General features: G+C 56.8%; 49 protein-coding genes (1 of these 49 running past the window's edge). 13 read left to right on the forward strand and 36 right to left on the reverse strand.

Annotated elements, in window-relative coordinates:
- Window positions 1–61: 61 nt before the first annotated feature.
- Entirely contained in the window at window positions 62–1492 is a 1431-nt protein-coding gene (locus tag ACOTYN_RS14145) for a 6-phospho-beta-glucosidase (protein ID WP_045135494.1), read from the reverse strand.
- Window positions 1493–1758: 266 nt separating this feature from the next.
- Between ACOTYN_RS14145 and purM the strand changes: the two genes are divergently transcribed.
- From purM to ppx, 4 genes are all read left to right on the forward strand, one after another.
- Window positions 1759–2796 (forward strand): phosphoribosylformylglycinamidine cyclo-ligase, encoded by a 1038-nt coding sequence (purM, locus tag ACOTYN_RS14150; RefSeq protein ID WP_023331057.1) that lies wholly within the window; start codon window positions 1759–1761, stop codon window positions 2794–2796.
- Entirely contained in the window at window positions 2793–3434 is a 642-nt protein-coding gene (purN, locus tag ACOTYN_RS14155) for a phosphoribosylglycinamide formyltransferase (RefSeq protein ID WP_014884779.1), read from the forward strand. The genes purM and purN overlap by 4 nt, the downstream gene beginning before the upstream one ends.
- A 200-nt stretch (window positions 3435–3634) precedes the next feature.
- Window positions 3635–5695, forward strand: a complete 2061-nt coding sequence (gene ppk1 / locus ACOTYN_RS14160) for a polyphosphate kinase 1 (RefSeq protein ID WP_014884780.1) — start codon at window positions 3635–3637, stop codon at window positions 5693–5695.
- Between the two features lie 3 nt (window positions 5696–5698).
- Window positions 5699–7237 (forward strand): exopolyphosphatase, encoded by a 1539-nt coding sequence (ppx, locus tag ACOTYN_RS14165; RefSeq protein WP_332958157.1) that lies wholly within the window; start codon window positions 5699–5701, stop codon window positions 7235–7237.
- Between the two features lie 4 nt (window positions 7238–7241).
- On the opposite strand, the gene ACOTYN_RS14170 is transcribed toward ppx, so the two are convergent.
- Entirely contained in the window at window positions 7242–9482 is a 2241-nt protein-coding gene (locus tag ACOTYN_RS14170; protein WP_332958155.1) for an EAL domain-containing protein, read from the reverse strand.
- 353 nt (window positions 9483–9835) lie between these two features.
- On the opposite strand from ACOTYN_RS14170, the gene ACOTYN_RS14175 reads away from it, so the two are divergent.
- Window positions 9836–10024 (forward strand): YfgG family protein, encoded by a 189-nt coding sequence (locus ACOTYN_RS14175; protein WP_028014036.1) that lies wholly within the window; start codon window positions 9836–9838, stop codon window positions 10022–10024.
- Here ACOTYN_RS14175 and ACOTYN_RS14180 read toward each other — a convergent pair.
- A complete protein-coding gene (locus tag ACOTYN_RS14180) occupies window positions 10021–10911 on the reverse strand; it encodes a LysR family transcriptional regulator (RefSeq protein ID WP_014884784.1) in 891 nt (296 codons plus the stop codon). The genes ACOTYN_RS14175 and ACOTYN_RS14180 overlap by 4 nt on opposite strands.
- Before the next feature lie 95 nt (window positions 10912–11006).
- Here ACOTYN_RS14180 and ACOTYN_RS14185 point away from each other — a divergent pair, with 95 nt between their 5' ends.
- From ACOTYN_RS14185 to ACOTYN_RS14195, 3 genes are read left to right on the forward strand one after another with little or no spacing between them, the layout of a single operon-like run.
- Window positions 11007–12236, forward strand: coding sequence for an MFS transporter (locus ACOTYN_RS14185; RefSeq protein ID WP_332958152.1), 1230 nt, complete (start codon window positions 11007–11009; stop codon window positions 12234–12236).
- Window positions 12237–12285: 49 nt separating this feature from the next.
- Window positions 12286–12753 carry a DUF6130 family protein gene (locus tag ACOTYN_RS14190; protein WP_014884786.1) on the forward strand — a complete coding sequence of 156 codons (468 nt, stop codon included), beginning with the start codon at window positions 12286–12288 and terminating at the stop codon, window positions 12751–12753.
- A gap of 11 nt (window positions 12754–12764) precedes the next feature.
- Complete coding sequence (locus ACOTYN_RS14195) at window positions 12765–13508, forward strand: alpha/beta fold hydrolase (RefSeq protein ID WP_023337598.1); 744 nt, start codon at window positions 12765–12767, stop codon at window positions 13506–13508.
- A gap of 49 nt (window positions 13509–13557) precedes the next feature.
- On the opposite strand, the gene iolB is transcribed toward ACOTYN_RS14195, so the two are convergent.
- From iolB to ACOTYN_RS14245, 10 genes are all read right to left on the reverse strand, one after another.
- Complete coding sequence (gene iolB / locus ACOTYN_RS14200) at window positions 13558–14382, reverse strand: 5-deoxy-glucuronate isomerase (protein ID WP_047026859.1); 825 nt, start codon at window positions 14380–14382, stop codon at window positions 13558–13560.
- A 9-nt stretch (window positions 14383–14391) separates the two neighbouring features.
- A complete protein-coding gene (gene iolE / locus ACOTYN_RS14205) occupies window positions 14392–15282 on the reverse strand; it encodes a myo-inosose-2 dehydratase (RefSeq protein WP_023338642.1) in 891 nt (296 codons plus the stop codon).
- 11 nt (window positions 15283–15293) lie between these two features.
- Window positions 15294–17198 carry a bifunctional 5-dehydro-2-deoxygluconokinase/5-dehydro-2-deoxyphosphogluconate aldolase gene (locus ACOTYN_RS14210; protein WP_332958147.1) on the reverse strand — a complete coding sequence of 635 codons (1905 nt, stop codon included), beginning with the start codon at window positions 17196–17198 and terminating at the stop codon, window positions 15294–15296.
- A gap of 12 nt (window positions 17199–17210) precedes the next feature.
- Window positions 17211–18344, reverse strand: a complete 1134-nt coding sequence (locus ACOTYN_RS14215) for a Gfo/Idh/MocA family protein (protein ID WP_023338643.1) — start codon at window positions 18342–18344, stop codon at window positions 17211–17213.
- A gap of 8 nt (window positions 18345–18352) precedes the next feature.
- Window positions 18353–19381 (reverse strand): ABC transporter permease, encoded by a 1029-nt coding sequence (locus ACOTYN_RS14220; RefSeq protein ID WP_014884792.1) that lies wholly within the window; start codon window positions 19379–19381, stop codon window positions 18353–18355.
- A gap of 11 nt (window positions 19382–19392) precedes the next feature.
- Window positions 19393–20940 (reverse strand): sugar ABC transporter ATP-binding protein, encoded by a 1548-nt coding sequence (locus ACOTYN_RS14225; protein WP_332958143.1) that lies wholly within the window; start codon window positions 20938–20940, stop codon window positions 19393–19395.
- A 54-nt stretch (window positions 20941–20994) separates the two neighbouring features.
- A complete protein-coding gene (locus ACOTYN_RS14230; protein WP_008502118.1) occupies window positions 20995–21924 on the reverse strand; it encodes a sugar ABC transporter substrate-binding protein in 930 nt (309 codons plus the stop codon).
- Between the two features lie 31 nt (window positions 21925–21955).
- On the reverse strand, window positions 21956–22942 hold the full coding sequence (iolG, locus tag ACOTYN_RS14235) for an inositol 2-dehydrogenase (protein ID WP_023337605.1): 987 nt from the start codon (window positions 22940–22942) through the stop codon (window positions 21956–21958).
- A 299-nt stretch (window positions 22943–23241) separates the two neighbouring features.
- The gene (iolD, locus tag ACOTYN_RS14240) at window positions 23242–25167 is read right to left on the reverse strand and encodes a 3D-(3,5/4)-trihydroxycyclohexane-1,2-dione acylhydrolase (decyclizing) (protein ID WP_332958139.1); all 1926 of its coding nucleotides are present in this window, start codon (window positions 25165–25167) and stop codon (window positions 23242–23244) included.
- 11 nt (window positions 25168–25178) lie between these two features.
- A complete protein-coding gene (locus ACOTYN_RS14245) occupies window positions 25179–26684 on the reverse strand; it encodes a CoA-acylating methylmalonate-semialdehyde dehydrogenase (protein WP_047344890.1) in 1506 nt (501 codons plus the stop codon).
- A 292-nt stretch (window positions 26685–26976) separates the two neighbouring features.
- Between ACOTYN_RS14245 and ACOTYN_RS14250 the strand changes: the two genes are divergently transcribed.
- Window positions 26977–27810, forward strand: coding sequence for a MurR/RpiR family transcriptional regulator (locus tag ACOTYN_RS14250; protein ID WP_023333015.1), 834 nt, complete (start codon window positions 26977–26979; stop codon window positions 27808–27810).
- 41 nt (window positions 27811–27851) lie between these two features.
- On the opposite strand, the gene ACOTYN_RS14255 is transcribed toward ACOTYN_RS14250, so the two are convergent.
- The 4 genes from ACOTYN_RS14255 to ACOTYN_RS14270 all read right to left on the reverse strand — a co-directional run bounded on the left by ACOTYN_RS14255 (window position 27852) and on the right by ACOTYN_RS14270 (window position 29524).
- On the reverse strand, window positions 27852–28163 hold the full coding sequence (locus ACOTYN_RS14255) for a hypothetical protein (protein ID WP_045281143.1): 312 nt from the start codon (window positions 28161–28163) through the stop codon (window positions 27852–27854).
- 342 nt (window positions 28164–28505) lie between these two features.
- Window positions 28506–28727 carry a membrane protein insertion efficiency factor YidD gene (yidD, locus tag ACOTYN_RS14260; protein ID WP_071890889.1) on the reverse strand — a complete coding sequence of 74 codons (222 nt, stop codon included), beginning with the start codon at window positions 28725–28727 and terminating at the stop codon, window positions 28506–28508.
- Between the two features lie 2 nt (window positions 28728–28729).
- Window positions 28730–28963 (reverse strand): hypothetical protein, encoded by a 234-nt coding sequence (locus tag ACOTYN_RS14265; RefSeq protein WP_045260197.1) that lies wholly within the window; start codon window positions 28961–28963, stop codon window positions 28730–28732.
- 123 nt (window positions 28964–29086) lie between these two features.
- On the reverse strand, window positions 29087–29524 hold the full coding sequence (locus ACOTYN_RS14270; RefSeq protein WP_332958136.1) for a hypothetical protein: 438 nt from the start codon (window positions 29522–29524) through the stop codon (window positions 29087–29089).
- A 261-nt stretch (window positions 29525–29785) separates the two neighbouring features.
- Here ACOTYN_RS14270 and ACOTYN_RS14275 point away from each other — a divergent pair, with 261 nt between their 5' ends.
- A complete protein-coding gene (locus ACOTYN_RS14275; protein ID WP_332958135.1) occupies window positions 29786–30787 on the forward strand; it encodes a hypothetical protein in 1002 nt (333 codons plus the stop codon).
- A gap of 224 nt (window positions 30788–31011) precedes the next feature.
- On the opposite strand, the gene guaA is transcribed toward ACOTYN_RS14275, so the two are convergent.
- Together guaA and guaB are read right to left on the reverse strand one after the other, a co-directional pair.
- On the reverse strand, window positions 31012–32589 hold the full coding sequence (gene guaA / locus ACOTYN_RS14280; protein WP_006811514.1) for a glutamine-hydrolyzing GMP synthase: 1578 nt from the start codon (window positions 32587–32589) through the stop codon (window positions 31012–31014).
- Window positions 32590–32658: 69 nt separating this feature from the next.
- A complete protein-coding gene (gene guaB / locus ACOTYN_RS14285; protein WP_014884799.1) occupies window positions 32659–34125 on the reverse strand; it encodes an IMP dehydrogenase in 1467 nt (488 codons plus the stop codon).
- Window positions 34126–34284: 159 nt separating this feature from the next.
- On the opposite strand from guaB, the gene xseA reads away from it, so the two are divergent.
- From xseA to ACOTYN_RS14300, 3 genes are read left to right on the forward strand one after another with little or no spacing between them, the layout of a single operon-like run.
- Window positions 34285–35658 carry an exodeoxyribonuclease VII large subunit gene (gene xseA / locus ACOTYN_RS14290; RefSeq protein WP_332958134.1) on the forward strand — a complete coding sequence of 458 codons (1374 nt, stop codon included), beginning with the start codon at window positions 34285–34287 and terminating at the stop codon, window positions 35656–35658.
- 58 nt (window positions 35659–35716) lie between these two features.
- A complete protein-coding gene (locus ACOTYN_RS14295) occupies window positions 35717–36736 on the forward strand; it encodes a M4 family metallopeptidase (protein ID WP_014884801.1) in 1020 nt (339 codons plus the stop codon).
- Complete coding sequence (locus ACOTYN_RS14300) at window positions 36737–37087, forward strand: protealysin inhibitor emfourin (RefSeq protein ID WP_014884802.1); 351 nt, start codon at window positions 36737–36739, stop codon at window positions 37085–37087.
- On the opposite strand, the gene ACOTYN_RS14305 is transcribed toward ACOTYN_RS14300, so the two are convergent.
- The 17 genes from ACOTYN_RS14305 to ACOTYN_RS14385 all read right to left on the reverse strand — a co-directional run.
- The gene (locus ACOTYN_RS14305; RefSeq protein WP_014884803.1) at window positions 37084–37305 is read right to left on the reverse strand and encodes a zinc ribbon domain-containing protein; all 222 of its coding nucleotides are present in this window, start codon (window positions 37303–37305) and stop codon (window positions 37084–37086) included. The two genes, ACOTYN_RS14300 and ACOTYN_RS14305, sit on opposite strands and share 4 nt — an antisense overlap.
- 50 nt (window positions 37306–37355) lie before the next feature.
- Complete coding sequence (locus ACOTYN_RS14310) at window positions 37356–38390, reverse strand: oxidoreductase (RefSeq protein ID WP_071921924.1); 1035 nt, start codon at window positions 38388–38390, stop codon at window positions 37356–37358.
- A 61-nt stretch (window positions 38391–38451) separates the two neighbouring features.
- Window positions 38452–39993, reverse strand: a complete 1542-nt coding sequence (locus ACOTYN_RS14315) for a peptide MFS transporter (RefSeq protein ID WP_047625587.1) — start codon at window positions 39991–39993, stop codon at window positions 38452–38454.
- A gap of 299 nt (window positions 39994–40292) precedes the next feature.
- Window positions 40293–41765 (reverse strand): ribosome biogenesis GTPase Der, encoded by a 1473-nt coding sequence (gene der / locus ACOTYN_RS14320; protein WP_014884806.1) that lies wholly within the window; start codon window positions 41763–41765, stop codon window positions 40293–40295.
- A 112-nt stretch (window positions 41766–41877) separates the two neighbouring features.
- Window positions 41878–43056, reverse strand: coding sequence for an outer membrane protein assembly factor BamB (bamB, locus tag ACOTYN_RS14325; RefSeq protein ID WP_014884807.1), 1179 nt, complete (start codon window positions 43054–43056; stop codon window positions 41878–41880).
- Window positions 43057–43066: 10 nt separating this feature from the next.
- Window positions 43067–43687: a YfgM family protein gene (locus tag ACOTYN_RS14330; RefSeq protein WP_071921923.1), complete on the reverse strand. Its 621-nt coding sequence runs from the start codon at window positions 43685–43687 to the stop codon at window positions 43067–43069.
- A 13-nt stretch (window positions 43688–43700) separates the two neighbouring features.
- Entirely contained in the window at window positions 43701–44975 is a 1275-nt protein-coding gene (gene hisS, locus ACOTYN_RS14335; RefSeq protein ID WP_196347700.1) for a histidine--tRNA ligase, read from the reverse strand.
- 80 nt (window positions 44976–45055) lie between these two features.
- Window positions 45056–46174: a flavodoxin-dependent (E)-4-hydroxy-3-methylbut-2-enyl-diphosphate synthase gene (ispG, locus tag ACOTYN_RS14340; protein WP_023337626.1), complete on the reverse strand. Its 1119-nt coding sequence runs from the start codon at window positions 46172–46174 to the stop codon at window positions 45056–45058.
- Between the two features lie 26 nt (window positions 46175–46200).
- The gene (gene rodZ / locus ACOTYN_RS14345) at window positions 46201–47208 is read right to left on the reverse strand and encodes a cytoskeleton protein RodZ (protein WP_023338666.1); all 1008 of its coding nucleotides are present in this window, start codon (window positions 47206–47208) and stop codon (window positions 46201–46203) included.
- A gap of 292 nt (window positions 47209–47500) precedes the next feature.
- Window positions 47501–48667 (reverse strand): bifunctional tRNA (adenosine(37)-C2)-methyltransferase TrmG/ribosomal RNA large subunit methyltransferase RlmN, encoded by a 1167-nt coding sequence (locus tag ACOTYN_RS14350; RefSeq protein ID WP_014884812.1) that lies wholly within the window; start codon window positions 48665–48667, stop codon window positions 47501–47503.
- Between the two features lie 169 nt (window positions 48668–48836).
- On the reverse strand, window positions 48837–49268 hold the full coding sequence (gene ndk / locus ACOTYN_RS14355) for a nucleoside-diphosphate kinase (RefSeq protein WP_003860625.1): 432 nt from the start codon (window positions 49266–49268) through the stop codon (window positions 48837–48839).
- A 121-nt stretch (window positions 49269–49389) separates the two neighbouring features.
- Complete coding sequence (locus ACOTYN_RS14360; RefSeq protein WP_200557672.1) at window positions 49390–50265, reverse strand: 4Fe-4S binding protein; 876 nt, start codon at window positions 50263–50265, stop codon at window positions 49390–49392.
- Window positions 50265–51053: a dimethyl sulfoxide reductase anchor subunit family protein gene (locus ACOTYN_RS14365; protein WP_332958124.1), complete on the reverse strand. Its 789-nt coding sequence runs from the start codon at window positions 51051–51053 to the stop codon at window positions 50265–50267. The genes ACOTYN_RS14360 and ACOTYN_RS14365 overlap by 1 nt, the downstream gene beginning before the upstream one ends.
- On the reverse strand, window positions 51046–51675 hold the full coding sequence (locus ACOTYN_RS14370; protein WP_332958122.1) for a DMSO/selenate family reductase complex B subunit: 630 nt from the start codon (window positions 51673–51675) through the stop codon (window positions 51046–51048). Before ACOTYN_RS14370 ends, ACOTYN_RS14365 begins: the two co-directional genes overlap by 8 nt.
- Complete coding sequence (locus ACOTYN_RS14375) at window positions 51672–54050, reverse strand: DMSO/selenate family reductase complex A subunit (protein WP_332958119.1); 2379 nt, start codon at window positions 54048–54050, stop codon at window positions 51672–51674. The genes ACOTYN_RS14370 and ACOTYN_RS14375 overlap by 4 nt, the downstream gene beginning before the upstream one ends.
- Before the next feature lie 88 nt (window positions 54051–54138).
- The gene (pbpC, locus tag ACOTYN_RS14380; RefSeq protein ID WP_332958117.1) at window positions 54139–56466 is read right to left on the reverse strand and encodes a peptidoglycan glycosyltransferase PbpC; all 2328 of its coding nucleotides are present in this window, start codon (window positions 56464–56466) and stop codon (window positions 54139–54141) included.
- Between the two features lies 1 nt (window position 56467).
- On the reverse strand, window positions 56468–57671 hold the 3' portion of the coding sequence (locus ACOTYN_RS14385) for an alpha-2-macroglobulin (protein ID WP_332958115.1). Its footprint extends 3749 nt past the window's final position; only the last 1204 of its 4953 coding nucleotides appear in the window; its start codon lies beyond the right edge, outside the window; it ends in the stop codon at window positions 56468–56470.

A 57671-nucleotide genomic window follows, 5' to 3' on the forward strand; every position in this document is an offset into this window, starting at 1 on the left:
CTATGTTCCCGGTCTGATCTGTCACCTATGTATCCGGTCATACAGCAGCGCCACCGGGCAATTATAGCTGCTCGCCGTTGCTCGCAATCACCTGCTTATACCAGTCGAAGGACTTTTTCTTGCTGCGGTTCAGCGTGCCGTTCCCTTCATTGTCTTTATCTACAAAGATAAAGCCGTAGCGTTTTTTCATTTCACCGGTGCCGGCAGACACAAGGTCGATACAGCCCCACGGGGTGTAGCCCATCAGGTCTACACCATCTTCCACCACCGCTTTTTTCATCTCGCGGATGTGCGCAGAAAGGTAATCAATACGGTACCGATCGTTTACCGTGCCGTCACTCTCCTGCACGTCAATCGCGCCAAAGCCGTTTTCAACAATGAACAGCGGCAGCTGGTAGTGATCCCAGAACCAGTTCAGGGAGTAGCGCAGCCCAACCGGGTCAATCTGCCAGCCCCAGTCGGATTTCTGCACATACGGGTTAGAGACCAGGCTCTTGCTCTCGTCGTAATCAAGCTGCGGGTTGTCCGCCGTCGCCTTGGTGGCAAAGGACATGTAATAGCTGAAGCCAATATAATCAACGCAACCCTGGCGCAGCGCTGCTTTATCCTCATCGGTAATATCCAGCGCGAACCCGCGACGTTCAAAGTAGTTGAGCAGATGCTGCGGGTACTTACCGCGGACGTGCACGTCGGTAAACCAGTAGCGACGGTGCATCGCATTCATCGCCATCATCATATCGTCCGGCGCGCAGGTCAGCGGATAGATAGGACACATAGCAATCATACAGCCGATCTGCAGCGACGGATTAATTTCGCGTCCCGCCTTCACCGCCAGGGCGCTGGCCACCAGCTCGTAGTGCGCGGCCTGGAACATGACCGGCTCACGGTCTTCACCCGGCTCATACTTCAACCCGGAGTTGGTGAACGGCGCAAAATCTTCGTGGAAGTTAGCCTGGTTGTTGATCTCATTGAAGGTCATCCAGTACTTCACTTTATGCTGATAGCGCTGGAAGACCACTTTTGCAAAACGAACGAAAAAGTCGATCAGCTTACGGTTGCGCCAGCCGCCGTATTCCGTCACCAGGTGGAAAGGCATCTCGAAGTGAGAAAGCGTAATAACCGGTTCGATGCCGTACTTCAGACATTCGTCGAACAGATCGTCATAGAATTTCAGGCCAGCCTCATTAGGCTCCCGCTCGTCGCCTTTCGGGAAGATACGCGTCCAGGCGATGGAGGTACGGAAACATTTGAACCCCATCTCGGCAAAGAGTCTGATGTCTTCTTTATAACGATGGTAGAAATCAATGGCTTCATGGTTAGGGTAATTCTTCCCTTCCAGCACGCCGTTGGTGATTTCACGCGGCACGCCATGCGCACCCGCCGTCATGACGTCGGCAACGCTTACGCCCTTGCCGCCCTCTTTCCAGCCGCCTTCCAGCTGATGCGCCGCAACGGCACCACCCCACAGAAAATCTGCTTTAAATCCTGACATTCGCTTTCCCTCATTCTGCGTTATTTTCTGCAAAAACAATTACAGAAACCGGTTTCAGTTCGATGATGTGCAAAGGGGTTATCCGTTGCAAGCAGATCGCCGAAACCGGTTTCATTTTCGTGAACAGAGTCAAGTTTGTTGCCCCGCAATGGCCAGAGAGAAAAAAAGATCCCTGCACCGAGAATAGGCTCGCAAACGTTTGCCTGGACTGTTAGAATTGCGCCGATTTTTCTTACTAGCTATGCAATCGCGTGGGGACTTGAGCCGTGACCAACAAAACTTCTCTCAGCTACAAAGATGCCGGTGTTGATATTGACGCAGGTAATGCGCTGGTTGACCGAATCAAAGGTGTGGTGAAAAAAACCCGCCGCCCGGAAGTGATGGGTGGTCTGGGTGGATTCGGCGCACTGTGCGCGCTGCCGCAAAAATATCGTGAACCTGTTCTGGTCTCGGGAACTGACGGCGTAGGCACCAAACTGCGCCTGGCGATGGATTTAAAACGTCACGACACGATCGGTATCGATCTGGTTGCGATGTGCGTGAATGACCTGGTAGTTCAGGGTGCAGAACCCCTGTTCTTCCTCGATTACTACGCGACCGGCAAACTGGATGTGGATACCGCAGCCAGCGTCATTAACGGTATCGCCGAAGGCTGTCTGCAGTCCGGCTGCGCGCTGGTGGGCGGTGAGACCGCGGAAATGCCTGGCATGTATCACGGCGAAGATTATGACGTCGCAGGCTTCTGCGTCGGTGTAGTAGAAAAATCAGAAATTATCGACGGCAGCAAAGTGGCTGATGGTGATGTGCTGATTGCGCTGGCTTCCAGCGGCCCACACTCCAACGGCTACTCTCTGGTGCGTAAAATTCTCGAAGTCAGCGGCTGCGACCCACAAACCACTGAGCTTGAAGGTAAACCGCTGGCTGACCATCTGCTGGCCCCGACCCGCATCTACGTGAAAAACGTACTGGAGCTTATCGAGAACGTTGACGTTCACGCCATTGCCCACCTGACCGGCGGCGGCTTCTGGGAAAACATTCCGCGCGTCCTGCCGGATAACACCCAGGCGGTGATCGACGAATCCTCATGGCAGTGGCCGGCAGTCTTTAACTGGCTGCAGACCGCAGGCAACGTGAGTTCTCACGAAATGTACCGCACCTTTAACTGCGGCGTGGGCATGGTTATCGCCCTGCCAGCAAGCGAAGCCGATAAAGCGGTTAAGCTGTTGACCGAGAAAGGTGAAAACGCGTGGAAAATCGGTACGATTAAAGCCTCCGATTCCGAAGAGCGTGTGGTCATTGAATGAAAAACATCGTGGTGCTCATTTCTGGCAACGGAAGTAATTTGCAGGCCATCATAGACGCCTGCAAACAGAAGAAAATTAACGGCACCATTCGGGCAGTATTCAGCAACAAGGCCGACGCGTTCGGCCTTGAGCGCGCGCGGCAAGAGAGCATTCCCGCGCACGCGCTGGAAGCCAGCCAGTTCGCCGGGCGTGAAGCCTTCGACCGCGAACTGGTTAACGAGATTGATGCCTATGCACCGGACGTGGTCGTACTGGCGGGCTATATGCGTATTCTGAGCCCGGCGTTTGTCGAACACTTCGCCGGGCGACTTCTGAATATCCACCCTTCCCTGCTGCCAAAATATCCCGGCCTGCACACACACCGTCAGGTGCTGGAAAATGGCGATGAGGAGCACGGTACCTCTGTGCATTTCGTCACCGACGAACTGGACGGTGGCCCGGTGATCCTGCAGGCGAAAGTCCCGGTCTTTGATGGCGACAACGAAGACGACGTGACCGAGCGCGTGCAAACCCAGGAACACGCCATCTACCCGCTGGTGGTCAGCTGGTTTGTTGACGGGCGTCTTGAAATGCGCGACGGTGCAGCCTGGCTGGACGGCGTTAAGCTTCCGCCTCAGGGTTATGCGGCCGAAGAGTAGTTTGTTATGTCGGGTGGCGCTACGCTTACCCGACTTCTTGCATTACCCGATATTGCCTCCCCCAACTCTCTAAAATCCCCAACAAAAAAAATAACTGTCATACTTTTCTGGCACTGTTGGACATATCGTGGAAATGCTCGCCATAATAAGGACGAGACGGATTTACCACGTCCTGTGATTGAACTGGAGTGTGAGCTGTAATGGGTCAGGAAAAGTTATATATCGAGAAAGAGCTAAGCTGGTTAGCATTTAACGAACGTGTACTCCAGGAAGCGGCCGACAAAAGTAACCCGCTGATCGAACGCATGCGTTTTTTGGGCATTTATTCCAACAACCTGGATGAGTTCTACAAGGTTCGCTTTGCCGAGCTGAAAAGACGGATCATCATCAGCGAAGAACAGGGCTTAAATTCTCACTCGCGTCATCTGCTGGGTAAAATCCAGTCCCGCGTGTTGAAAGCCGATCAGGAGTTTGACGGCCTGTATAACGAACTGCTGCTGGAGATGGCACGCAATCAAATCTTCCTGATTAACGAACGTCAGCTTTCCGTTAACCAACAAAACTGGCTGCGCCACTACTTCAAACATTATCTCCGCCAGCACATTACCCCGATTCTGATTAACCGCGAAACCGACCTGGTGCAGTTCCTGAAGGATGACTACACCTATCTGGCCGTGGAAATTATTCGCGGTGAGTCCATCAGCTACGCGCTGCTGGAGATCCCGTCTGACAAGGTGCCGCGCTTTGTGAACCTGCCGCCGGAAACCCCGCGCAGACGCAAGCCGATGATCCTGCTGGATAACATCCTGCGTTACTGTCTGGACGACATCTTCAAAGGCTTCTTCGACTACGATGCGCTAAACGCCTACTCGATGAAGATGACCCGTGACGCCGAATACGACCTGGTCCACGAGATGGAAGCCAGCCTGATGGAGCTGATGTCCTCCAGCCTGAAACAGCGCCTGACGGCCGAGCCGGTCCGCTTTGTTTACCAGCGCGATATGCCGGACGCCATGGTGGAGATGCTGCGCGAGAAACTGACCATTTCGCGCTATGACTCCATCGTACCCGGTGGCCGTTACCACAACTTTAAAGACTTTATTGGCTTCCCGAACGTTGGCAAAGCCAACCTGGTGAACAAGCCGCTGCCGCGCCTGCGCCATCTCTGGTTTGATAAATTCCGCAACGGGTTTGACGCCATTCGCGAACGTGACGTCCTGCTCTACTATCCGTACCACACGTTTGAACACGTGCTTGAACTGCTGCGTCAGGCCTCTTTCGACCCGAGCGTGCTGGCGATCAAAATCAACATCTACCGCGTGGCAAAAGATTCCCGCATCATCGACGCGATGATCCATGCGGCGCACAACGGCAAAAAAGTGACCGTGGTAGTAGAGCTGCAGGCACGTTTCGATGAAGAAGCCAACATTCACTGGGCGCGCCGCCTGACGGAAGCGGGTGTGCACGTCATCTTCTCCGCGCCTGGGCTGAAAATTCACGCCAAGCTGTTCCTGATCTCCCGTAAAGAGGGCGAAGACGTGGTGCGTTATGCCCACATCGGAACCGGGAACTTCAACGAGAAAACGGCGCGGATTTACACCGACTACTCGCTGCTCACCGCCGACGCCCGCATCACTAACGAAGTGCGCCGTGTGTTTAACTTTATCGAGAATCCGTACCGCCCGGTGAGCTTTGACTATCTGCTGGTCTCGCCGCAGAACTCGCGCCGCCTGCTGTACGATATGATCGATAAAGAGATCGCCAATGCCCAGAAAGGTTTGTCATCTGGCATCACGCTGAAGCTTAACAACCTGGTCGATAAAGGTCTGGTGGACCGTCTGTATGCGGCGTCCAGCTCCGGCGTGCCGGTTAACCTGCTGATCCGCGGCATGTGCTCGCTGATCCCGGAACTGGAAGGCATCAGCGACAATATTCGCGTTATCAGCATTGTTGATCGCTACCTGGAACACGATCGGGTCTATATTTTCGATAATGCGGGTGATAAACAGGTCTATCTCTCTTCGGCAGACTGGATGACGCGCAATATTGACTATCGAATTGAAGTCGCGACCCCGCTGCTGGATCCGCGTCTGAAACAGCGTATCCTCGACATTATCGAGATCCTGTTCAGCGATACGGTGAAAGCGCGCTATATCGACAAAGAACTCAGTAACCGCTATGTACCGCGCGGCAATCGTCGTAAAGTGCGGTCGCAACTGGCGATTTACGACTATATCAAATCACTCGAGCAACCCGATTAACCTATGCCGATAAATGATAAGACCCCACGCCCGCAGGAATTCGCCGCGGTCGATCTTGGCTCTAACAGTTTCCACATGGTCATCGCCCGTGAGGTGGATGGCGCGCTGCAGATCATCGGTCGTCTGAAGCAGCGCGTACACCTGGCGGATGGTCTTGATGAACGCAGCATGCTGAGCGAAGAGGCGATGGAGCGCGGCTTAAACTGCCTGTCCCTGTTTGCTGAGCGCCTGCAGGGCTTCTCGCCTTCCAGCGTTTGCATTGTGGGGACCCACACGCTGCGCCAGGCGCTGAACGCCCCGGAGTTCCTCAAGCGGGCCGAAAAAGTGATCCCCTACCCGATTGAGATCATCTCCGGTAACGAGGAAGCGCGTCTGATTTTCATGGGTGTTGAGCACACCCAGCCGGAAAAAGGGCGCAAGCTGGTTATCGACATTGGCGGGGGTTCTACGGAACTGGTGATCGGCGAAGACTTTGAGCCGCGTCTGGTGGAAAGCCGCCGTATGGGCTGCGTCAGCTTCGCACAGATGTATTTCCCGGGCGGCGCCATCACCCGTGAAAACTTCCAGCGGGCGCGTATGGCCGCGGTCCAGAAGCTGGAAAATCTGGCCTGGCAGTACCGTATTCAGGGCTGGAACGTGGCGCTGGGCGCGTCGGGTACCATCAAGGCGGCGCATGAAGTCCTGCTGGCGATGGGTGAAAAAGACGGGTTTATCACGCCTGAACGCCTGACCCTGCTGACCGAAGAAGTGCTGAAGCATAAAAGTTTTGACGCCCTAAGCCTGCCGGGTCTTTCTGACGAACGTAAGGCGGTATTTGTACCGGGTCTGGCTATCCTCTGCGGCGTGTTTGATGCGCTTGCCATTAAGGAGCTGCGTCTCTCCGACGGTGCGCTGCGTGAAGGCGTGCTGTATGAGATGGAAGGCCGCTTCCGCCATCAGGACATTCGCAGCCGCACCGCGCAAAGCCTGGCCAACCAGTACAACATCGACCGCGAGCAGGCGAAGCGCGTGCTGGAAACAACGGTCCAGATGTACGAACAGTGGGAAGAACAGAATCCTAAGCTCGCGCACCCGCAGCTTGCCGCCCTGCTGAAATGGGCCGCGATGCTGCACGAGGTGGGGCTGAACATTAATCACAGCGGAATGCACCGCCATTCGGCCTATATTCTGCAAAACAGCGATCTGCCTGGCTTTAACCAGGAGCAGCAAACCATGATGGCGACGCTGGTGCGTTATCACCGCAAGGTCATCAAGCTCGACGATCTGCCGCGCTTCACGCTGTTCAAGAAGAAGCAGTTCCTGCCGCTCATCCAACTGCTGCGTCTGGGCGTGCTGCTCAATAACCAGCGTCAGGCCACCACGACGCCGCCGACGCTGAAGCTGACAACCGACGATCACCACTGGACGCTGAGCTTCCCGCACGACTGGTTCAGCCAGAACGCGCTGGTCCTGCTGGATCTGGAAAAAGAGCAGCAGTACTGGGAAGCGGTCACCGGCTGGATGCTCAAAATCAAGGAAGAGAGCGCCGACGTCGCCGCATGATGACTCAGGCGTCCGCGGTGGACGCCTCAGTTTCCGCCAGTGACTCAAGCGCAACCGGCTTGCCAATCAGATACCCCTGCACATAATCGATGCCTAGCGCGTGAACCGCGCTACGTATCTCTTCGGTCTCGACATACTCCGCCACCACCAGCATCTTCTTCATGCGTGCCAGATGGCAGATAGACGCCACAATCTGATAGTCCAGACTGTTGTTGACGATATTACGGATGAAGCTGCCGTCAATCTTGAGCATGTCGGCATCCACGCTTTTCAGCCGCGCATAGCTCGCATAACCGGTACCGAAATCATCAATCGCAATGCGTACCCCCATTTTCTGCAACTGCCTGAGGATATGTAGCGCCTGTTCCGCGTTGCAGAAGGTGCTGCACTCCGTCACTTCAAAGATCAGCTGCCACGGCTCGATGGCATAGTGGGTCAGCAGACGACTCACCTCGAGCGGGAACTGCACCCGACACACCGTTGAAGGGGCCAGATTAATGGCAAAGCGCTGGCCGGGCAGTTTCTCGCGGTGCGCTGCAAGGAAGCGCAGCGTGTGGTCCAGTACCCACAAATCCACCCGCGAAGAGAGTCCAAACTCCTGGGCAACGGGCAGGAATTGTTCAGGCGAGATTAACAGCCCGTTTGCATCGGTCATGCGCAGCAGCACTTCGTGATAGCTGTCCCCCCGCAGGCCGCGCACGGGCTGAACCAGCAGCGTGAATTCGTTGTTATCCAGCGCACGCTGCAGGCGACTCATCACCGCGACTTTATCCTTCAGGCTACGCTGCAGGTGGACGGCACCACGTTGCTGAAGGTTTTCCGGGTGGTTAGAGGAGAGCGACAGGTCAGCCACTACCCCCAGCTCGCCCAGCACCAGATAGAGGTGGTTGACGGGCGAACGTACATAGCAGTAGCTCACGCCCACCTGCGGCTGCAACGGTATGCCATCCCAGATAAAGCGGAACTGTTTGATATGTTCGTCCAGAGTTTCAATCCGCTGCTGGTGCGATTCCGCGTTAAGGCGAATCGCCAGGTCACAGCCCGTGAGGTGATAAACCTTTTCGTTGGACTGGAGCCTGGCATTAATCCATTGCGCCAGCCGCTGTTTGTACTGAATGCGCAGCAACACGCCATAGTTACGCCCCAGAATCTCCAGCTCAGGAATACGCACTAAACAGAGCGCCGACCACGGGTTTTTCGCCAGATCGCGCGACAGCGCCCGCAGGTTAGGCATATGCATAACCGGGTCGAGTAACGCCAGCCTGCGGGCACGCTTGTTCACCGCGCGCTGCCGGGTCGCCAGCATCGACATGTAAATCACCACGAACGAAAAGACCAGGTAACTGGAAGAGGTGATCGCCAGCTGAATGTCGTATCCCTGGTTCATTGGGATATAGCGGTAAAAATAGTGGATAGACACCAGCAGTATCGGCGTCCAGATAAGCGAAATCAGCTTATAGCCAAAGCGCATCGCCCCCCAGAGCATCACCGGCATCAGCAACGACAGGGTATAGTTGGTGGTGAAAATGGAACTGTTTTCATTCATCGGGAGCAGCAGCAGCGAAATCAGCCCGCCGAGCGCAACAGCCCAAATCAGAAACTCAGCGGGCGTCACTTTTGCGTCTATCTGGCTACGGATCTGCGAGATGAGACTGTTGAGATAACGCGGATGACGAATCAGGCGGATCAGCAGATAACATAGCGGCACGCCCGTCAGCCCGCTGACCAGCAGGGCCTGATAGTTAATCAGCGTGCGAATATTAAAAGGGTTCAGCCCCGCCAGGCTCTGACGACTCTCATATATGCCGAGATACACCGCAAACTGGAACAGCACCAGAAACAGCGTCGCAGGGCAGAAGGCCTGCCAGAACATACGCTGCGCCATCAGCCGCACATCGCCATAGGCCGTCATATTTCGTCTGGGCGCAAAAACCCGATAGCCGCCCCAGCTGAGCACTAACGGGACGATAAAATGGAACACACCGGCGACGGTTTCGAACAGCCCGACCGACGGGTAATAGCGAATAAACAGCGCCAGTACAATGCCGGGCAGAGCTTCCAGACCAAAAAACATCATCAGCGAAAGCAAAAAAGAGAGCGGTAAATAATAAAGCGCCGCAATGCCGTCGCCCAGCTGCGTGAACGTATTCGCCACGCTCAGCACGGGCAGTAACCCCACCGGCAAAATAAGCGGCAATGCCCACCAGCGGTTTTTATTGTTTTTAAGAAAAGCGAAAATGTTCATAGATGCCCGGTTAAACCCCTTTTACTCCAGAGGGAAAATAAAGACAGGCATCCAACCTGACCTGACGCCGCCCCGGTGATGTGCAGGGCGAACAGTGTGGAGGAAGGATTTTAAATACCAGAGCCGGGAATCCGTTGACTTAAATCAAACTATTTTATGCAAATAAGCCTTACATGCGTTTTTTTTGAAATAATTTTCCTCATATTATCAATATGGTAAATGCAACAATCAATTTCAATAACAATAATTAATGTAAACACTGACGGTTATTTACACATTGCGGAATTGACCCTGTCTTTCCGCTGTGCCTTAATATCCCCATCGCCCAAAAGGGCATGCCCAGGAAAAAGAGAGTGAGTCAGGCCACGCGTATGCGCAAACGACACCGTTTTAACACCCGAATGACCCGCATTATACTGCTCATCAGCTTTCTGTTTTTCTTTGGCCGCTTCGTTTACTCTTCCATTGGCGCCTGGTATCACCATCAGGACAAGATCCAGTCGCAGCAGTCCAGCCTGAACGTCGACGCCGCTGACCGTTAGCCCGCCGGATGGTTTTGCACCAGCCGAATAATTCCTGCTATCCCTTTGCTAAGGATCTTATCCTGCCGCATTACGATAGCCAGCTGTCGCTGCAGCATGGGCGTCAGCGACATCACGCACAGCCCTTCACGGTCAGCCTCATGCGCTACCGCCATTCCTGGAACGATACTGTAGCCCAGCCCCACGCGAACCATACGCTTAATCGCCTCAATGCTGCCAAGCTGCATCACCGGTGCGATCGTTAATCCGCTGGCAGCAAACCAGCCATCAATGAGCGTCCGGGTACTGCTGCCTGACTCAAAGGCGATCAGCGACTGAGCATGGAGCACCTCCGGGGTTAAGTGCCTGAAAGCGTCCTGCTGCGCCTGCGAAGCAATAAAGACAAACTCCTCGTCCATCACCGGCATGACGTCCAGCGCTTTGCCGCTGACCGGCAGCGTCACCAGCCCCATATCGAGACGGTTCTCTTCGATAGCCCGGACGATGTCGAGCGTGTTGCCCGTGGTTACGCCCACCCGCAGGAGCGGATAGTCGCGGCGCAGTTGCTCCAGTAACGGCGGCAAAAGATGGATACAGGCCGTCGCCCCCGTGCCAAGCGTAATGGTCCCGCTAACATCGTGTCTGAACGCACCCACGGACTGGAGGGTTTCATCCACCACCTGCTGAATGCGTTCCCCGTGGGCCAGCAGGGCCTCTCCGGCGGCCGTCGCCTTAATGCCTCGCCCGGTACGTTCCACCAGGCGCGTTTGCAAAAACTGCTCCAGCTGACGTACCTGCATGCTGACAGCGGGCTGGGAAATGCCCATCAGATCCGCCGCAGCGGAAAAACTGCCGCGCTGGATCACCAGCCGGAACGTCGCGAGATAGCCCAGATTAAGCGTCGTCATTCAAAGTTTCTCTTATACCGCGCATAAGGTTGCAGACCTGTTTGCACAATACCTCGCTCGCTATGCTGGGGACAACTGCATAACGGAATGAAACAATGGAAACTCCTGCCCTACCTCGTCGACTCGCCCTCACTGCCGGATGTCATCAACTCATCAACTGGGGGATCTCGTTTTATATGCCCGGTACCTTCGCGCTGGCGATATCAGCCGATCGGGGGTGGTCATCACCACAGATTTACCTCGGCCTGACGCTGGCAATGCTGGTGATGGCGGCGGCTTCCCCTTTCGTCGCCCACCTGCTGGCACGCTTTGGCGGCCAGAGGGTGGTGATGAGTGGCACGTTGCTGATCGCCGCAGGCTGCGCGGGTATGGCATATACCCAGACGTTATTTGGTTGGTATTGCGTCTGGCTGATCACCGGCATCGGGATGCGCCTGTCGCTGTACGATGCGCTGTTCGCCGCGCTGGTGAACCTCTACGGTCAGCAGGCGCGAAGAACAATCTCACGCGTCACGCTGGCGGGCGGGCTGGCATCCGCCGTCTTCTGGCCGCTGGGTGATGGCCTGCTCCACCTTATGAGCTGGCAAGAGGCGCTAAGGGTTTATGCCCTCTTTGGCCTGCTGAGCGCGGCGCTGATCCGCTCGCTTCCCCGGCAGCGGCTAACGGTGACGACAAAGGTCACCGCGCCACCTCTGCGCAACGAACGACGAAACGGCTGGCTTTATGCAGCCTTCATCGCCCTTTTCACCTTTGTCTCCAGCGGTACGTCTACCCATCTGCCAGAGTTTATCGCCAGCTTCAGCCTGCCGGTCACGATCGGCATCCTGTGGGGGATAGGCCAGACGGGGGCTCGCTCGCTGGAGGTGCTGGCGGGTGCCCGCTTAACGCCGTTCAAACTGACCCTTTTCACCGCCCTTGCCATGCCGCTCTGCTTTCTGATTGGGCTAAGCAGCACCCGGTTTGTCTGGTGTGCCGCCGGGTTTGTGCTGGGTTTCGGTGCCATCAACGGGCTAATGACGATAGTCAAAGCGAACCTGCCGCTGGAGCTGTTTAGCGTGGAGAGCTATGCCCGCCGCACCGGTATGCTGCTTATTCCTGGCCAGCTCACAGCAGCGGCTTCACCGTTTGCCTGTGCATGGTTAAACAAAACGCTGGGGATCGCCGGAACAATGTGGGTATCAACGGGGCTAACGCTGGTGATTGCCGGGCTGGCGATAGCGATTGTGCGCCGTCCCGGCAGGCAAACTGTAACGCACTGTATCCAGCGCACCACGCAGACAAACGGGTACAAAACACCGCCTCAGGCAAATATCACCGATACATAAAAATGGTTTTCTTTCCCTGTCGTCATTCATAACCGGAGGAGAGAGACCGATGATTCGTCGATATGTACTTTTACCCGTACTCGCCCTGGCATCTGTAGCGCATGTCCAGGCCACACCGCTGGGCAACCTCAGCGCCGCCGATGTTAATGGCCCAGCCGCCGTTGCGCCGTTGGCACAGCCGCAGCCGCCCGCAAAGCTGATAGTCGATCCACCGCTTGCCGGGCCGCTAAGCAAAGGCGCGGTGTTTATTCAGTACCGGGCCGAAAACCTGCGCATTGAACCTGTATTTGGGCCCGACGCGCTGAAAGTCACACCTCGCATCGGCCACATCCACGTCGTGGTAGATGACGCGCCGTGGCACTGGGCTGACGCCAGCGGAGAGCCGGTGATTCTGGTGGGTCTGCCCGCCGGTAAGCACAAGGTGACGATTATTCTGGCCGATCCGACGCATAAGCCCCTCGATCACAAAACCATCGAATTCACCGTGCCGCCCCACGCGGCGATCCACCATTTTTAAGGAGTCTGAAGATGAAAGCACTGTCTGTACTGACAGCAGGCCTGCTGGCGCTTTCGGCCAGCGCTTTTGCGGAAAATAAAACCAGCGTCGTGCTGGTACATGGCGCGTTTGCCGACGGCAGCAGCTGGAATAAGGTGATTACCCGGCTGCAAAAACACCATACCGAGGTTATCGCTGTTCAGCTCCCGCTTACGTCGCTAAAAGATGACGTTGCGGCCACCCAGCGCGCCATCGCCCGTGCTAAGGGGGACGTCGTGCTGGTCGGTCACTCCTGGGGTGGCACCGTGATTAGCGAAGCGGGCAACGATGCACGGGTTAAATCGCTGGTTTACGTGGCGGCGTTCGCGCCGGATTCCGGCCAGTCGACGGCAGAGCTGGCGAATACCTTCCCGGCCCCGCCCGGAAGTGCAGGCATCGCTAAAACGGCTGACGGCGACTTATACCTGCCGACCGAAGCCGTCAGGAAGGATTTCGCACCGGATGTGAAACCGGCTGAACAACTGACCATCGCCGCCACGCAGGGGCCAATTAAAGCCGATGCATTTGGCGAAAAGGTCACTCACGCCGCGTGGCACAATAAGCCGAGCTGGTATGTGGTGAGTGAGAATGACCGGATGATTAACCCCGCGCTTGAGCGCGCGATGGCGAAGACGATCCACGCGAAAACCACCGGGGTCGCGGCGAGTCACGTGTCGATGGTGAGCCAGCCAGAGGCCATCGCCCGAACGATTGAGCAGGCGTTAGAAGCAAGGTAAGCGTTTCACAGGCCGGGTAAGCGCAGCGCCACCCGGCAAAAAACCCGCTTCAGTGCTTGCCTGTAGCGGGATAATCCTGATTAATCCACGCGTGGTCTTCTTCCCAGGTAAACATCCATTTGCGTACCGGGCCGGCCATCACGTTGAGGTAATAGCTATCGTACCCGGCCATCGTCGCCACCGGGTGATATCCCTTCGGCACCATGACCACATCACGGTCGTAGACCGCCATGCACTCGTCCAGCGTTCTGTCGTCGGTGTAGACGCGCTGCATGCAGAACCCCTGCTGCGGATTAAGACGATGGTAGTAGGTCTCCTCCAGGTACGTCTCCTGCGGCGGGTTATCCGTGTCGTGCTTGTGGCTCGGATAGGAACTGGTACACCCTTCGTTGGTCCAGACCTCCACTACCAGCAGGCTGTCGGCAGATTTACCTTCCGGCAGAATGTTATGCACATAGCGCTGGTTGTGCCCCTTGCCGCGCGCCTCGCCGTCGATGTCCTGCGGCACAATCAGCCGCGTCGGGTATGTGCCTTTGCCCGGCGCAGCGCAGACGGCCAGCTCCAGCGTCGTCAGCGCCTTTATCTGCACCGTCTCCTGCGGGGTGACGTACACCGCCCACGGCTTAATGCGCTCAAACGGGCTCATCCGCTCGCCAATATCGTTAAACTGCGCGGAGGGCGTGCTGATGGAGGCGCGTCCGGCGACCAGCACCAGGCAGCGCTCTTCGTTGATGGCGGGCAGCGTCAGCACCTGCCCCTCCTGCAATTCATATGCCTCAAAACCGACATATCCCCAACCCGCACTTTCCGGCGTAACGGACTGGGTGCGCCCCTCAGCATTCGGCTGTTGCCAGCGTGATAACAGACGTGACATGTCACCTCCTCAGATAAGCCCGGCGTCGTGCGCCAGGCGGCTCAGGTTGTTATACCCCAGACGGGCATAGGTCAGCGGATGGGCAATCGCCGGATCCTGCTCCGCCTCGACCACCAGCCAGCCGTGATAATCCTGCGCTTTCAGCAGCCGCATGATCGGCGGGTAATCGACGCATCCGTCACCCGGTACGGTAAATACGCCGCTTAACACCGCATCGAGGAAGCTGGTTTTGCGGTTTTTAACGTCCGCCAGCACGTCGGCACGCACGTCTTTGCAGTGAACGTGGTTGATGCGCGACGCCCAGCGCTGCGCCACCGCCAGCGGGTCAGCTCCGGCAAAGGTCAGATGGCCGGTATCCAGCAGTAACCCCACTTCCTCACCGGTGTGGGTCATCAGGTTGTCCACGTCGTCGGCGGACTCAATCACCGTGCCCATATGGTGATGGTAGGCAATCTGCACCCCCTGCTGCTGCGTATAGCGGGCAAATTCGCTGAGCTTCTCCCCGTACTCCTTCCAGCGTTCCTGCGGGAAGCGCGGGCGCAGATGCACCGGGGTCTGCTGCTCGCCGTGAATACAGCCGCTCACTTCCGCAAAGACCAGCACCTTCGCCCCCAGCTCGCGCAACAGCGTCAGGTGGGGCTGCACGGCGGCGATCTCCTCCTCCACGCTGCGCTCCAGCAGGCGGCCAGAGTACCAGCCGGAGACCAGCTTCAGGTCGTGGCGCTGTAAAATCGGGCCGAGCAGGCGCGCCTCGCGCGGGAATTTATTGCCCAGTTCGAAACCGGCAAAACCGGCCTCTTTGCCTTCGCTCAGGCAGGTCTCCAGCGACGTCTCCGCGCCGAGGGAAGGCAGATCGTCGTTCGTCCACGTCAGCGGGTTAATGCCCAGTTGTACACTCATTGTCGTCTCCATTATGCGTGTCCGCGCTCGCGCCACCAGGCGATAAGCTGCAGGTAGTTGTCCCGGATGCGCGCCACCAGCTGCGCATCGTCAATATCGTGTTTCAGCCACGCGCGGGAGGCGTCGCCAAACAGCGTGCGCCCCACGGCGAAGCCTTTAACCAGCGTCTGCCCTGCGGCGGCTTTGAAGTCGGCACGCAGCTGCTCTGCCGGGGCATCCAGACCGAGGATCACCACCCCGCGGCAGTGCGGGTCCCGACGTTCGATAATCTCGTTCAGTGCCGTCCAGCCGCTGGCTGAGAGCGGCGGCAGTTTCCACCAGTCAGGGTAAATCCCCAGGTTGTAGAAACGGGAGATGGCGCGCAGGTAGAGCGCGTCGCTGCGCGGCATGCTGGCGGGCAATATCACCTCCAGCAGCAGTTCATGCCCGGACTGGCAGCAGGCGTGGTACACCTCGGCGATTTTCTGCTCCTGCTCAAGGCGCAGGTCGTGGGCATCTTCCGGATGGAAAAAGACCAGACATTTCACCACGTGCTCCTGCGGCCAGCTGATGAGCTGGGTGCCGATGTTACCGTGCTCCATCTCCAGCGGCCGGGAGCCCGGCAGCTCGATGGGACGACCAATCCACCACCCTTCCCCGGTGATAGCGTTTAGCGCATCCTGACCAAAGGTGCCGTCGCACAGCAGACCGGCTTTACCCTCCAGCCCGGCGCGGTTTGCCGCCTCGCGGCTGGCCTGGAGGATCAGCTGCTTCAGTGCCGGAATGCGCCCGATCGACGCACCGCACTGCAGCGCCATCTCTTCCAGCTGGCTGCGATGGTCGAAAGCCATCACGCACAGCTCCGGCCATTCGCGGCGGCGGGTCGTCACCCGGTGGAGATGGTTAAGACGCGGGTCAAGATCCGGGCGCGGAACACGTGCGGCGCGAGAAAGATAATCATCCAGCTCTGTTTTGCTCGGCATCGCCGGAGCGCAGCCGTGGCGGGAGACCACCAGCGCACCGCAGGCATTGGCATAGCGGCACGCCTGCTCCCAGCCTTCGTCGTTCAGATAACCGCGCAGCAGGCCGGACATAAACGCGTCCCCTGCGCCGAGGACATTCAGCACCTCGACGCGCACGCCGGTCACCGTCAGGCCATCGTCCAGACGAGGCGGAATGGCATCGGTATAGACCGAACAGCCCAGCGCGCCGCGTTTGCAGACCAGCGTAGCCTGACTCACGCCACGCACCTGCGCCAGCGCCTGCAGGGTATCGGTGCTGCCGCCCGCAATGTGGAACTCCTCCTCGGTGCCGACAATCACGTCGAAGAGGTGCAGCACCTCCTGCAGCTCGCGGGTGACCTTATCGGCGGCGATAAAGCGCGTTTCCCCGTCACCTAAGGAGGTCAGCCCCCACAGCACCGGACGGTAGTCGATATCCAGCACCGTGCGCACGCCGTGGCGGCGGGCATAGCCCAGCGCCGTCAGCACCGCCTCGCGGGTCTGGGGATGAGAAAGGTGAGTCCCGGTGATGGCAAGACACCGTGCGGAGGCAATGTAACTTTCGTCCACATCGCTGGCGGTAATCGCCATATCCGCGCAGTTATCGCGATAAAAAATCAGAGGAAAAGTGTCCCGGTCTTTAATGCCGAGCAGCACCAGCGCCGTGAGGCGTTCTTTGTCGGTAATCAGATGGCTGGTATCGCAGCCCACCTGGTTTAACTCTTCCCGCAGGAAGCGGCCCATATGTTCATCGCCGACGCGCGCCAGCATCGACGAGCGTAACCCCTGTCGCGCGGTGCCGTACGCCACGTTGCCGGACGACCCGCCAAGATATTTGGCGAAGCTCGACACATCTTCCAGACGGGCGCCAATTTGCTGACTGTAGAGGTCTACCGCCACGCGGCCCATGCATATCACATCAAACTGCTTTTCCACGTTGAACCCTCTTCAGACAATGTCGTTCACGTTCAGCCAGCGACCTTCCAGGTGTGAGAGTGCTATCGCGTCCAGCACGCGAGACACCTTCCAGCCCTCTTCGAAGTCCGGCCACATCGGCGCGTCGGCGGCAATCCCGTCCACCAGGTCACGCACCTCCACCGTTTTTTGATCGTTAAAGCCAATCCCATGGCCTGCCCCCATGCAGAACGCACCGTAGTCCGGGTGAGCCGGGCCGACGAGCAGCGTGCGGAATCCCTGACGGTTCGCCGGGTCGTCATGCAGATAGAGCTTCAGCTCGGCCATGCGCTCCTGAGTGAAACTGATGGCACCTTTCGTCCCGGTGATGACATACGACAGCCCCATCTTGCGGCCGCAGGCGACGCGGGAGGTTTCAATGACGCCCTGCGCCCCGCCCGCAAAACGCACCATCGCGTGGGCCTGATCCTCGTTTTCGACGGCAATCATCTCTGCCGAACCCGCCTTCGCCGGACGTGCCGGGACCACGATCTTCAGGTCGCCGCAGACCTGCTCGATATCTCCCACCAGGTACTGGGCCATATTGACGATATGCGCCGCGAGGTCGCCCAGCGCCCCCAGGCCTGCGGTCTCTTTGAAGCAGTGCCAGTGAATGGGCGAGAGCCGGTCGGCCATATAATCTTCGTTGTGAGTGCCGTAGAAGTGGATCACCTCGCCAATCTCGCCGCGCGCGATAATCTCCTTCGCCAGCTGCGCGGTCGGGTTTTTCATGTAGTTGAACCCCACCAGCGTTTTCACCCCTGCCCGCTTTGCGGCGTCGACCATTTCACGTGCGTCATGGGCGTTGAGCGCCAGCGGCTTTTCGGAGTAGACGTGTTTGCCGTGACGGATCGCCTCCAGCGCCATCTCTTTATGCAGATGGTTGGGAGAGCAAATATCCACCACGTCAATGGCCGGGTCGGCCACCAGCGCCCGCCAGTCCCCGGTGGAGCGGTTGAAGCCAAACGCCTGCGCCCGCGCTGCCGCCAGTTCCGGCGTAACTTCCGCCACCATCTCGCGCACCAGCCTGCCGCGCAGGTTGAACACCGTCGGGGCCTGGGCATAGGCGATGGCGTGCGCCTTGCCGATATACCCGGTGCCAATCAATCCAATACGAACCTCTTTCATCATGATCCTCACAGTGCGCCGCGACGGCTCTTGGCGTAGGTGTCAAACGCCACCGCCAGAACGATAATTAATCCGGTGATAATTTGCTGGTAGTAGGCTGAGACGTTCATCAGCACCAGGCCGTTAATCAGAATGCCCATGATGATGGAGCCGATAATGGTGCCGCCAATACGCCCGTAACCGCCCATCAGCGAGGTACCGCCGATCACCACCGAGGCGATGACGCGCAGCTCAAAGGAGATCCCGGCTACCGCCTCGGCGCTTCCCAGACGCGCGCTCAGAATGAAGCCCGCCAGCCCCGCCAGACAGCCAATCAGCACGTAGACGCTGACCAGCACGCGCTTGACGTTCACCCCCGCCAGGCGTGCCGCCTCCGGGTTTCCGCCAATGGCGTAGACGAAACGGCCCCAGCGGGTTTTATGCAGCGCCAGATACCCCCCGAGGGCGACGAGGGCGAATATCCAGATGGGAATGGAGATGCCGAGCAACTCCCCGCGCCCCCACCAGCGGTAACCCGGGTCGAAACCGGCAATCGGCGCGCCGTCGTTAATCACCAGCGTCAGGCCACGCCAGATGGTCATCCCGCCGAGGGTGACAATAAACGGCGGCAGGCGCAGGCGCGTGACGCCCAGACCATGCAGGAAGCCAATTGCCGTGCCCATCGCCAGACAAATCCCCAGCCCAATCAGCCAGCTCATGCCACCCCAGGCGTTCGGGTCGACGGTGGTGAAGTTGTCGCCCTTGATCACGTACGCCGCAGTCATGGCGCACACCGCCAGAATAGAGCCGACGGAGAGGTCGATCCCGGCGGTCAGGATGACGAAAGTCATCCCCACGGCCATGATCCCGTAGATGGAGACTTCGGTTAAAATGTTGAAAATATTGCGTTCAGAGAAAAAGTTGCTGTTCTGCGACTGGAAGAAGATCAGCAGCAGGATCATGAAAATCAGCACCCCGAATCGCTCGAAGAAGGCGATGGGATCGATGCGTCCGGCGCGTTTGACCGGGGCCTGCGTTTTAGAAATCATCTGCGTCATGAGAAACTCCGTTATGCCGCGTTCAGGGCGTTGTGGTTGATGGCCATCATCGTCATCAGCCGTTCTTCGTTAGCGTCGTCACCGTGGATCTCGCCGGTCACCCGCCCTTCACTGAGGGTGATGATCCGGTCAGATACCGCCATCACTTCAGGCAGATCGGAGGAGATCACGATCACCGCCACGCCCTTTTTCGCCATCTCAAACAGCACCTGGTGCACTTCCGATTTGGTGCCCACGTCGATACCGCGCGTCGGCTCATCGACAATCAGCACCCGGGGATTGAGCGCCATGCAGCGCGCGAGGATCACCTTTTGCTGGTTACCGCCGGAGAGCTTGCGCACCTCCTGCGCGCTGTTGACCATTTTGATCTGCAGCGCCTGGCGGTAGGACTCAATCAGGTCGTCCTCTTTGCGGGTATTCACGAACCAGCGCCACTGCAGCAGCGAGGAGAGGCAGGAGAGCGACAGGTTGTCGCGAATCGACAGCCCCAGCACCGCCCCCTCTTTTTTACGGTCTTCCGGTACCAGCGCCACGCCCTGATCGAGGGCGTAGAGCGGGTCGCGCGGCTGGTACGGCACGCCGTCCAGCTCAAAGCTGCCGGAGGTAAAGGCATCTGCACCGAACAGACAGCGCGCCACTTCGGTACGCCCCGCGCCCACCAGGCCAGCAATCCCTAACACTTCCCCGGCGTGGACGTGGAAGCTGATGTCGTGCAGGGCAATGCCGTGGGGATCGAGCGGCGGCTTCTCGCGGCTCAGCCCCTTCACCGCCAGGCGGACGGGTTTGTCTTCATGATGCGTTTCGCTGGCCGGGCGACGATTAAAGGCCACGTCGCGCCCGACCATCAGGCGGATCAGCTGCTCAACGTTGGTTTCCGCCACCGCACCGGCACCGGTGAAACGGCCGTCCTGGAAAACGGTGAAGCGGTCGCAGAGCTGGAAAACTTCATGCAGACGGTGGGTAACGTAAATAATGCTCACCCCGCGGTTTTTCAGCTCACGCACCACGCGGTGCAGGCTTTCCACCTCGCTGTCACTCAGCGCGGCAGAAGGTTCATCCATGATAATCAGCCTGGCGTTGAGGGTCAGCGCCCGGGCAATCTCCACCATCTGCTGCTGGGCGACGCTCAGGCGGGCCACCGGCGTGGTTGGCGCAACGTTCAGCTGCAGGTAATCGAGAATGACCTGCGCCTCCTGGTTAACCGCTTTTTCGTCGACGATCAGGTTACGTTTGCGCGGTTCGCGCCCGAGAAACATGTTTTCCGTGACGGTCATATTGGGCAGCAGGTTAAATTCCTGATAGATGGTGATAATGCCCTTGTTTTGCCGCTCAACGGGGGAATCATCCACCGGCAGCATTTCGCCGTTAAACCAGATATCCCCCCGGGTTTGCGGCTGCGCGCCCGCGAGCGCCTTCAGCAGCGTGGATTTTCCCGCTCCGTTTTCCCCCAGCAGGGCATGGATCTCCCCCGCGCAGACGGTCAGCTGAGCGCTGCTCAGCGCCCAGACGCCGGAAAAACTTTTGGCCAGGTCGGTCACTTTCAGTAAGGGTTGCGACATCGGTCTGCTCCTCCTTTAGAGTGCGCCGCCGCTCGCGCGGCGGCTGCGGATACGTCAGTTACCGGCCTCACCGATACGTTCTGCCTGCTGCAGATTCTCTTTGGTGATCAGCGTCGGCGGGTAGTCGGCCCCGGTGATGGCTTTCTTCTCGCGCACGTTGGCCACCAGCTGGCTCATCGCCGTCTGCACCGCAAAGCCCGGACGCTGATCCGCCGTTACCGCCAGCCAGCCGTCGCGCACGCGGGCCAGCGCTTCCGGTACCGCATCAAAACCGGTGACCAGAATTTCGCCCGGCTTCACGCCCTGGCTCTGCAGCGCTTCAATCGCGCCCAGCGCCATATCGTCGTTAGCGGAGAGGATCACCTGCGGGCGCTTCGGCAGAGAAGGCAGAACGCTTTCCACGATGCGCATCCCTTCCGAACGCATCCAGTTTCCGGTCTGATCGGCGACGATCTTGTACTTATCCCCACCCGCCTTCAGGCTGTCGCGGATCCCTTTGGTGCGTTCAATATTGGAGGAGGAGCCCGGCTGACCGGTCAGCAGAATAATCTCCGCCCCGTCGGGGAATTTGGTTTTCACGAAGTCGCCAATCGCCTGGCCGCCTTTGTAGTTGTTAGCCCCGAAGTGCGGCACTTTTTTCTGGCTGTCGACGGAGCGGTCAAGGGTCACCACCGGCAGCTTCGCATCCTGAATTTCATCTACCGCGCTGGAGACGGCGTTTACGTCATTCGGGGAGACGATAAAGCCCTGCGCCCCACGGGTGATGGCATTTTCCAGGTCAGCCACCTGTTTCGGTGAACTGCCCTGCCCGTCCAGCACCTGAAGCTTCACGCCCATCTCTTTTGCGGCTTTCACCGCCGTGCGCTGCATGTGTACTTCAAACGGCATGGCCAGGTTTGGCGTACTGAAAACAATTTGCTCGTTTTCGGCGAGGGCAGCCCCGGACGTCATGGCGATGAGGGCGGCTACGATCAGTTTTTTCATTATTATGTCTCTCTGTGTAGGGTGGTTGTGTTTAGAGGACGATCTCGCGCTGGCTACGCAGCGACTCCAGCGCTTTATCCGCGAGGTACAGCGCACGTTCACCATCATCACCGCTGCAGTCAGGCACCGCTTCGCCGCGCAGGACCGCAACAAAGTGTTCCCATTCCGCGGCGTAAGCGGATTTGTAGCGCTGCAGGAAGAAGTGTTCCGGCAGCGCGCTGGTGCAGCCCTGTTTGCCGTAGTGCTGCACCTGGTTTTCCAGAATATTGCCCGCGCACAGCAGCCCTTCGGAGCCGTGCAGCTCCAGGCGCTGGTCGTATCCGTAAGATGAGCGGCGGCTGTTGACGATGGTCGCCATCGCGCCGGAGGCATATTTCAGAACGATAAATGCGGTGTCGATATCCCCCGCCTCGCCAATCGCCGGATCGACCAGGTTACTGCCCTGGGCATAGACCGACACCGGCTCTTCGCCCATGATGAAGCGCGCCATATCAAAGTCGTGAATGGTCATATCGCGGAACATGCCGCCGGAGACGCGCACGTACTCTGCAGGCGGCGGAGACGGGTCGCGGGAGATAATCAGCAGCGATTCCGGCTTGCCGATGCGCCCGGCCTGGGCGTCGGTTTTCACCCGGCGGAACTGCGGGTCAAAGCGGCGGTTAAAGCCGATAAACAGCGGCACGTCGTACTCTTTGACCACCTTCAGGCAGTCGCGCACGCGGGCAAGGTCGAGGTGTACCGGTTTTTCGCAAAAGATGGCTTTGCCATGGCGGGCGGCCATTTCAATCAGATCGGCATGGGTGTCGGTCGCGGAGGCAATCAGCACGGCATGAACGTTAGGGTCGGTCATCGCCTCAATCAGGCTCTGCTGGCGGGCCTGATACTGCGTGGCGAGACGGGTGGCAAATTCCTGATTCGGGTCAACCACGGACCAGAGCGTGGTCGCGCCGTGGCTGGCGATGTTAGCTGCATGTACCTGGCCAATTCGGCCAGCGCCCAGTAAAGCAATGTTAAACATAACGGCTCCCGGTGTTGGTGAATGCTGTGAACTAACGACCCTATAAATAAAACATTTATTTCATTTTTATAAATAGTGAAAATTATGTTTTTGAGTGCGGGTTAACACTTTTGAGATGAATGAGATAAATTTTGTTATCAATCTCACAACATGGGAGAAGGTGCTGCTAACCCCTCACCCCTGCCCTCTCCCCAAAGGGGCGAGGGAGAAAAGAGTGCACCTCACCATCCCCTCTCCCCTTTGGGGAGAGGGGATGGTGAGGGGAAAATGAAATGAAAATTTCGTTACGGCGGGAAAACTTAATACTGGCGGGCTTTTTTCACCTGCGCCTGCGTTTGCAGAGCGGCTTCACGCACGGCAGAAGACGCCGCCACCTGCGCGTCGCCGGTTCGCCACCACGAGGCGTAGTCATGAGTCATGGTCTTCGGCAGCACCTTGATGTCCAGCAGCGTCGGGCCCGGATGCGCGCGTGACGCCTCCAGCGCCGCCAGCAGGCTTTGCTCATCGTTCACCCGCCACGCGCGGCAGCCGTAGCTTTCCGCGTTTTGGGCAAAATCGACCTTCACCAGCGGCCCGTCCAGCCGTCCGGTTTCCGGGTTGCGATGGCGGTTTTCGGTACCAAAGCTCCCCATGCCGTGCCCCATCTGGAGGTTGTTAATGCAGCCAAAGCTGGCGTTATCAAACAGCAGAACGGTGACCTTAATCCCCTCCTGCACCGCGGTTTGCAGCTCGGAGTGCAGCATCATGTACGAGCCATCCCCCACCATGGCGTACACCGGCTGGTCGGGTCTGGCGAGCTTCGCACCGATGGCCGCCGCAATCTCGTAGCCCATGCAGGAGTATCCGTATTCCAGGTGATAGCTGTCCGGCGTTTTCACCTGCCAGAGCCGCTGTAAATCGCCCGGCAGCGATCCGGCCGCCCCCACCACGATGGCGCTATCTTCAATATGCTGGTTGATCAGCCCCAGCACCCGCGTCTGGGTCAGGCGAGTGTTGAGCGTTTCGCCGTATTCCGTCAGCTGCCCATCCAGATGCCCCGCCACTTCGGGCGCGTCGTCAGGATGCCACTGGCGCTCCCACAGGCGGCGGCACTCGTCGCGCCACGCGGATTTCGCCTGGGCGATCGCGTCTCCCCAGCTGCTGCGATAATCCCTGAGCGCGTGGGTTAAGGCCTGAAGCCCGGTTTGGGCATCGGCGATCAGTGCGGTGGCGTCCAGCTTCAGGGCGTCGAACTCCGCCACGTTCAGCAGCAGAAATTCGACGTCCGGATGGGAAAAGAGCGCCTTGGAGCCGGTGGTAAAGTCCGTAAGACGCGTGCCGATGCCAATCACTAAATCCGCCTGGGGCGCGAGCTGGTTGGCCGCCAGTCCCCCCGTCACCCCAACGCCACCCAGGTTAAGTGGGTGGTCACTTACCAGCGCCCCCTTCCCGGCCTGGGTTTCGGCAAACGGCAGTTGCAGCGTCTCGACAAATTCGCGAAACGCCTCATGCGCGCCGGAATAGCGTACGCCGCCGCCGCACACCACCAGCGGACGACGCTTGCGGGCGATCAGCGCCCGCGCCTGCGCCAGACGCTGCGGGTCAGGCGGACGACGTTCGATGTGGTGCACGCGGCGCGCGAAGAAGCTCAGGGGATAATCCCAGGCTTCCCCCTGCACGTCCTGCGGCAGGCAGAGGGTCACCGCTCCGGTATTGGCGGGGTCAGTAAGCGTTCGCATCGCGCTTAGCATGGCGCTCATCAGCTGCTCGGGACGGTTGATGCGGTCCCAGTAGCGAGAGACAGGACGGAAGCAGTCGTTGGTGCTGATGCTGAGATCGTGATACTGCTCGATCTGCTGCAGCACCGGGTCCGGCTGGCGGCTGGCGTAGATATCGCCCGGCAGCAATAGCAGCGGAATGCGGTTCGCCGTAGCGGTTGCCGCCGCGGTCACCATATTGGCGGCGCCCGGCCCGACGGAGGAGGTGACGGCGAAAATGCGCTGACGGCGGTGCTGTTTGGCGAATCCCGTCGCCATATGGGTAATGCCCTGCTCGTTGCAGCCCTGCATCACCTGCAAATGGCCCGGATCTTGTTCCAGCGCCTGGCCGATGCCGAGCACGTTACCGTGCCCGAAAATAGTCGCCACGCCCTCCACGAAGGGCATTTCGTCGCCATCCACGCTGACGTATTGTTGATTAAGGAATCGGACCAGCGCCTGGGCCATAGTCATACGTTCGGTTTGCATAACGCCTCCTGTCAGCCCAGCGTCGGCATGGAGAACGCAGCGCCTGTCTCCTGCTGCATTTCCGGCCAGCGTGCGGTGATGGTTTTCATTCGGGTGTAGAAACGCACACCGTCGTTGCCGTGGACGTTGAGCGCACCAAAGATAGAGCGCTTCCAGCCACCGAAACTGTGGAATGCCATCGGCACCGGGATCGGCACATTGACCCCGACCATGCCCGCCTGCACCTCTTCGCAGAAGCGACGCGCGCAGCCGCCGTCACGGGTAAAAATTGCCGAACCATTACCATATTCATGGCGGTTAATAAGGTCCACCGCGCTGGCGTAATCTGCTACGCGCACCACAGAAAGCACCGGGCCGAAAATCTCTTCTTTATAGATGGTCATCTCCGGGGTGACGTTATCAAACAGCGTCGGCCCGACGAAATAGCCCTGCTCGTGCCCCTGCACGCTGAAGCTGCGACCGTCCACGCGAAGTGTCGCGCCCTGCGCTTCCCCGCTGTCGATATAGCCCAGCACCTTGCTGCGGTGCGCCGAGGAGATGAGCGGCCCCATTTCGTTTTCCGGCGTCTGGTCCAGACCCGGCCCGACGCGCAGGGCGGCAATCTGTTTTTCCAGCCGGGCGCAGAGGTCATCGGCGGTTTTATCCCCCACCGCCAGCACCACCGAGAGCGCCATGCAGCGCTCCCCCGCCGCACCGAAGCCTGCGCCCATAATGGCGTTGGCGGCCATTTCCATGTCGGCATCCGGCATGAGAATACAGTGGTTTTTCGCGCCACCCAGTGCCTGACAGCGCTTTCCGTGGGCGGACGCGGTCTGGTAAATGTATTCGGCAATTGGCGTGGAGCCGACAAAGCTCACCGCCTGCACGCGCGGGTCGGTCAGGAGCACGTCAACAGACTCTTTGTCACCCTGCACCACGTTGAACACGCCGTCCGGCAGGCCAGCCTCTTTCAGCAGCTGCGCCAGCGCGAGCGCCAGGGAGGGATCTTTTTCTGACGGTTTCAGCACGAAGGTGTTTCCGGTCGCCAGCGCAATCGGGAACATCCACATCGGCACCATCGCCGGGAAGTTAAACGGCGTGATCCCAACGCAGACCCCGAGCGGCTGCATCAGCGAGTGGCTGTCAACGCCGGTGCCGACGTTGGCTGAGTGCTCACCTTTTTGCAGATGCGGGATACCGCAGGCAAATTCCACCACTTCCAGACCACGGGTGAGTTCGCCCACCGCGTCGGAGAAGACCTTGCCGTGCTCTTCGCTGATGAGACGGGCCAGGCGATCCATGTTCTCTTCCAGCAGCGCCTTGAAGCGGAACATCACGCGCGCGCGCTTAAGCGGAGCATGACGCGCCCACGCAGGAAACGCCTGCTGCGCGGCGGCAATTGCCTGCTCCGTTTCCTGTGCCGTACTCATCACCACCTGGCGGATCTGCTTGCCGGTGGCCGGGTTGAAGATCGCCTGAACGCGCTGGCCTGAACCGGTGACACATTCGCCGTGAATAAAATTCGCTACCGTCTCCATCCTTAACCTCTCGCTGTTGATACGTGACTGTTACCTGAACACTGTGTACCGAACACTATATATGAAACAAATATTCCATTTTAAGTTGAAATAAAATAAATGATGATTATTGTGATCAAGGATGGATTTTTATGTTAACAGCCAACAATACTGACGCAGCGTGCGCTATTAAGGCATTTCGGGCGTGGGAATGACTGAAGCTTCTGTTTCATTTTTGCTGCCAGATGGATGGCCGACATTTAAAAGACGCGGTTTTGCGTTTAGAATCACAGGACTGTATTTGGGGGATAACATGACGACAGCAACCAGCCTGAACGAACTGCAGCAGCAAATCCGCGATCGCTACGATAGCCTGAGCAAGAGGCTGCAGCAGGTCTCCCGCTATGTGCTGGATAATACGAACAGCGTGGCCTTTGATACGGTTGCCGTGATTGCCGAGCGCGCCGACGTGCCGCCCTCGACGCTGATCCGCTTCGCCAACGCCTTTGACTTCACCGGCTTCAACGAAATGAAACAGCTGTTTCGCATGAACCTGGTGGAGGAGACCGCCAGCTACAGCGACCGTGCCCGGCTTTTCCGCGAAATGGAGAGCGAGGCCGTGCCCGAAACCCCGCTCGACATCCTGCAGGAGTTCGCCCGTTCAAACGCCCAGGCGCTACAGCAGCTGGCCGCCCGCGCCGAACCGGAAATGCTGGAGCGCGCGGTACAGCTGCTGGCCGACGCCGACACCATCTACATCGCCGGACTGCGCCGCTCCTTTAGCGTCGCGGCCTACCTCACCTATGCCCTGAGCCACCTGGAGTGCCGCCCTATTCTGCTCGACGGTATGGGTGGGATGCTGCGCGAGCAGATCAGCCGCATTAAGGCGCGCGACATTGTGGTGTCGATCAGCTTCTCGCCGTACGCGGAAGAGACGGTGATGGTCAGTGAAACCGCCGCCAGCGTCGGCGCGCGGCAGATTGTGATTACGGACAGCCAGATCAGCCCCCTGGCGACGTTCAGCGATCTTTGCTTTGTAGTGAAAGAGGCGCAGGTGGACGCGTTTCGGTCCCAGTCGGCGACGCTGTGCCTGGTGCAGTCGCTGGTGGTGGCGCTGGCGTATCGCCGGGATAACAGCGGAAAATAGTTCACGCCTCCGGCCCGGCACGCCGGGCCGCAGACTTTACGTTATTTTTTATATTCTTTTATTTTTGATAAATGTTCGAGCTTCTTTCGTTTCCACCATAAAGATAGCAATGAAGATGCCTCGTCATCAGTCTTATCCATAATGACTGGCTGATTGATAGACATGATGCTTAATGCCGAGGTAAACATAATCAATAAGCACACCGCAGCATTACCTTCATTATACCATGACCTTGTAAAGATCCCCGTGAGGTACAACCCGTAGCAACTACCAAGGAAAAGCATAGCATTAAGTAATAATGCAATAATTCGCCACTTTCCTAATAAATATAATTTAGCTTCAAAATATTCCATAGAGACTCCATGTTATTGGGGAACCAGATGCATCAGGCCACCATAATGTTTGGCTGAATTCTTATCTAGGAACTCTGCTCTACTTTACGCAGCGAGGCGCAGGAAATTCATTCCTGTATCTAAATAACTTTGCATATTGCCTATCCACTTTAGCCCGGCTTTGTTGATTACCGGTGAATGCAATGGCAGCACTTATGAGGTAGATAAATCATCCGTCTAAGTAATCACCGCCAGCGCAATAAGGCTGCGGGAGAACTTATTTTATTCTTAATCGTTCTGGTACAGCATTATTCATTGTGACCAAAGCGTGACGCTTAGCAGGACATCCGGAAGCTAGCTCACTCAGTGACAACGGTGTGGTGGATAATCGATTCCACCGTTCGGCGGCCTGCAGCGCTGAAAACGCTTGAAGGCAATTTTCCATCCCCGGCAGAAACCAAAGCGCTTGATGCTGACAAACGTATATTTTGAACATGAAGGATGATAGCGACAGCGCCGTCTGACGTTGTCTGGTGCATGTTTGCGGTAAAGCAGTATCAGCCAGAAGCTCAGACTACGCAGCACAGTTACACCTCTTTCCTGAAGGTAATAACATAGTACTGCATAAATTTGACCTTACTGCCGCCAAAACAGCCTGGTCGTTCTTCAATACCGATAGTATCAACTCGCTGAAATTCCCAGCCCTGCGCTGCCCACTCGTTGACCACGTCCTCAAGGTATTGCGCAGCAATACCGATTTTGTTGTCTTTAGCCCTGACTGAAATGTTGGGTGGAACCTGGACCATTTTGTACTGAAACATTAGATTATAACCTTGTTGTTAACGGTGGCTGATTATTCGCTCTGCCAGGAATAGCGACAGAGGCGTTAAATGCCGCTGGACATTTATTGTTTGCATAAGCTGACTCTGTGTACAGTGATTGCTTTACTTAACTCTTCGCACATCTGCTGTAGTACCTTCAACCTGCATTTTGTAACCTGTTCCGCTATTGTAAATTAATGCCTCCGGTCTGTATGAATACTTGTATTCATAGTGGTAGGTGCATTGCTTCCACACCTGCCCGTTAGTGAGAGTGTAAACGGTTTCGCCTTCCCATCCTTTAAATTCGTCATCAATTCGTGATTGGATGACATCAGTGATTTGTCTGACGGGTACAACTTTGTCTTTCCCATCTATCTGCAGATAAAACCGCCCATTCGCTCGTAAGAGATTGACATCAGGTCGATAGGCATAATGATACCAGTACATGTATTGCGCCTGTATCCAGTATGTCCCGTCAACAAACCTGAATAAAACCTCGTCATCAAACCCTTCGAAATCACCATCGATTTTTGTTTTGCGTACAAGTTCATATGTGCTCATGGTCATTCTCCATTGGATATAACTTTTTCTCTACTACAAGCTACTCCTTTATTTGTGGTGATATCAACCGCAAATAGGAGCATGGTCTAAATATTTCGGCAAAATATTCATGACACGAATATTTTATTTTTTAAACATATCTCTTGTGAATTTTTTTATTATGGAATTCGAGGCGCGTCAAATAAATTCTGGTTAGTCCGTTACGATTATTACAAACCTGGCTTATATTGCTACCAGGCAGGGCTAACAGGAAACAGGGCGATGGGTTTAATTGGAAAACTACGCAGTATCTTAGGGCATCAATCTGGCAAGAGAGAACCTTCATCTACGCATGAACGCAACACGGAACTGGAGGGTAAATGGCTTACCGTGGATCACCCTTACTTCTTCGGTCACGCAAATATTTCGCCGGATAAGCGCTGGGTGGTGGGCTGCGATGATTCGGATGGTGGCAGCCTTGGAGGCCACAGGATGAAGGGCAATGGCCGTGTCATTCTTGTCGATTACCCCTCTGACAGGATTGTGTATGAGCTAAAATGTTTTGCACGCCCTGTCGATGCCGCTGTTTCTGATTCCGGTAGTTTCATAGTCCACGATTGTGGTTTCGGTAGTGCACTTAGCGGGGATGTCATCGCTATCAACACCAGCGGTGATGAAATCTATCGTCGGCATTACTGCGCCAATATCTTTAATATTGGTTTGTCCCAATGTGGCCGGTACGCAGCTGTCCAGACAGCAAATGCAGATAATAAAGACAGTAATATTTTGGAGGTTCTCGATCTTCAAAAAAGACAGAAAATGTTTACAGTTCGCCCCGTCGGGACCTGGGCAGATTGCTATTTATTCGATACAAACGCTGACGGAGAGTTATGCCAACTACGCGTCAATCTTCGTGATCTTGGATACTTCCGTTATTCCACCGCTGGTGAGTTCCTTGATGCTGAATCACTACAGATAGCCCAGTTGAACAAGGGTGATTACGCCACAAAGATTATGGCCGCGCAGGAGTTGCTTAAGACGGATACCACCGAGGAAAGCGCCAGGAAAGCTCTGAGCGTCGCTGATACAGCTCTTACGCAGGGAGCCCGAGAACGATATGACTGGGGAGCGCTAGCTCACAGGATCAGAGGGGAGTCGTTTGAATCGCTTGGGCAGTTATCTGACGCTTTGGAAGCCTATGAACAGGCACTTGCAATGAATCCTAAAGTGGGTGTATTGCGCCGGGCAACCACTCTGCGTAAAAAACTTTCTGCAAAGAAATAAAACGCCCTCCTAATACGGTGCAAGTAAAATAAGTAAAGGTGATGAGACGAAATGGCACGAAACTGTGATCATTTTAGCCAGCGCACAAAAACCGAACTGGCTCTTCGGGTCAGCTATCATTATTCAAAATGTAAATGTCCAACTATATGTACAAAAAAGCCCGCAGTTACGCGGGCTAAGAGTACTTTACTGTTTTTGCGCGCTGGCTATTGCCAGTCGTTAAATCATTCCCACTCAATCGTAGCCGGTGGCTTACCGCTGATGTCATACACCACGCGGGAAATACCGTTCACTTCGTTGATGATGCGGTTAGACACGCGGCCTAAGAAGTCATACGGCAGGTGCGCCCAGTGCGCGGTCATGAAGTCGATGGTTTCTACCGCACGCAGGGAAACAACCCAGTCGTACTTACGGCCATCGCCCATCACGCCGACGGAGCGAACCGGCAGGAACACGGTGAACGCCTGGCTTACTTTGTTGTACAGGTCAGCTTTGTGCAGCTCTTCGATGAAGATCGCGTCTGCGCGACGCAGCAGGTCGCAGTACTCTTTCTTCACTTCACCCAGTACGCGCACGCCGAGACCCGGGCCCGGGAACGGATGACGGTAGAGCATGTCGTACGGCAGACCCAGTTCCAGACCGATCTTGCGTACTTCATCTTTGAACAGCTCGCGCAGCGGTTCAACCAGACCCATCTTCATCTCTTTCGGCAGGCCGCCCACGTTGTGGTGAGATTTGATGACGTGTGCTTTACCGGTTGCTGAAGCAGCTGATTCAATCACGTCAGGATAGATAGTGCCCTGTGCCAGCCATTTAACGTCTTCCAGCTTCAGCGCTTCTTCGTCGAACACTTCCACGAATACGCGGCCGATGATTTTACGCTTGGCTTCCGGATCGTTCTCGCCTTTCAGCGCGTCCAGGAAACGCTGCTCACCTTCCACGTGAACGATGTTCAGACCGAAGTGGTCACCGAACATGTCCATCACCTGCTGGGCTTCGTTCAGACGCAGCAGACCGTTGTCCACAAAGACGCAGGTCAGGTTTTTGCCGATGGCACGGTGCAGCAGCATCGCGGTCACGGAGGAGTCGACGCCGCCGGAGAGGCCGAGGATCACTTTGTCATCACCAACCTGCTGGCGGATACGCTCCACGGCGTCGTCGATGATTTTTGCCGGGGTCCACAGTGCTTCACACTGGCAGATGTCGCGCACGAAGCGCTCCAGCATGCGCATACCCTGACGGGTGTGGGTCACTTCCGGGTGGAACTGCACGCCGTAGAAGCGTTTTTCTTCGTTCGCCATGATCGCGAACGGGCAGCTTTCGGTGCTGGCAACGGTTACGAAGTCAGACGGGATAGCGGTGACCTTGTCGCCGTGGCTCATCCACACGTCCAGCAGCGGTTTGCCGTCAGCGGTCAGGGAGTCTTCGATACCGCGTACCAGTGCGCTGTCGGTGACGACTTCTACCTGTGCATAACCGAACTCACGCTCGTTAGAGCCTTCTACGTGGCCGCCCAGCTGCATGGCCATGGTCTGCATACCGTAGCAGACGCCGAATACCGGCACGCCTGCTTCGAACACGTACTGCGGCGCGCGCGGGCTGTTCTCTTCGGTGGTGCTTTCCGGGCCGCCGGACAGGATGATGCCGCTTGGATTGAATTCGCGAATCTGTGCTTCCGTGACATCCCACGCCCACAGTTCGCAGTAAACGCCCAGTTCACGTACGCGACGCGCCACCAGCTGAGTGTACTGAGAACCAAAATCGAGGATGAGGATGCGATGTTTATGAATGTTTTCCGTCATTGACGCTAATTCCGAGGCAAGTGAAACAGATTAAATAAATCGCCCGACACGAGGTCGGGCGAAGAAAAATCAGGAGCCCAGACGATAGTTCGGGGACTCTTTGGTGATCGTCACGTCGTGAACGTGGCTCTCCTGGATACCCGCACCGCTGATGCGTACGAATTCCGCTTTGGTACGCAGCAGGTCAATGGTACCACAGCCGGTCAGACCCATACAGGAGCGCAGGCCGCCCATCTGCTGGTGAATGATCTCTTTCAGACGGCCTTTATAAGCAACGCGGCCTTCGATACCTTCCGGCACCAGTTTGTCAGCGGCGTTATCGGTCTGGAAGTAACGGTCAGAGGAACCTTTGGACATCGCGCCCAGGGAGCCCATCCCACGATAGGATTTGTAAGAACGGCCCTGGTAGAGTTCGATTTCACCCGGGGATTCTTCGGTACCGGCCAGCATGGAGCCCACCATCACGGCAGCAGCGCCCGCGGCGATGGCTTTAGCGATGTCGCCAGAGAAGCGGATACCGCCGTCAGCGATAACCGGAATACCGGTGCCTTCCAGCGCTTCAACCGCGTCAGATACCGCGGTGATCTGCGGAACACCCACGCCGGTGACGATACGGGTAGTACAGATAGAGCCTGGACCGATACCCACTTTCACCGCGCTGCAGCCGGCATCAGCCAGCGCACGAGCGCCTGCGCCTGTTGCCACGTTGCCGCCGATGATCTGCAGGTCCGGGTACTTAGCACGGGTGTCACGAATACGCTGCAGAACGCCTTCAGAGTGGCCGTGTGAGGAGTCGATCAGCAGGACGTCAACGCCCGCAGCCACCAGCGCATCAACACGCTCTTCGTTACCGGCACCGGCACCCACCGCTGCACCGACGCGCAGACGGCCATGCTCGTCTTTACAGGCGTTAGGTTTACGTTCTGCTTTCTGGAAATCTTTCACGGTGATCATGCCGCGCAGATGGAAATTCGCATCCACAACCAGCGCTTTCTCAACGCGTTTTTCGTGCATTTTCGCCAGCACTACGTCGCGGGTTTCACCTTCGCGAACGGTCACCAGACGCTCTTTTGGCGTCATGTAGACGCTGACAGGCTGGTTCAGGTCAGTCACGAAGCGCACGTCACGGCCGGTGATGATGCCAACCAGCTCGTTATCTTCGGTCACAACCGGGTAACCGGCGAAGCCGTTACGTTCGGTCAGGGCTTTCACTTCGTGCAGGGTGGTGGTTGGCAGAACGGTCTGAGGGTCAGACACAATGCCGGATTCATGTTTCTTCACGCGGCGAACTTCTTCCGCCTGACGCTCGATAGACATGTTTTTATGGATAAAGCCAATGCCGCCTTCCTGTGCCAGGGCGATAGCCAGGCGCGCTTCAGTCACGGTGTCCATTGCCGCGGAGAGCATAGGAATGTTCAGACGAATGGTTTTCGTCAACTGCGTGCTGAGGTCGGCAGTATTCGGCAGAACGGTGGAATGAGCGGGAACGAGGAGGACGTCGTCAAACGTCAGTGCTTCTTTAGCGATACGTAGCATGGGCAATATCTCTGACCTGGGTGGTTAAATATTGCCGTGGCATTATACAGAGCGTAACCGATTGCATCTACACTTTTTTAAAAAAAATGCTTGCGATTGCCTCTCAGCAGGTTACTATCGACTGAATAACTTGCTGATTTAGAATTTGATCCCGCTCACATGTTATCCTCTCAATCCCCCTCAATTTATACCGTCAGCCGCCTGAATCAGACGGTGCGTTTGCTGCTTGAGCAGGAAATGGGGCAGGTCTGGATCAGCGGTGAGATCTCTAACTTCACGCAGCCCTCTTCCGGCCACTGGTACTTTACCTTAAAAGACGACACCGCCCAGGTGCGCTGCGCGATGTTCCGCAACAGCAACCGCCGCGTGACGTTTCGTCCGCAGCACGGCCAGCAGGTTCTGGTTCGCGCCAATATTACCCTGTATGAACCGCGCGGTGATTATCAAATTATCGTCGAGAGCATGCAGCCTGCGGGCGAAGGGCTGTTGCAGCAGAAGTATGAGCAGTTAAAAACAACGCTTTCTGCCGAGGGGCTTTTCGACCAGCAGTTTAAAAAACCGCTGCCCTCTCCTGCCCACTGCGTTGGGGTCATCACCTCAAAAACCGGTGCGGCACTGCATGATATTTTGCACGTCCTCAAGCGTCGCGACCCTTCCCTGCCCGTCATCATCTACCCGACCGCCGTGCAGGGCGACGATGCGCCGGGCCAGATTGTGCGCGCCATTGCGCTAGCGAACGCGCGCCAGGAGTGTGACGTGCTCATCGTCGGGCGCGGAGGCGGCTCGCTGGAAGATCTGTGGAGCTTTAACGACGAGCGCGTGGCGCGGGCAATCTTTGCCAGCCTTATCCCCGTCGTGAGTGCCGTCGGGCATGAAACGGACGTAACGATAGCCGATTTTGTCGCGGATTTACGTGCGCCTACGCCTTCCGCGGCGGCAGAAGTGGTGAGTCGTAACCAGCTGGAGCTGCTGCGTCAGATCCAGAACGGCCAGCAGCGCCTTGAAATGGCGATGGATTACTTCCTCGCCAACCGTACCCGTCGCTTTACCCAGCTTCATCATCGTCTGCAGCAGCAGCACCCGCAGCTGCGCCTGGCGCGTCAACAGACGGTGCTGGATCGTCTGCGCCAGCGCATGAATATCGCGCTGGATACTCAGCTGAAACGCGCGGTTTCGCGCCAGCAGCGCGTGACGCAGCGCCTTAACCAGCAAAATCCGCAGCCGAAAATTTACCGCGCGCAAACGCGGATTCAGCAGCTGGAGTTTCGTCTGGCGGAGACTCTCCGCGCCCGGCTGAGTACCACCCGCGAACGTTTTGGCAATGCGGTGACCCATCTTGAAGCGGTCAGCCCCCTCTCCACGCTGGCGCGCGGCTATAGCGTCACCACCGCGACGGACGGGAAAGTGCTGAAACAAACCAAACAGGTCAAAGCCGGGGATGTGCTGACCACCCGCCTGTCTGACGGCTGGGTAGAAAGCGAAGTGAAATCAATTAAACCGGTGAAAAAGACGCGTCAGCGCAAAACCGGATAATTCTTCGCCGGTTACTTACTATACTGCAGCTATTCCCTTTTTTGATAAGGAGAGCTGCATGACCCATCTTTATAGCGTTATTCCCCCTTATATTCTGCGTCGTATTATCGAAACGGGCTCCGAGCCGCAGCAGCGCTGCGCCCGTCAGACCTTAACCCACGTGCAGACGTTAATGGCCCATATGCCGGGCAAGCCCGCCGCCCCGCACGTGAATAAAGCCGGTCAGCTGGAGCGCGATATTTACGATGCGAAGCAAACCCAGGAGCTGCCGGGTACCCAGGTGCGTTATGAGGGTCAGCCGTCGAATGGCGATGTCGCGGTCGATGAAGCCTACGCGTATTTAGGGATTACCCATGATTTCTTCTGGAAAGAATATCAGCGCGATTCACTCGATAATAAAGGGCTTATTTTGACCGGGACCGTTCACTACGGCCGGGAATATCAGAACGCCTTCTGGAATGGTCAGCAGATGGTATTTGGCGACGGCGACGGGGAAATATTTAATCGCTTCACGATTGCCATTGACGTGGTGGCGCACGAGCTGAGCCACGGCGTAACCGAGACCGAGGCCGGACTGATCTATTTTGAACAGTCGGGCGCGCTAAACGAGTCTCTCTCTGACGTGTTTGGCTCGCTGGTGAAACAGTATCATCTGAAGCAAACCGCCGATAAAGCAGACTGGCTGATTGGTGAAGGGCTGCTGGCCGCAGGAATTAACGGCAAAGGGCTGCGCTCGATGTCTGAACCCGGCACCGCCTACGATGACCCGCTGCTCGGCAAAGATCCGCAGCCCGCGCACATGAAAGATTTCATTAAAACGCGCGAGGATAACGGCGGCGTGCATCTGAACTCCGGTATCCCCAACCGGGCGTTTTATCTGGCCGCGACGGCGATCGGCGGTCACGCATGGGAAAAAGCGGGTTATGCCTGGTACGACACAGTTTGCGATCGCAATCTGGCGCAGGATGCAGATTTTGAGGCCTTTGCAAAACTAACGATCGCGCACGGAGAGAAACGCTCCGGTAGCGACGTCGGAGCGGCCATAAAACAAGCCTGGGAACAGGTGGGAGTGCTGTAAATGCAGGTTCCGGAACTGACGGATGACGCCGTAGTTGAGCTGGCCCGGGAAGGCGGCGTCGCTTTTATTCCTAAGCTGAGCGGTCAGCGCACCATCGCGCTGTCCTCGCTCAATGAAGCCCAGCGCCAGCGCCTGGTGAGCATCCTGGAGCAGGCGTTTCCACGCGGCCAGCCGCCCGGGCAAGCCACGTCACCCGGCAGCGGTGACCAGCGCTATTTCCGCATCCAGATTATCTGGACCGGGCAGAATCAGGCACATTATGCCGATATCATCGTGCTGGTGCCCGAGCAGGAAGCACCCGAGTCGCTGGTCGAACTGTGGCAGAAAGGCGAAGGCTGCGTGTGTGATTAACGTTCTGCCGGAATAAACTCCACGCGCTTTTTAGAGATTAAGCCGTGGCCGTTCTGGCAGAAATAATCCACCGCGCCACAGGCTTTTAAAACCTGGAGCGGCTGATGGCACTCCGGGCAACGGGCTTCAAGCGCAATGTCTTTGTTACAGTTCTCGCAGTGCGCCACCCCATTCTGGGGCTCCAGCGTTGCCTGGCAATCCGGGCAGGTAATCGTCATGGTGACTCCTTCAAAGCATTCAGGTCTGGGGTAATTTTACCACGTTGCGTTCAGTGCGGACCACGCAACTGTTGCTGCAAGGTCAGCAGCAGCGCAACTTCCTCGATCCGACGGCGCGTGGTACGGCTCACCTCCTGCGGATCCCGCTCAAACAGACTTTTATCGCCAAGAATATGTCCCGCAAGACAGTGCTCGTAGATTGTGCCGGGGAGAGACCAGCGCTGGATATCATCCCCCTCAATGACCTCCAGCACATCTTCCGCGCCGCGCCGGTCATGACTGATGGTGCGCCCGTCACGCAGATGCAGACGCAAGCCTTTTTGCCCGCCCGCGGGGCCTGCGTATTTGTTAAGCCAGATGTCCACCGGTACGCCGCTGATGCTTCCCTGAAGATGCGCTTCACCTTCCGCCGTGGTCAGGTCTCCTTTTGCAATAGCGCGGCCCAGACGGTCTTTAGCGGCAACGACCTGTAGCGTCATCTCGTCATCGCCCCCCAGAAAGCACGTCGTTTCACGCAGCATCGCCAGCACATGCGTACCGATATCCAGAATCACGCCATCAGGGTGACGAAGCGTTCTGGTATCCGGTTCACCGGTGGAGAAATTAAGCGCGATGGGTTCGCCGACAGCGTTATACCCGCTTGGCTCCTGCAAAAAGCCTTCGATTCTGACGACGTCAGAAAAATGATCGACCAGCGAGCGCTTCACCGTTTCGGTGCGCGCCATCCAGTGGTCGAGCGCCAGCACGCGGGATGCCGCACCGGGCGTGGCCAGCAGTGCATTAAGCTTATCTATTTGGGGAAGCGTGGCGACAATCGGTTTTTCTATCACAATCCGGGAGATCGGTGAGGCGATCGCCTGCTCAAGCACCTCAAGATGGTGCAGCGATGCGGTAGTGATAAAGAGGGTATCAAGCGGGGTGGCAAGCAGTTCCGCAAGCGAGGCGCAGCGCGTCACGCCTTCAGGGTGCTTTGCCGGGAGAACATCAAACCCGAAACAACGAACCGGGCGGCCATACAGGTTACGCAATGCGGGCAGATACGCTGTCTCCACTACCGCACCAAGACCAACAAATCCTAACTGCATATTTTCACCTCAGGGAATAACGCGCCGGGGCGTAACGCCAGCCCCGGCACGCTGAGGTTTATCAGGCGCTAGCTGCCGGTTTCGTTTGCGCATTTTCCAGCATACGACGCACCGGAACAATGAGGACGATCAGCACCGCGGCACAAATCAGCAGCGCGATGGAGCAGCGGGCGAAGAGATCCGGCAGCATATCCAGCTGGTCGGCCTTCACGTGACCGCCGATCAGGCCGGCCGCCAGGTTACCCAAGGCACTGGCGCAGAACCATAGACCCATCATCTGGCCGCGCATTCTTTCCGGCGCCAGCAGGGTCATGGTCGCCAGACCGATCGGGCTCAGGCACAGTTCACCCAGCGTCAGCATCAGGATACTGCCCACCAGCCAGAACGGCGACACCCCCGCCCCACCGTTGCTCAGTACATTCTGTGCCGCCAGCATCATCAGGCCAAAGCCCGCTGCCGCACACAGAATACCGATCACGAATTTGGTGATACTGCTCGGGCGGATGTTCTTCGTCGCGAGTTTCGGCCATGCCCAGCTGAACACCGGGGCCAGCAGGATGATGAACAGCGCGTTAATCGACTGGAACCAAACCGCCGGGATTTCAAAATCACCGATCATGCGGTTAGTGTAGTCGTTGGCAAACAGGTTGAACGAGGTTGGCTTCTGCTCAAACGCAGACCAGAAGAACGCCGCTGAGACCAGCAGAATAAAGCACACCAGCAGTCTGGCGCGTTCTTTACGGTTCAGGCCAGCAAAAACAAACAGATAAATAAAGTAGAGGGCAACAGACGCCGCAATCACGTAGACCAGCACGCTGGCTACCGCGACCGGGTTAATCACAATCACGCCCTGCGCAATCAGCGTCACGAGCGTTGCCACACCTGCCGCCAGCACCAGCAGCCAGATGCCCACGCCATTACGCTTCACCACCGGACTGTTCCAGGTGGAATCCAGACCGACTTCGCTGTCATAGCGTTTCATCGCCGGAACCGCAAACACGCGGAAGATAATCAGCGCCACCAGCATCCCGATGCCGCCAATACCAAAGCCCCAGTGCCAGCCGTGGGTTTTAATCAGCCAGCCGGAAATCAGCGGGGCAATGAACGAGCCCATGTTGATGCCCATATAGAACAGCGAGAAACCGCCGTCACGACGCGCATCGCCTTTTTTATACAGAGTCCCCACCATGACCGAGATACAGGTCTTGAACAGGCCAGAGCCGAGCACGATGAACATCAGGCCGATAAAGAACAGGTTGTCACCCATGATGGCCGACAGCGCAATCGACAGGTGGCCGAGCGCAATCAGAATTGAACCGTACCAGACGGCTCTCTGCTGCCCAAGCCAGTTATCCGCCAGCCAGCCTCCCGGCAGCGCGGCCAGGTACATGGTCCCGGCAAAGATACCGACAATCGCCGAGGCGTTTTCACGGGCCAGACCCATCCCGCCGTCATAGACGGTGGCGGCCATAAACAGGATCAGTAACGGACGAATGCCGTAAAACGAGAAACGCTCCCACATCTCGGTGAAAAACAGTGAACCGAGCGGATACGGATGGCCGAAGAACGTTCGGCTCTCTTTTTGATTAACAGAGGATTGCATAATTCTCCCGAAAGGTATGTGTCGTGCTTGTAAACACCAGCAAGTACGCCGGCCAGTTACGTATCTGACCGATTTTTTACATGCGGCGAAAAGTTAGTTAACCATTTGATAACCAGATGCTAGTTTTGTCTAGTACCGGGCCCGGGACTTTAAGACGAAAATTCGACGATTGTCTACTTTCTTAGTTTTAAACATGGTTAAAAGTGAATAGTGATTGACATCACACAGAGAAAACCGGCGGTATGATTGGGCAAAAAAAAGCCCGCGACATGCGCGGGCTTTTGTGAGTTCAGCAAAGCTTATTTGCTTTTCTTAATGTGCTTAATCAAACGCTTACGTTTACGCATCTGGTTCGGCGTCAGGGTGTTGCGCTTGTTAGCGAACGGGTTTTCCCCTTCCTTGAACTGGATGCGGATAGGCGTGCCCATCACGTCCAGCGATTTACGGAAGTAGTTCATCAGATAGCGCTTGTAGGAATCCGGCAGGTCTTTCACCTGGTTGCCGTGGATCACCACGATTGGCGGGTTATAACCCCCGGCGTGAGCATATTTCAGCTTCACGCGGCGACCGCGTACCAGCGGCGGCTGATGGTCTTCCGCAGCCATATTCATGATGCGGGTCAGCATGGCGGTGCTCTGACGGCGGGTGGAGCTGTCATAGGCTTCACGCACGGATTCGAACAGGTTACCGACGCCGCTGCCGTGCAGGGCAGAAATAAAGTGCACGCGCGCAAAGTCGATAAAGCCCAGACGGAAGTCGAGGGTCTCTTTCACCTGCTCGCGCACTTCATTGCTCAGGCCATCCCATTTGTTGACCACGATAACCAGTGAGCGCCCACTATTGAGGATAAAGCCGAGCAGAGAGAGATCCTGATCGGAGATTCCTTCACGCGCATCAATGACCAGCATAACGACGTTGGCATCTTCAATCGCCTGCAGGGTTTTGATAACGGAGAATTTTTCCACCACATCGGTGATTTTCCCGCGCTTACGTACCCCGGCGGTGTCAATGAGGACATACTCACGTTCATCGCGCTGCATCGGGATGTAGATGCTGTCGCGCGTGGTGCCAGGCATGTCGTAAACGACCACGCGTTCTTCACCCAGAATACGGTTAGTAAGTGTAGACTTACCTACGTTTGGACGCCCCACGATAGCCAGCTTGATTGGCAGATCCTGCGGATTGAAGTCGTCTTCAGGCTCTTCTTCGCCCTCAACGCCCTCTTCAAACTGCGCCCAGTATTCAGCGTCTTCGTCCACCTCTTCCGGCGGGTTAACTTCATCAACCCATGGCAGCAGAACGGTTTCCAGCAGGCTGGTCACGCCGCGACCGTGCGATGCCGCAATGGGGTAGATTTCACCCAGGCCTAAAGACCAGAAGTCTGCAACGGCCTGATCGGCATCGATACCGTCAGTTTTGTTCGCCACCAGGAAAGTAGGCTTTTCACGCGAGCGCAGGTGTTTGGCGATGGCGGAGTCTGCCGGCATCAGGCCAGCGCGCGCATCCACCATAAACAGCACCACGTCCGCTTCTTCAATCGCCAGCAATGACTGTTCCGCCATGCGGGTTTCAACGCCGTCCTCTGTACCGTCAATACCACCGGTATCAATACAGATGAACTCGCGTCCTTCCACCTCTGCACGACCGTACTTACGGTCACGCGTCAGCCCCGGGAAATCCGCAACCAGCGCATCACGGGTGCGTGTTAAACGGTTAAAAAGAGTGGATTTTCCAACGTTAGGGCGCCCGACAAGCGCGACCACAGGTACCATGTTTGAAGCCTCATAAAATTCAAATAAACGTCGCATTCGCGGCGTTTTTAAAAATGTCAAAACGGCTCCTGAGTGAACAGGAGCCGTTTAGTATACTACAACCGCCGGGTAATTAACGCGTGATCGCGTACAGCGTACCGTCTTTTGCCTGAATCAGCAGTTTGCCGTCAGCCACAACCGGATCGGTCAGGAAACCAGAGCTGTCGACTTTTTGCTGTGCAACAAAGCGGCCGTTATCCGGATCAATCCAGTGCATATACCCTTCGCTGTCGCCTACCACCAGGCTGCCGTTGTACAGTGCTGGCGCGGTCAGCAGACGGTGCAGCAGATCGCTTTGCGTCCACAGGGTCACGCCGCCTTCAGTGCTCAGCGCCAGCAGACGGTCGTTCTGGTCAACCATATAGATACGGTTACCGTCCACGATGAAATCATTTACAGAACCCAGTTCACGTTTCCACATGATCTGGCCGCTGCGAAGATCCAGCGCGGTGAGGTTACCGTTATAGGCCAGCGCGTAAACCACACCGTCTACGATGACCGGCGTTGTGTCGACGTCGCTCAGACGGTCAATTTCCGTTGAGCCTGTAGCCTGAGAGATACGCTGCTGCCAGATCATCTGGCCCTGCTGCATCAGCACGGCACTCACGCGACCGTTATCACCGCCTACAATTGCTGCACCGAATGCGGTAGCAGGCGCAGATTCACCGCGCAGAGAGAGCGCAGGCATGTCAAGGTTAACGGTCCATTTCACCAGACCGTCCGCTTCGTTCAGCGCCTGCAGCTGGCCGTTGCTGGTATGAATCAGCACCAGGCCGTCGCTCACGACCGGGCGAGACAGGGATTCACCGGCCACGGTGGTTTGCCAGGCAATGGAGCCGTCGCTGGTGTTCAGGGCATAAACCTGCGCCTTTTCGCTACCCACATAGACATGACCACCGGCAACCGTCAGGCCGCCAGACAGCAGTGCAGGTTTACGGGAGAACCAGCCATCTTTTTCCGCCAGGTTAACAGACCAGACTTCTTTTCCGTCATCAGCATTGACCGCTTTCACGGTACCTTTACGATCGGCGGCATAAACAACGCTGTCCGCAAAGGCCGGATGAAGGTTGGAATAAAAGTCACCAATACCATTACCAACGGAGACATCCCACGCGGTAGAAGGGGTAAACTGGTTTTCAACCGTCGGCAGTGGGGACATTTTTACAACGTCTTCTTCGCCACTGAACAGTGAACAACCACTCAATAACGTAACAGAAAGCAGTCCTGGCAGAAGTAATTTACGCAATTGCATCGGGTCCCTCTCAGACGGACAAATTATTTATTTTCATCTGCATCATTTCGCTCAGCGCAGGTGAAGCTTTGCTATCCACGCCAGCTTGCCACGCTTTACGCGCGCCCGCTTTGTCACCTTTGCTCAGCAGCGCTTCACCGCGCAGATCGGCAACGATGGCAGCAAAACCTTCGCCTTTAACGGTATCGAGCGTTTTCAGCGCATCGTCAGCTTTTTTCTGCTGAACCTGAATACGTGCCAGGCGCACATTAATCACTGCTTTCAGGTTTTCATCGCTGGCAGCAGCAAGACCCTGAGTCAACTGAGCAACAGCTTTATCCAGTTCGTTCTTATCAACGTACTGCTGAGCCACTTCCAGCGCAGCCAGCGCGCCGTAGGTGTTTTTGTTGTCAGCAGCAAATTTCTCTGCCGCAACCAGCGTTTGTGGCTGATCGGCACGGATCGCGCTCACGGTATTTTCATAGGTCAGAGACGCGCCGCGCGCGGTATCCGCCTGATGATTGTTCCAGTAACGCCAGCCAATCAGCGCGCCCACACCTAAAATCACCCCAACAACCAGCGCTTTGCCGTTCTCAACAAAGAAGCGTTTAATCGCGTCGACCTGATCGTGTTCGTTCTCGTAAATTTCCACGCAGTCTTTCTCCTTAGCCCAATAGAGTGCGCAAATGCGCCGCAACGCCGTCCTGCGTTACCGTTGTTTGCTCACCAGAGCGCAGGTCTTTAACTACCACTTCGCCGTTAGCCACTTCGGACTCACCCAGCACCAGTGCAATACTTGCGCCCCACTTATCGGCACGAGCAAACTGTTTTTTGAAGTTGCCGCCGCCATGATTGGTCATCAGCTTAACGCCCGGCAGCGCATCGCGCACGCGTTCGGCAAGCTGCATCGCCGCAGACTGCGTTTCCGCGCCTGAGGCCACCAGGTATATATCGACAACGGAATCTGCTTTAAATTCCGGATTAACAGCCTGAACTAACAAAACAAGTCGCTCAAGGCCCATCGCGAAGCCAACGCCAGGTGCTGCACGGCCACCCAGTTGCTCAACCAGACCGTCATAACGACCGCCGGCACACACGGTGCCTTGTGAACCGAGGCTGGTGGTCACCCACTCAAACACGGTGCGGTTGTAGTAGTCCAGGCCGCGCACCAGACGCTGGTTCACGGTGTAGGCAATGCCCGCCGCTTCAAGCAGCTTGCACAGGCCGGTAAAGTGTTCGCGAGACTCGTCGTCCAGGTAGTCACCCAGTGCAGGTGCATCATTCAGCAGCGCCTGCACTTCCGGGTTTTTGGAATCCAGCACGCGCAGCGGGTTGCTGTACATGCGGCGTTTGCAGTCTTCGTCCAGCTTGTCTTTATGCTGTTCCAGGAATGCAACCAGCGCATCGCGATAGTTCGCACGCGCTTCCAGAGAACCGATAGAGTTCAACTCCAGCGAAACGTGCTCAGCAATACCGAGCGCGCGCCACCAGCGGGCCGTCAGCATAATCAGTTCGGCGTCGATGTCCGGACCCTGCAGGCCAAACACTTCCACACCCAGCTGGTTGAACTGACGATAACGACCTTTCTGCGGACGTTCGTGGCGGAACATCGGGCCGATATACCACAGGCGCTGCTCCTGATTGTACAGAAGACCATGTTCGATGCCGGCGCGTACGCAGCCCGCCGTCCCTTCCGGACGCAGAGTCAGGCTGTCGCCGTTGCGGTCCTCAAAGGTGTACATCTCTTTTTCAACCACATCGGTCACTTCGCCGATCGCGCGTTTGAATAACGGGGTCTGCTCTACAATCGGCAAACGGATTTCGCTGTAACCGTAGCTGCCGAGCACCTGCTTCAGTGTGCCTTCAATGCGCTGCCAGATGGCGGTTTCGCCAGGCAGGTAATCGTTCATGCCGCGGATGGCTTGAATGTTTTTTGCCACGTTTATTCTCTTTCTATATACAAAAAAAACCCAAAGAATGGGTTCAATCATACATGGGAAACGGCACGCTTCCCATCACGTTATTTTTCAACCTGCTGAACGCTGATACGCTGTGTCTCGTCCATCATCGCGGCTTTAGCGCGGATGCGAGCTTCGAGCTGGTCGATCATGTCACTATTATCCAGACGATCTTTACGAACGCCATCTTCATAGAGACCACTTTTCTTGTTACCGCCGGTCACGCCCAAGGTGGACACCAGCGCTTCACCCGGACCGTTCACCACGCAGCCGATGATGGAGACGTCCATCGGGGTGATGATATCTTCCAGACGCTGCTCCAGGGCATTCACCGTACCGATCACATCAAATTCCTGACGCGAGCAGGTTGGGCAGGCAATGAAGTTGATCCCACGCGCACGAATACGCAGTGATTTCAGGATATCGAAACCGACCTTGATCTCTTCTACCGGATCGGCCGCCAGCGAAACGCGCAGGGTGTCACCGATCCCTTCAGAGAGCAGCAGTCCCAGACCGATCGCGGATTTGACAGAACCGCTACGCAGGCCACCCGCTTCGGTGATCCCGAGGTGCAGAGGCTGATCGATCTGTTTTGCCAGCAGGCGGTACGACTCCACCGCGAGGAATACATCAGACGCTTTTACGCTAACTTTGAACTGATCGAAGTTAAGACGATCGAGATGATCGACATGGCGCATCGCGGATTCGAGCAGCGCCTGCGGCGTGGGTTCACCGTATTTTTCCTGCAGATCTTTTTCCAGCGATCCCGCGTTGACGCCGATACGGATAGGGATATTTTTGTCACGGGCGCAGTCCACCACCATGCGGATGCGCTCTTCGTTACCGATGTTGCCCGGGTTAATACGCAGGCAATCAACACCGTATTCGGCCACTTTCAGCGCGATACGGTAGTCGAAGTGGATATCCGCTACCAGCGGAACGCTGACCTGCTGTTTGATCAGCTTGAACGCCTCTGCGGCATCCATGGTGGGCACGGAGACGCGAACAATGTCCGCGCCTACACGCTCTAATGCTTTGATTTGGTTGACCGTTGCTTCCACGTCCGTGGTGCGCGTGTTGGTCATCGACTGAACGGCGATGGGTGCTCCATCGCCGACTGGCACATTCCCAACGTAAATCCGTTTCGATTTTCTACGTTGAATCGGAGCCTGGTTATGCATGAAAAATCTCCCGCGTTGCCCGTCTGTTACTGTGCTGCTGATTGTTCGGCATTAACGGTAAGACGTGCAACCTGGTTAGTTCTGATAAAGCGGCTCAGGTCGACAGGTTTTCCTTGATACTGGATCTGTACCGCTGCCGGAGCGCCGATTTTAAGTTTGTAAGGTGCCTGACCCGTTAGGTTTAACGTGCCATCTTTCCGCTGCAGGCCGCTAAACAGTTTTTTACCTGTCGCGTCAGTGACTTCCAGCCAGCAGTCGGCAGTGAAGTTCATCACCAGCGCGTTTGGATCGGCTGCTGGTGCGGCAGTAGCCGCCGGGTCGGTTGGCAGGGATGCCGCGGTATTGTCCGTTGGCTGAGTCGCCGCAGGCGCGTTCGCCGCAGTATCAACATTCGCCTGAGAAGGGGCAACGACCGCGTTCTGATCCTGAGCCTGAGGCGCAGCGGTGTTAGCCGTGGCTGCCGGAGCCTGCGCCGCATCGGTTGCCGGAGCCGTTGTTTGCGGCTCGCTTGAGGTGGCTGCACCGTCGGTGTTCAGCGGGACGCTCTGAGCGCCACCATTCCCTGCCTGATTGAGTTCAGCAGAGGATTGATCGGCCATGGTGGTGATCTCTTCCTGCTGCGCCTTATGGTTTTGCCACCACCACGCGCCGGTCAGGCCGATCACCACAAACAGCACCAGCCAGGTAAAGCTCATCAGCCAGCCATCACGTTTTTTACGACGTTTCCCCAAGGAGAAAGTTTGCATCGGCGCCACTTTCGCTGCGCGAACCGGTGCCTGCTTCTCCATCATTGGCAGTAATTCGTTTTCGGGGATGTGCACCAGTTTTGCGTAAGAGCGGATATAACCGCGCAGAAATGTTGAAGCCAGATCGGCAGGCGCCTTATCTTCTTCAATATCGCGAACCGTGGAAACCTTCAGGCACAAGCGTTCTGCAACGGCTTGCTGGCTGAGTCCGAGTTGTTCACGGGCGTTGCGAAGACGAACGCCAGTGGAGAGTGCTTCATGTTGGTCGTGAGTGGCTTCAGTATTCATTCGCTACAACTACTGGTACGTGAAAAAAAGGGTTCAGGTGCCGGTGAGTCACAATGCCACCCGCACCGCGAAACTTCAGGTCAGTTAACCTTGAACAGACAGTATAAGACTGTCAGCCCGGAGATGACAGTACAGCCCTGCCCGAACGGCTAAACTGTTGTTACGTCGTTACATACTGCCCGAAAGTCGGATGAAACGCACCGTAATTATTGATCAGTCTTCACGAATCTGACTGATTATTCAGTAAGATTATGCATCACGGCGCAGATAATGCGCCGTGGGTGCATAATAATCAAACAGCTTTGACCGCAATCGTCTCACCCTGCATGCGTTTACGCAGGGTACGTTTGGTTCGGTCAATGACATCGCCAGCCAGTTGTCCACACGCTGCATCAATATCATCACCACGGGTTTTTCGCACGATAGTGGTGAAACCATACTCCATCAGTACCTTGGAGAAACGGTCAATACGGCTGTTCGAACTACGGCCATACGGCGCCCCCGGGAACGGGTTCCATGGGATCAGGTTGATTTTGCATGGCGTATCTTTCAGCAGCTCAGCCAGTTGATGCGCGTGCTCGGTACCGTCGTTAACGTGGTCAAGCATCACGTACTCGATGGTGACGCGGCCCTGGTTGGCGTTGGATTTCTCCAGATAGCGGCGCACGGCAGCGAGGAAGGTTTCGATATTGTACTTTTTGTTGATCGGTACAATTTCGTCACGAATTTCATCGTTTGGTGCGTGCAGGGAGATAGCCAGCGCAACGTCAATCATGTCGCCAAGCTTATCCAGCGCAGGGACAACGCCTGACGTCGACAGCGTCACACGACGCTTGGACAGACCGAAACCGAAGTCATCCAGCATGATTTCCATTGCCGGTACCACGTTAGTCAGGTTCAACAGCGGCTCACCCATCCCCATCATCACCACGTTGGTGATAGGACGCGTACCGGTCACTTTTGCCGCACCGACGATTTTCGCGGCGCGCCAGACCTGGCCGATAATTTCAGAAACGCGCAGGTTACGGTTGAACCCTTGCTGAGCCGTTGAGCAGAATTTGCACTCCAGCGCGCAGCCCACCTGGGAGGAGACACACAGCGTGGCGCGGTCTTCTTCCGGGATGTAGACGGTTTCAACGCGCTGATCGCCTACGGCAATCGCCCATTTGATGGTGCCATCGGCAGAGCGCTGCTCTTCCACCACTTCCGGGGCGCGGATTTCAGCCACTTCTTTGAGCTTGTTACGCAGCACTTTGTTGATGTCAGTCATTTCATCAAAGTTGTCGCTGCAGTAGTGGTACATCCATTTCATCACCTGATCGGCACGAAACGGCTTCTCACCCATATCTTTAAAGAACTCGCGCATCTGCTGACGGTTCAGGTCCAGCAGGTTAATTTTTCCATTTTTATTGGGAACCGCAGGAATGGCGACTTCAGAGGTATTCACTAATTCAGACATAATATTTTCCGGCCTCGTTGTTACACGTTGTGGCCCCTGGAGGGTTGAATAGAAACGCCCCGGACAGCGGTCTGCTCATCCGGGGCGTTGCATTGTACAAAGTCTGGCGCAGGGATGCCACGTTTGCACGTGGCATTTACGAAATTAATGTGTAAACGAAACCGTTAAATTAACGGGTGCGTGGACACACTTCGCCTTCTGCGAAGAAGAAGGCGATTTCGCGTGCAGCAGATTCAACGGAGTCAGAACCGTGGGTGCCGTTCTCGGTGAAGCTGTCCGCGTAGTCAGCGCGCAGGGTACCGGCCAGCGCGTTGTCCGGGTTGGTTGCACCCAGCAGATCGCGATGGCGCTGTACTGCGTTCTCGCCTTCCAGCACGGATACCACGATAGGACCGGAGGTCATGAACTCAACCAGACCGTCAAAGAATGGACGGCCTTCGTGCTCAGCGTAGAAACCGCGAGCCTGCTCAACGGTCAGGTGCAGCATTTTGGTGCCAACAATTTTGAACCCTGCTGATTCAAAGCGAGCGAAGATGCTGCCAATAACGTTTTTTGCCACCGCGTTTGGTTTGATGATGGAAAAAGTACGTTCAATAGCCATGATAACCTCTGTCAATGTTCTGTTGTTTTGCATACCTGAGTATGGTGTGGCGCGGATTATAATGAGCAATAGCGCCATTGCCTATGGTTCTGCATAACATTTTTTTAAAATGAGACGAAGATTAGCAACAGGTCGAATCGCGCATAGCGAAGTGATGGCGTGAACAGAGCGGGCAGTGCTTTTCATCCATCCTGAATGACCAGAAATGACGATGACACGTCAGGCAAACAGCCTCACAGGCAGGCGTCACGCTGCTTTTCGCGCTCTGTTCTGTCTGCGTTATGCTTATCGCGCCATGCTGACACACCGCTTCGCACCCCCCACACCCGGTACAGCGTCCGGTTTCCACCACCAGCGTGACATTCTCAAAACGAATTGCGTTTTCCGTGCAGCTTCGCCAGCATGCCCCACACAACATACATTTTCCGATGTCGAGAACGATGTCTGACTCACTAAATCCTGCGAATGCCCTGCGCAGCTGACGCTGGCCCGGCACGACGTTACAGCGGCGCACATCCTCCCGCGGAACATACATAAGCGCACGGCGGGCAATATTCACCTCGTTGATCGGGTCAGGCTTAAAAGCCCATACCGCTTCACCCCGTCGACGAAGCACAAGATTAAGCCGGGCAAGCGCCAGTAACCAGGCCGGGTAGTGTTCCGCTTCAATACTGATAAAACGCACGCCGTGTTGCGCGTGCCATAGCAGCAGCTCATTCACCCCTGGGGCATGTTCAGTAAAAGGCCCAACGAGGGTATCGCCACGCAGAAAGCGTTTTCGCGGCGTGATGTCGGTAATGGCCTCGGTGGGACAGACGAACAGGCAGTCACCGCAGCCTATACAGCGCTGTTCATCAACCGAGATGCCCATTTCAGTAAAAGAAAAAACCTGCGCGGGACAAACGTCCGCGCAGGCACTGCAGGCAGCATGGCGAAAACGGCGACGCACGCACGCATGCGTCACCTCTATCGCCGGGGATAATGACAATTCGCCCATCAGCCAATACTGAAGAAAACGAAGCGCAGCATAAGCTCACCCACGATCAACAGCGCACTGCCCAGCAGCATTGGGCCTCGCGCCGCTTTCAGACCGCCCGCGGCAAAGCACAGCATACCCGCAACCGAAACGCACCAGCTCAGCAGATGTACCGTGCGCAGTTGCTCCAGCATCTGCAACGGTGCGTGAGGGAACGTCACCACGGTGTTATCCATGGTCGCAATGTCTGCCAGCCAGACGGGCTGCATGACCAGACGCACAAGCACCAGCAGCGCGACAATGACAACCGCCGCACGCACGGAAGTTTGGCAGCGCAGCCCAACGGCCATGCAGGCTGAACCTATGATCCCCACTGAGCCGATGAACAGCACCAGAGTGTTAATGTGCTGCCAGGTCACCACCGACGTATGCATGTAGATCTGCGCCATGCAGAACACATCCACCAGCCCGACAACACCGGCCACAACCAACAGCAGCTTCCAGCCTGGTTTTTTGGCAAACATCAGCAGCGTCGCAAGGCCCAGTGCCGCAAGGTAAAGGCTGGCAAAGACGATCTCACGGCTCAGCCAGGAGCTGGAAACATGGCGCAGCGCGTTAAGGGCGTTGAGCGGATAGCCCATGTGCAGCGCCGAGGAGAGAAGCCCCAGACTGGCCAGGACAAACGCCCCGGCAGCGGGCAGCAGCAGACGAGAGTGCGATGCACGCGCCTCGCCAAACGCCAGCCAGAGGGTCATGCCTACCGATCCCTGCAGGAACAGCGTAAATATCAGCAACGGTAACTCATGCATGACGCTTCCCCTCTTGCTCTGCACCCTGATGGGCTTTGATTACCAGGTTCGGTTTTGTGATGGAAGAATCAGGCAAACCTTTCACATCGCAGACCGCGCCGTATTTCTCCCGAAGTTCATCAATGGGTCCGAATTTGATCGCTTCGAGTGGACAGGTCGCCACACAGACTGGCTGCTCCCCCTTTGCCTGGAGATCCACGCAAAAATCGCATTTTGACATCTGTCCGGTCTGCTCATTGAGCTGCGGCGCGCCGTAAGGACATGACCATGCGCAGTAGCCGCAGCCAACGCACTTGTCCGTATCGACGCGCACGATGCCGTCGCCCGGACGCTTGTGCATCGCGGTAGTCGGGCAGTTTTTGGTGCAGACCGGGTCCGCACAGTGGTTACAAGAAATAGAGAGCGTGTAAGCAAAAACGTTATTGCTGACGCCCCCCTGCCCGGTTGGGATGAAATTTCCGCCATTGACTTCATAAACGCGGCGGAAACGACGTCCAACCTCAAGGTTATTTTTATCTTTGCACGCCACCTGACAGGCCTTGCAGCCCGAACAGCGGGAGGAGTCGATATAAAAACCCAGCTGTTTATCGCTCACCGGCGCGTAGTGTTTAAACTGACTCATGCTTTCGCTACCTCCACCAGCATGGTTTGATGAGAATTCCCTTTCGCAAGCGCGGTAATACGTGCTGAACTGAGGACGTTCGCGCAACCGCCTTTATCAATACCTTGCTCGTCCGGCTGCCACCAGGCACCTGCCTGCATGGCAACGACGCCTGGAATGATGCGCGGCGTCACCTCGGCCGGGATTTCACAAATGCCACGCGCGTTATGGATGCGCACGGTATCGCCCTGCGCAATGCCGCGCTTTTGCGCATCCTGCGGGTTAATCCACAGCTTTTGCTGCTGGGCTTCAATTAACCACGGGTTAGCATATTGGGTTGAGTTGGCACGGTTTTTCCCTTTCCAGGTAATCAGCTGAAGCGGGAAAGTTTTCGCCAGTTCATCTTCCGGGCCTTCATGAGCGGGAACGTAGTGCGATAGCGCCGGAATTTCCGGGTGTTGCATGTCGTACAGACGCTTCGAGAAGATCTCAATCTTCCCGGACGGCGTCGGGAACGGATGATTTTGCGGATCGCGAATGTTGTCTTCAAAGGCAACGTACGGCGCGCTTTTGAAAAGATGCTGACGCGTTTTCTGTAGCGTCGTGAAGTCCGGCAGATTTTCCTCCGGCATCGCCAGCCGCGTCTGCTCCCAGATGTGCTCAATCCACGCTTTTTCGTCACGGCCCTCGCTGAACGCGGGTTCAATGCCGAGCTTCGCGGCAACCTCACGCAGCCAGTCGTAATCTGAACGGCGCTCAAACTCAGGCTCAATCAGCTTTTCCGACAGGATCAGATAGCTCGCGGTTCCCCAGGTTTCGCCAATATTCCAGCGCTCCATAAAGCTGGTTTCCGGCAGAAGAAGATCGGCGTATCTGGCGCTCGGCGTCATAAACAGATCGCTTGCAACAATAAATTCGATTTTCGACTCGTCTTCCAGCACGCGGGTAGCCTGATGGAGATCCGGGTTCTGGTTAGCCAGGTAATTGCCGGCCAGCGAGAACAGGATGCGGATATTGCTGTCCAGTTTGTCAGCCTCTTTCAGACCAACATCCGCCGTCACCTGAGAAGCATCGTCGGCGGCCTGCACCCAGTTCATCACCGATATTTTGGCTTTTACCGGGTTATCCGGCATTTCGGGCCCAACGGCAAATTTGCGGTTAGCGCAGCCGCCATAGCCTGCCGCCCAGCCGCCTTTTACGCCGACGTTACCCGTTAGCGTCGCCAGTAACGTTGAGCCGCGCGCGGTGCGCTCGCCGCAGTTGTGACGCTGCGGCCCCCAACCCTGGATCAGTGCAGCAGGTTTAGTATTTGCGTAGTCGCGAGCCAGCTGACGGATAGTCTGCGCAGGCACATGGGTAATTTTCTCGGCCCACTCAGGGGTTTTCGCCACGCCGTCTTTTGCCCCGCTCAGGTAAGCCATCAGGGATTCATTGGCCGGAACGCCTTCCGGCATTGATGCTTCGTCAAAGCCCAGGGTATAGCGCTGAATGAAGTCGCGATCGTGCAGGTTCTCTGTGACGATCACGTACATCATGGCATCCATCAGGGCATTATCAGTGGCAGGAAGCAGCGGGATCCACTGTTCGGCAAGGGAGGAAACCGTGTCTGAATAGCGCGGATCGACAACGATAAAGCGGGTGCCGTTTTGCTTCATCTTCTGGAAGAAGTAGTTGCTGTGACCAAAAATCGTCTCCGTAGGGTTATGCCCCCAGAGGATGACCAGTTTCGTATCAAGCAGCGTGTCCAGAGAACTGCCGCTGGCGGCGGTGCCATAGGTATACGGCGTGGCTGCCGCCGTGTTGCCCATACTGACCGAGTGATAGCTTTCGAGGTAGCCGCCGGTTAAGTTGAGCAGACGACGAACCATTTTATCGCCGGAAAACGTTCCGCCAGAAACTGCGGTACCCACATGAACATAGCGTGAAGCCGCACCGTATTTTTGCGTAATCGTTTTTAATTGATCCGCAATCAGCGTCGTGGCTTCATCCCAGGTAATACGTTCGAATTTTCCTTCGCCACGTTTACCTGTACGCTTCATTGGATATTTAAGCCGATCGGGATGATAAACAAATTTCCGATACGCTCTGCCACGAACGCAGGCACGCATAACCGGCATCTGCGGATCCAATGCATTATCCGGGCGCGAGGAAATTCGGGTGACAACGCCTTCGCTGACGTGAGCTCGAATATCACACTTCCCCCCGCAGTCAAACGTGCTGCAGGTTTGCACCACTTTTTCTTCCGGCGCCGCACGTGTTGCCGCGGCGTCCTGCGCCTGTACGTTGCGGGTTGTCACAACAAGCGGAAGGGCGGCGAGCGCCGATCCTGCCTGAATAAAATGACGTCGGGATATCTCGGGAATAAAACCCTCTCCCTGATTTTTATTTTTTTTCATTGCTCGTTCCTTCAAATAAAAACGCATTCTCGTTTTTTTTCAGGAACGAATGTTGATAATTATCAAGCTAACGCTTTAGGGGTAAAACTTAACGGCCCAGCTCGAAATTTACCGTCGCCGTTTGTCCTGCCTCATCCATCACAAATAATTGATAATTACCCGGCAAATATAATTTTAATGAATAATTATAATTCCGTCCTTTTAACGGTTCTCCGTTTAAAAACCACCAGCGCTCACCTTCTCCACCTGTCGTAATGACAGAAAGCGTCACATTTCCTTCACCCGGGAGTCGCTTAATCACAGCTCCCTCTCTGATTCCCGAAATCATAAGCGGTGCCGCATTGTTATTATCCAGAGGCGGACAGACTGTTGATTTCGCAGGAAGACGCGCCGCCCTTTTTTCTGCTGCTGGCAGCCACGACTCCAGCGGCAGCGGCCAGACATCGAGGATTTTCTCCGTGGCAGCCGGGCAATCTGCTGCAACGCGCTTACCCGTTTTATCAAGCCAGACCGGGAAACGAATGCCGCGAATACCTTCCTGTTCCGGTAAAAGCAGCGTAGGCGGCTCACTTCCTTCCAGCAACCATGTGGAAAGGCGACGCCGACAGTTTTCACTGCCTTCCGGCAGCGACTGACCGCCAGGCCAGCAGATCACACCCTGCCCGACGCTCTCCGGACGCGGATCGCGCGGCAGGCGGGCTTCGTCTACCGTCGAGCGAGACTGAAGCAGGTTATTTACCTGATTCAGGAGCGGCACCGCGCTGGCAAAACCAAACTGCCCGGCCACGGGCGTGCCGTCCGGTCTTCCGGTCCAGATGCCAATGACGTAACGGGCGTTCAGACCTATTGCCCAGGCATCACGGTAGCCGTAGCTGGTGCCGGTTTTCCACGCCAGCGGCGCAATTTGCGGTAGCGCACTGTCCGGCAGCGGCTGCGCCTCGTTGGCGAGAATACGGCGAATAATCCACGCTGAACCTGCCGATAACAGCGGGCGCTCAACAAGCGCGTCGCCAGGCTGGAAGCGCAGCCTTCCCGCCTTGCCGTGTCGGGCAAAGGCGCTATAGGCAGCGGCGATATCGGCCAGCCGCGCGCCTGCACCTCCCAAAATCAGCGACAAATTCGGTTGTGCCCCCGCAGGCAGGATCAGCGGCAGCCCGGCATTGCTCAGCATTCCGGCAAAACGCTTTGGCCCGTAGGCTTCCAGCACCTGCACCGCCGGCAGATTGAGGGAGCGTACCAGCGCTTCACTCATGCTGACCGGCCCGTGGAAGCCGCTGTCGAAATTTCCGGGGCGATAATCACTGGTTTTTCGAGGAACGTCCTGAAGCAATGAGGCGGGATGGATCAGGCCATCATCCAGCGCCATACCGTAAATAAAGGGTTTCAGCACCGATCCCGGCGATCGGATCGCATTGACCATATCAACATGGCTAAATCGACTGTCGTCGTTAATATCCACCGAACCGACCCAGCCGCGCACTTTCATATCCGTATGATCCACGACGATCATCGCCAGCGAGCTGCGTGCCGGCAGGCGGGATTTCCAGTTCATCGCCAGCTCTTCCAGCTGTCGTTGTAGTCCGGCATCCAGCGTGGTGACAATTTTTGTGTCGCGGCTTTTGCCGAGCATCATGCGAGCAAAAAGCGGCGCCAGCTGCGGCATCTGACGGGGAGCCAGCCATACCGGCTCTTCACGGGACTCTTTTACCTGTTTTTCTGACCAGACGCCCTGGGTCATCATGCGGTCGAGCACTTTATTGCGTGCCGCTTCGGCCCGCTCCGGCCAGCGGTCCGGGCGCAGACGACTTGGTGCCTGCGGCAGTACGGCCAGCAGCGCTGCATCGGAGTAGCTAAGCTGCGAAGGTGGTTTCCCCAGATAGGTCCAGCTTGCTGCCCCTACCCCCTGCAGCGTGCCGCCAAACGGGGCACGGTTGAGATACAGCGTAAGAATATCGCGTTTGGAGAGATGCCACTCCAGCTGCATCGCCCGCCAGAGCTGACGGATCTTTCCACCGAAGGTGCGCGGATGCGGATCCAGCAGGCGCGCCACCTGCATGGTAAGCGTACTTCCACCCGAGACCACTCTCCCGGAGGTGAGATCCTGCCAGGCGGCGCGCATGACAGAGAGTGGGTTTACGCCGGGATGATCCCAGAACCAGCGATCTTCATACTGGATTAGCGCCTCAAGATAGCGGGGAGAGACCTCTTCAATGGTCACCGGATAGCGCCAGATGCCCTCCGCGTCAGCAAAACGCCACAGCGGCGTGCCGTTCTCATCCACCACCACCCGGGCGGGGTTAACCTCTTTCAGAGGTAACGGCCACAGGCGGTCGGCGGCGAAAACCAGCCCCCATAAAATGAGAAGCGCTCCCGCCAGCCAGAGCCAGCGGGAGCGTGTCAGACGTGCTTTCAGCATATTACGGAACAACAATCAGCGGGCCGCTGGCCGCACCCGTTGCCCGCCACTGCGGAACGTACATAGACTCCACCATCGGGACCGGCACCTGGTAAGTTCCCGGTGTGACGGCGCGCGCCAGGTAAACCAGCGTGACCGGCTGACCTTCGTTGACCGGCACAGCGGCCACAAAGCGGTCGTCGCGGAACTCCATATGCTGAATATCCGCCTGCTGCATCTGGCTCAGCAGGTTTTGCACCTCGCTGCCGCTGTCCTGCAGGCTGGCGCTGCTGCTCGCCAGGTTCTGGTTTTCCAGCTCCAGACCCGCCGGGAGAAGATCCACCACCAGCGCATCCGGCACGTTCTGGCTGGCTTTCACCTCAAGCCACACCAGTACCAGTTCACCACTCTTCAGAGATGAGAGCGATTTACTGCTGCCGTCGGTTGCCAGGATGTGACGTTCAATCTGCAGCACGTTCGAGCTCGGCTGAGGCGCATATTCCGGATAACCCGTGCTGTCCAGGCGAACCCACAGTGGCGAAGTGCCGGTATTGGTCACCTGCAGCGCACCAAGCTGGTCGCCGTTGACGTTTTGTACCAGCGATGTATCACCGCCTGAGGCGGTATCAGACAGCGAGGTTTTCGCCTGCCATGCACCTGACAGAGTTTGCAGCGAACGTCCGGCCAGGAAGAGGGCATTACTCTCCTGAGTAGACAGCCAGCGCTGGCTGAAAGCCTGTTCAGACAGCGCATTCAGCAACGTATTTTGCGCATCCGGCAGCAGCTTGTACTCTTCCAGCAGGGAGAGCATCAACGCGTTATCGCGCAACTGACTACCGTAATCGGCCATCCAGTTTTTGCTGTCGTTACGCGGCGTTTTGAGCGCCAGGTCCAGTGCCTGCTGGCTGCGTGGTGCATCGCCCATCAGTTTGAGCGCCATACCCAGCTGCATCAGCGGCAGCCCGGAAGCAGCCTGAGCGTGACGATCCCAGATTTCGCGCAGCGCACCCAGAGGTGCTTTTTGCTGGCGCGCCAGCACCAGAGCGGCATAAGCCTGTACGGCAAATTTGCTGGCCTGGGTGTCGTCGCTGTAGCGAATGGACATCATGCCCGGATCCTGCAGGTAGCGCAGCAGGCGGCTATTGGCGTTATTCACGGCTTCGGCAGGCACGCTGTAGCCTTGCTCGCCTGCACGCACCAGGAAGTCAGTGACATAGGCGGTTAAC

Source organism: Enterobacter cloacae complex sp. IR5458 (assembly GCF_049238025.1).
GTDB lineage: Bacteria > Pseudomonadota > Gammaproteobacteria > Enterobacterales > Enterobacteriaceae > Enterobacter > Enterobacter kobei.

Bases quoted from the DNA above. Each gene is read 5' to 3' on its own strand.
- ACOTYN_RS14305 (WP_014884803.1), bottom strand. From the start codon at position 37,305: ATGACGATTACCTGCCCGGATTGCCAGGCAACGCTGGAGCCCCAGAAT.
- ACOTYN_RS14315 (WP_047625587.1), bottom strand. From the start codon at position 39,993: ATGCAATCCTCTGTTAATCAAAAAGAGAGCCGAACGTTCTTCGGCCAT.
- purN (WP_014884779.1), top strand. From the start codon at position 2,793: ATGAAAAACATCGTGGTGCTCATTTCTGGCAACGGAAGTAATTTGCAG.
- xseA (WP_332958134.1), top strand. From the start codon at position 34,285: ATGTTATCCTCTCAATCCCCCTCAATTTATACCGTCAGCCGCCTGAAT.
- ACOTYN_RS14370 (WP_332958122.1), bottom strand. From the start codon at position 51,675: ATGAGTCAGTTTAAACACTACGCGCCGGTGAGCGATAAACAGCTGGGT.
- iolB (WP_047026859.1), bottom strand. From the start codon at position 14,382: ATGTCACGTCTGTTATCACGCTGGCAACAGCCGAATGCTGAGGGGCGC.
- ACOTYN_RS14375 (WP_332958119.1), bottom strand. From the start codon at position 54,050: ATGAAAAAAAATAAAAATCAGGGAGAGGGTTTTATTCCCGAGATATCC.
- ACOTYN_RS14185 (WP_332958152.1), top strand. From the start codon at position 11,007: ATGGAAACTCCTGCCCTACCTCGTCGACTCGCCCTCACTGCCGGATGT.
- bamB (WP_014884807.1), bottom strand. From the start codon at position 43,056: ATGCAATTGCGTAAATTACTTCTGCCAGGACTGCTTTCTGTTACGTTA.
- ACOTYN_RS14275 (WP_332958135.1), top strand. From the start codon at position 29,786: ATGGGTTTAATTGGAAAACTACGCAGTATCTTAGGGCATCAATCTGGC.
- ACOTYN_RS14350 (WP_014884812.1), bottom strand. From the start codon at position 48,667: ATGTCTGAATTAGTGAATACCTCTGAAGTCGCCATTCCTGCGGTTCCC.
- ppx (WP_332958157.1), top strand. From the start codon at position 5,699: ATGCCGATAAATGATAAGACCCCACGCCCGCAGGAATTCGCCGCGGTC.
- guaB (WP_014884799.1), bottom strand. From the start codon at position 34,125: ATGCTACGTATCGCTAAAGAAGCACTGACGTTTGACGACGTCCTCCTC.
- ACOTYN_RS14265 (WP_045260197.1), bottom strand. From the start codon at position 28,963: ATGTTTCAGTACAAAATGGTCCAGGTTCCACCCAACATTTCAGTCAGG.
- ACOTYN_RS14250 (WP_023333015.1), top strand. From the start codon at position 26,977: ATGACGACAGCAACCAGCCTGAACGAACTGCAGCAGCAAATCCGCGAT.
- der (WP_014884806.1), bottom strand. From the start codon at position 41,765: ATGGTACCTGTGGTCGCGCTTGTCGGGCGCCCTAACGTTGGAAAATCC.
- ACOTYN_RS14180 (WP_014884784.1), bottom strand. From the start codon at position 10,911: ATGACGACGCTTAATCTGGGCTATCTCGCGACGTTCCGGCTGGTGATC.
- iolG (WP_023337605.1), bottom strand. From the start codon at position 22,942: ATGTTTAACATTGCTTTACTGGGCGCTGGCCGAATTGGCCAGGTACAT.
- ACOTYN_RS14365 (WP_332958124.1), bottom strand. From the start codon at position 51,053: ATGCATGAGTTACCGTTGCTGATATTTACGCTGTTCCTGCAGGGATCG.
- ispG (WP_023337626.1), bottom strand. From the start codon at position 46,174: ATGCATAACCAGGCTCCGATTCAACGTAGAAAATCGAAACGGATTTAC.
- pbpC (WP_332958117.1), bottom strand. From the start codon at position 56,466: ATGCTGAAAGCACGTCTGACACGCTCCCGCTGGCTCTGGCTGGCGGGA.
- guaA (WP_006811514.1), bottom strand. From the start codon at position 32,589: ATGACGGAAAACATTCATAAACATCGCATCCTCATCCTCGATTTTGGT.
- ACOTYN_RS14245 (WP_047344890.1), bottom strand. From the start codon at position 26,684: ATGGAGACGGTAGCGAATTTTATTCACGGCGAATGTGTCACCGGTTCA.
- ACOTYN_RS14255 (WP_045281143.1), bottom strand. From the start codon at position 28,163: ATGGAATATTTTGAAGCTAAATTATATTTATTAGGAAAGTGGCGAATT.
- iolE (WP_023338642.1), bottom strand. From the start codon at position 15,282: ATGAGTGTACAACTGGGCATTAACCCGCTGACGTGGACGAACGACGAT.
- ACOTYN_RS14295 (WP_014884801.1), top strand. From the start codon at position 35,717: ATGACCCATCTTTATAGCGTTATTCCCCCTTATATTCTGCGTCGTATT.
- ACOTYN_RS14215 (WP_023338643.1), bottom strand. From the start codon at position 18,344: ATGAAAGAGGTTCGTATTGGATTGATTGGCACCGGGTATATCGGCAAG.
- ndk (WP_003860625.1), bottom strand. From the start codon at position 49,268: ATGGCTATTGAACGTACTTTTTCCATCATCAAACCAAACGCGGTGGCA.
- ppk1 (WP_014884780.1), top strand. From the start codon at position 3,635: ATGGGTCAGGAAAAGTTATATATCGAGAAAGAGCTAAGCTGGTTAGCA.
- ACOTYN_RS14310 (WP_071921924.1), bottom strand. From the start codon at position 38,390: ATGCAGTTAGGATTTGTTGGTCTTGGTGCGGTAGTGGAGACAGCGTAT.
- ACOTYN_RS14230 (WP_008502118.1), bottom strand. From the start codon at position 21,924: ATGAAAAAACTGATCGTAGCCGCCCTCATCGCCATGACGTCCGGGGCT.
- ACOTYN_RS14170 (WP_332958155.1), bottom strand. From the start codon at position 9,482: ATGAACATTTTCGCTTTTCTTAAAAACAATAAAAACCGCTGGTGGGCA.
- ACOTYN_RS14145 (WP_045135494.1), bottom strand. From the start codon at position 1,492: ATGTCAGGATTTAAAGCAGATTTTCTGTGGGGTGGTGCCGTTGCGGCG.
- rodZ (WP_023338666.1), bottom strand. From the start codon at position 47,208: ATGAATACTGAAGCCACTCACGACCAACATGAAGCACTCTCCACTGGC.
- ACOTYN_RS14270 (WP_332958136.1), bottom strand. From the start codon at position 29,524: ATGAGCACATATGAACTTGTACGCAAAACAAAAATCGATGGTGATTTC.
- ACOTYN_RS14360 (WP_200557672.1), bottom strand. From the start codon at position 50,265: ATGGGCGAATTGTCATTATCCCCGGCGATAGAGGTGACGCATGCGTGC.
- ACOTYN_RS14300 (WP_014884802.1), top strand. From the start codon at position 36,737: ATGCAGGTTCCGGAACTGACGGATGACGCCGTAGTTGAGCTGGCCCGG.
- ACOTYN_RS14190 (WP_014884786.1), top strand. From the start codon at position 12,286: ATGATTCGTCGATATGTACTTTTACCCGTACTCGCCCTGGCATCTGTA.
- ACOTYN_RS14220 (WP_014884792.1), bottom strand. From the start codon at position 19,381: ATGACGCAGATGATTTCTAAAACGCAGGCCCCGGTCAAACGCGCCGGA.
- iolD (WP_332958139.1), bottom strand. From the start codon at position 25,167: ATGCAAACCGAACGTATGACTATGGCCCAGGCGCTGGTCCGATTCCTT.
- ACOTYN_RS14225 (WP_332958143.1), bottom strand. From the start codon at position 20,940: ATGTCGCAACCCTTACTGAAAGTGACCGACCTGGCCAAAAGTTTTTCC.
- ACOTYN_RS14195 (WP_023337598.1), top strand. From the start codon at position 12,765: ATGAAAGCACTGTCTGTACTGACAGCAGGCCTGCTGGCGCTTTCGGCC.